The sequence below is a fragment of the Methanomicrobium sp. W14 genome (assembly GCF_017875315.1).
Lineage (GTDB): Archaea > Halobacteriota > Methanomicrobia > Methanomicrobiales > Methanomicrobiaceae > Methanomicrobium.
This window is the reverse complement of sequence record NZ_JAGGMM010000002.1, coordinates 403,700-461,370: the sequence shown is the minus strand read 5'-3', so window position 1 is coordinate 461,370 and position 57,671 is coordinate 403,700. Positions and strand designations below refer to the sequence as shown.

Genomic DNA, 57,671 nt, shown 5'->3' with positions numbered 1-57,671 from the left:
ACTTTCATATTCGACATTCTTCTGCCTGCACTATGGGGAGGGCTTCTGATAACCTTACAGCTGATAGCACTCTCTGCGCCGTTCGGGCTGGTGTTCGGAGTGTTACTTGCTGTAGGAAGGGTCTACGGCGGGTTCTGGACGAATCATTTGTGCAGGTTGTTTGTCGGGTTCGTAAAGGGGTGTCCTCTCATACTTCTCCTGTTCATGCTCTACTTTGGTCTTCCGTCGGTAGGGATATATCTCTCCACACTTTTCGGACTTTCGTCTGTCGGCATATTCGGCATATTCTATCTTTCGGCGTTTGCCGCATCAGTTATAGGGTTCATATGCTGCAACAGCGCCTACAACTCAGAATACATAAGAGGAGCGATACTTTCGATAAAGGAGGGACAACTCGTTGCTGCAAGCGCACTTGGCATGACAAAAGGCCAGGCAATCAGGTACATTATCCTCCCGCAGGCACTGAGACGTGCAATACCCGGACTTTCCAATGAATTCATATACCTGATAAAGTATTCCTCCCTTGCATACATGATTACGTTAATAGAGCTGACAGGTGCAGGAAAGCTAATCTTCTCAAAATACTTTGACCCGGATGTATTTCTGGTCGTAGGAATAGTTTATCTTGCACTTGTAACGATTACAACAATAGGTGCAAATGCCCTGGAAAAGAAGCTTGCAGTCCCCGGAACTCAGGTAAGATAAAAATAAAAAAAAGTCAAAGGTCAAATTCGTCCAGAATTTCTATAAAAAGCCTGTATTTTTCAAGGTATTTAATTCCCTTTTCGGATATGAATATAAATTTTCTTCCCTTATCATCGGTATCTTCACGGATGAACCCTTTTTTTAGCAGTTCGTCATAATACCTTGAAAAACTCACTGAAAAAAGGTCTGACTGCCTTAAAAGCGGCGTATACTTTACCCCGTTTACTGTTTGAACGGACTATTGCCAGTATGTCGTAAACTATCTGATGCTTGCCTCTGTTCCTTTCCATTACCGGCTGTCACCCTGAAATCCCAGGTAAATTTTTCTGATTCTCATATATCTAGAGAGGAACAATACGCTTGAAACAATAAAAATAACCAGTGAAAGCTCTCTTGAAATAACGCCCGATACATAAAAGCGGAGCGAAAATATCTATGAAAAACAGATTATTTCACAAAAGATTTTATGCACACATTGCAATCCTGGCACTTCTGTCTGCAGTGACACTTCTGGCAGGAATTGCATTTGCAATGCCTGCGCAGCCGCAAATACCTCAAAACGAATTATCCTTTCAGCATACTAATGAATTTCCGTAGAATAATGAATACTACGTTTACTTTTTTTTCCTTACGTTTTCTGAAAAGGAGATTTCAAAAATTGAAAAACATTTTATAACTCCCGGCTGAAGATACAGCATAATGAAAGAGACTGCCGGAAAAATCATGATCTTTGTGTGTTGTGTATTACTTGCGACTGCAATATTTACTGTTTCTGCCGCTGCAGGCCCACAGTGGAGCCTAATTGAGGTCTATAACAACAGCAGTTTTTCCGCAGACAGTCCTGAAATATCAGGTGGAAACATAATATTTCTGCTTGCAAACGATAACATCAGCTCAAAGGGAAATGATGTCGCAATATACAATATTTCATCAGAGACCACCGCAATAGCAGGTACTCCGGCCCAGAACATGACACTTACAGGTGACGACATTTCAGGAAACTATGCAGTATGGTTTGAAACCACAGGTATGGAATTCACAGCCCCGGAAGATGAAACAGACAGCCGGAACACGGTTTACCTGATGGACCTCTCAGACGGCACAAAAACAGCACCTTATTTAAACATAAATGCAGAGTGGCCTAAAATAAGCGAAAACAGCATACTCTATTCCGTTGAGAACGGACTGAATACAACGCTGTATACATACATTATCCCTGAAAACAGGTCTGAAAAGATAATGTCCCTAAATGAATTGTTTGACCCTGCAGGTGTCAGGTATGACAGCGGTAATATCCTTTACGCAGGAGAGAACCTCAGCCTGTACAACATCAGCAGCCGCAAAAACACCGTAGTCTGTGAGTTTGAGGCCGGCATAAACAACAGCAACTCCGCTGTATCTGATTACGACATGAAAGGTGACTATGCAGTGTACTTCAAAAACACCGTGGTATTTGATGATAAAGACAACAAAATCTCCGGCAGGTTCACCGAACCCTCCCTGTACAAAATTTCGGAAAACAAAAGCTACCTGTTGAATCCTAAAACGGGAAATTACACTGGCAGTTATTCAGAAGAAGATAAAAAGGCGTCAGAGTATATAAGCTCACCATTTACAGACGGAAAAAACATCGGGTGGGTATATTCAGAAAGCCTCTCCGAATCGGAAATAATACTCTTTAACCCAAAAACCGAAGAGACAGCAAACGTAACCATACCCAAAACAGCATCAGGTGCATGCATCGACGGTGATAACATGGCAGTCTTAAAGTCCGATTACCCTTCATTCAGGTCTGAACTGGTTTATGCCAAAAAAAATGCGGAAAAAAATAACCTTTCAGGCGGATTGACTTCAGGCAAAACTTCTCCTGGATTTTCGGCGGTAATGTGCATAGTATCCGTTCTTGTCTTATACGCTGTAGTGCAGGCGGACTGCAAAAGAAACAAAAGACAGTAAGATAATGGATAATAATTAACGTTTTTTGGGACAATAAAGGAAAATCAGGACAAACACTCCCGAATCCATGAAGACCTGCACACCGGACCGGTCTTATTTTTTCCTGCCTGTCTGCAGGTTGCGGAAAACCACAGAAAAAACAAAAATTTACGGGATTAACGGCAAAGAAAAGGAACTGTATTTAATTTTTAAAACTTTAAAAAAAATTTTAATGCAGAAATCTGCACTATCATGCATTCAGGTCATTCAAGGTTATACTTGTCGATTAATTCCTGCCAGTAAGGGTCGGCCATCAGCTTGTCAAGACCCTCGTTCATAGTGTACAGGAGCTCAGTGTCATCTTTTCTTATAGCAACGCCGTATTTTTCATCAGTGTCTATTGTTCCAAGCTTGACAGCGTTCTTGCCCTGAATAGACTCGATTACAACAGGCGTATCATACATTGCCGCATCAATACGACCGTTTTCAAGGTCAGTCACTGCAAGCGGGAAGTTTTCATACAGCTTAAGGTTTTCAGACGGCATTATCCCTGTATCAACAAGGTTTGTCGTAATCCATTCAGCGGCAGTACACCCTCTCTGCGTGCCGATAACAGCCTTTCCCTCCTTTATGTCATCCATTGTAACGGATGAGCCGTTCTTTACCGCAACAGCCTGGTTCACTGTCCAGTAGGGCTCTGAAAAGTTTACCTTTTCAAGGCGTTCGTCAGTTATTGACATGCCCGAGTAGACAATATCAATCTTTCCCGCCTGAAGTGCGGGAATTATCCCGTCCCATGCGAGGGGCTTTATCTTAACAGCAAAGCCCATTTTATCGGCGATCCACTTAACCGAATCAACATCAAAACCCTCTGCACTGCCATCGCTGTTGATATATGAATAAGGCGGGTAGTCGCCGTCTATACCAACAATATATACAGGTGTTTCACCAGCGGCAGGTGTCCCGCCGGTGGCATTTTCAGTGCCGGCAATAGTAGCGTTGCCTGAATTCGGCGTATTCTGCGTCCCCGTACACCCGGCAAAAGCAGCCGCCGCAAAAATCACACCAAGAATTAATACAGCCAGAAATTTTTTGTCCATGCTGAAAATTTTGGGTTTAATAAATATATAGAACTTCTGAAAATTTCCAGAATGAGTCTACTGTATAAAATAACCTGATAAAAGATTTTTTGGAACTGGTACAAACCGGTAACCGCTTTTATATCATGATATACCAAAATCTTCATGCCATGCCATAGCATACCATACTATGACATTCATGTTCTGGGACAAAGAGAAAGAGACCTTAAGCGGTGACAGTCTCGAAAAACTTCAGCTCAAACGCCTTAAATGGACTATAAAACAGACTGAAAACATACCATTCTATAAGAAACTGCTGAACGAATCCAAAATAAAACCCGATGACATCAGGAAAAAAGAGGACATACAGAAACTCCCCTTTACAAAAAAATCTGATCTCCAGGGAGGATACCCGTTCGGATTTTTTGCCGTTCCGAAAAGGGAGATAGTAAGAATCCACACAACATCCGGGACAACAGGCAAACCGACAGTTGTCGGCTACACCAGAAAAGACCTTGACAACTGGTCAGAGCTTATCGCACGCAACATGACGATGATAGGCTTAACTGCCGACGACACATTCCAGAATGCCGTAAACTACGGTCTTTTCACAGGAGGACTCGGGTTTCACTACGGCGCAGAAAAAATCGGGATGACCGTTATCCCGAGCGGGACCGGAAACACAAAACGCCAGATTGAGATGATAGACGACTTCGGCGTAACCGCAATGCACTGCACTCCAAGTTATGCAATGCACTTGTCAGAAGTCGCGGAAAGCATGGGGACCGACCTTCCGACGTTTAAAACCGGAATGTTCGGTGCAGAGCCCTGGTCCGAAAACATGCGCAGAACGCTTGAAGAAAAGCTCGGAGTAACCGCATACGACTCATACGGCATGAGCGAGATATACGGCCCGGGCGCCGCATTCGAATGTCCTGAAAGAAACGGTCTTCACTTCTGGCATGACTGCTACATAATCGAAATCATTGACCCGGAGACCTGCGAAGTGCTTGAACCGGGACAGAAGGGTGAACTCGTCGTAACCCCGCTTGTAAAGGAGGCGATGCCCCTTTTAAGATACAGGACAGGTGACATCACAATGATCCTTGATGACGAATGCCCGTGCGGGCGCGGCGCAAAGATTGCACGCCTTACCGGAAGAAGCGACGATATGCTTGTCATCAGGGGCATAAACGTCTTCCCATCCCAGATAGAGCATGTCCTTCGCTCAATCCCCGAGGTAGGCGACCAGTTCATGGTATACGTCGACAGGATAAACCACCTTGACGAGATGACAATCGACGTCGAAATCAAAAAAGAGTTTTTCAAAGGCGAACTCTGCGACCTTGAAAAAATACAAAGGAAAATAATTCATTCGTTAAAAGAGATATTAAATCTCAGAACAAAAGTTTCACTTGTCGAACCAGGATCACTTCCGAGATTTGAAGGCAAGGCGAAGAGAGTAATCGACAACAGAGGAGATAAATTTTGAGAGCATGGGACCCCAGAATTGAGGAAATGCCTGTAGACGAGCTGAAAAAGCTCCAGTACAAATATTTCAAGACACTTATCTGCAGACTGTACAGTTTTTCAGAGTTTTACCACAACAGAATGAAGGAGGGTAAAGTCCACCCTGACGACATCAGGTCTCTTGAAGACGTAAAAAAGCTTCCTTTCATGTACAAAACCGATCTGCGCGACAATTACCCAAACAAAATATTCACGGCGTCAACTGACGAGCTTGTAAGATATCACGTATCATCAGGGACTACCGGAAAACCTACAGTTGTCGGTTATACCCAGAAGGATCTTGACATCTGGACAAACTCTGTTGCACGCTCACTTACCGCATGCGGACTCGGAAGGGGGGATGTCATGCAGGTCTCATACGGCTACGGGCTTTTTACCGGGGGCCTCGGACTGCATTACGGCGCAGAAAGAATCGGTGCAACCGTCGTTCCTACAAGTGTGGGGAATACGGAAAGGCAAATTGAGCTGATGCAGGACCTGAAAGTAACTGCAATAGCATGCACACCGTCCTATCTCAATCACATAGACGAAGTCGCGGAAAAGATGGGCATTTCCATCAAAAACGATACTGAACTGAAAACTGCCGTTTTAGGTGCAGAACCATGGTCCGATGAGATGAGGAACCATATCCAAAAGAAGATGGGAGTATGTGCACACAACATCTTCGGCACATCCGAACTTTCAGGCCCTATGTTCTGCGACTGTTCAGAACACAACGGCATCCACATATGGGGAGATATCGCATACACCGAGGTTATCGACCCTGAAACCGGCGAAAACCTTCAGCCCGGGGAGAGGGGAGAACTTGTAATGACGATTCTCCAGAAAGAGGCTCTTCCCATTATCAGGTACCGCGTCGGAGATATTACATACCTTGACGAATCCGTCTGCCCGTGCGGAAGAACGCACCCGAGAATCGGGCGCCTCAGCGGAAGGGTCGATGACATGCTCATAATAAGGGGAATAAACGTCTTCCCGTCACAGGTAGAACACGCACTGATGAGCATCCCGGAAGTGTCAGGCCAGAACTTTATGATAATCGTCGAAAGAGAAGGAACACTTGACAACATGCTTGTACAGGTCGAGCTGAAACAGGAATTCTTCTCCGATAAGATTAATGATTTAATGGACATAAAAAGAAAAGTGTCACATACGCTCAAAAACTCCCTTAACGTCAGTGCCGGTGTCGAGATTATGGCGCCGAACTCACTTCCGAGATTTGAGGGCAAGGCAAAAAGAGTCATTGACAGGAGGAATATCTGAAAATGGTTGAAAGTGATTATATTATAAAGCAGATCTCCGTTTTTTCCGAGAATAAACCCGGAAGACTTGCTGCAATTGCAGGAGCTCTCGAAGATGAGAAAATAAACATATTTGCGTTTTCCATTGCAGAAGCAAAAGGATTCGGGGTAGTCCGCCTTCTGGTTGACAAACCCGGGTCTGCACTTAAAAAACTTGCCGACATGGGCTTTATGGTCTCGTTTACCGACGTAATTGCAGTAAACATGAAAGACGAACCCGGCGGCCTTTACGAGACCGCAAAAATTCTCGGTGAAGCCGATATAAACATCGAGTACGCCTATGCATACTCCGGAAAAGAGGCTGCCGTTCTGATACTCCGTGTCGACCAGGTAAAAGAGGCTATAAAAAGAATAAGAAACAACGGGGCCGAACTCTTAAAGGCCGGGATTTTCAAATAATTTCATTTTCTTTTCATTTCAAATAACAAACTTTTTTCCAGTTGTCAAATCAATATATAAAGGCAGGGTCCATAGGGTAGAGGACATCCTTTTGGGCTTCGAACCCAAAGACGCGGGTTCAATTCCCGCTGGACCCGTTTATTTTAAATTTATACGGAAGATATGAGTTTTTCAGATATCTGTTTTCGTCAAAAAATCATGCTCTGAAAAAGAATTATCCTTTGAAAATTTTTTCTTATTCTATTCTTATATATGAGGCGCTGCTGTTTCCTATCAGAACAGGATGGTCAAGTTCTGCAGTCGAATCGGCAGTATCAGCCGATTTTGCATGTACTCTTATGGTGTAATACCCGGGCACAAGGTCGCTTACCACAAGACTTGCATCTTCTGTTTTATTACTGACCAGAGGACCCTGTACAGAACCCATGGTTTCAAACGGGATCCATACATCGTCGCCTTCCCTTAAGTAATAAAGTTCCTGTTCAGCGGAATATTCCCCCGAATAATAAAGAGTCCATTCAAGATTCAATACTTTTGTAATCTCGCCTGTATTTGTAACATGAAGATTTGAGACTTTGAGGTCCTTAAAATTGATTCCAATTGAGGAAAGGTTGTATATGGCAGTCACATAAGTCCTGGGAAGGGAAAGTGAGTCGCTTCCGTTATTGAATGTGATAGTAGAATCCGGACCGAAAAGATTTATGTTTCCGCCCTTTAGCACTTTCAGCCTGAACGTTGTACTCCATGTCTCGTTCAGCCTGATAGTACCCACATCGAAATTAAGTGCTCTGTCGGAATTCCAGTCATCGGTGTCATCTTCGGTATATCTCGGAATAACTATAGCCGTTGAATTTACCTTACCGATTACTGTTGATTCATCATACGCGTACACGTACGAAAGCGCAGGGTTATCCGGGCTGTTTGAGACTGTAACATTGTTTATTTCGACATTGCTGAAATCAAGGTCCATTACGGTATTTACACCTGCATCTCTTTTCAGGTCACCGGCAATTTCACGGTATACATCGTTTATGTTCGCAGAGTTTGCGGCATAATAAGTGCCCCCTGTCCTTTCCGCAAGCTGCTCAAGTGTATATACCCCGTCTGACGACAGACCTGAGCCGAAAGCTATTGAGTAAATAGTAATATTATTGGCACTGGCATATTCCGTCATATCCTGCCGGGAACTCGGTATGTCAGTAAATCTGTAATAATTATGCGTTAAATCTCCAAATGAATCAGCTCTGCTTGTCGAACCGTAACCTCTTGCAAGCGGGTCCCCGTAATAGTTGTAGTCACCGTCTGAAAGGACAACAACCGCCCGGACTGCTTTTGAATTGCTGTTTGGATTATCAACAAGTTCTTTTATCGCGAGATAAATGCTTTTTCTCATAGGTGTTCCGCTTAAAGGCACTATATTGTCAATCTCATCTTCCACTTTGCTGTGGTCGGTAGTTAATGAGAGATCAAGTGTCGCGTAATCCGAATAATAGCGGTTATTGCCAGGGTAGTTTTCAGCAATATACGATAAATCGTCAGACCTGATGTTGTCTATGCCAGCCCAGTAGTAATAATAATAACCCAATATGTTAGCAATTCCCTTTGTCCCGAAAGTCGTAAGTCCTACCCTGTCGCGCCCCTCACTCATTGCAGAATTGAACTCCTTCATGGCGTCCATTACATCGACCATCCTGTCGGGATAATCCTCGAGCATACTTCCTGAACGGTCGGCCGAGAGCATTACGTCAATTGGATCAGGCTGAAGCGCCCAGCCGTCGCCTTTAAGGGTTACGGTCACATCAACCGTTTTATTGACCTCGACTGTCTCGTTGCTTACGCTGGTTTCAACAGAAAGATAAGGGTAGTTTTTCCATTCTACTTTGACGTCCCTTTCTGTAGTGTTCCATTTTGCACCCACAGTACAGTTTGCGGACCCGAGTGCATTGTATAAAGGACTGTTTGTGTCCTTTATAAACGAACCAGGTGTAAAATAGACAATTGCCTGACCGTCCTCGTCGGTCTCTGCCGAATCTGAAGACAAAGAAGGCCCTTCTGTCTGGTAATCAGGATATGAGCCGCTTTTAATGAAGAACGACACCACTTCACCTCTTACCGGGTTTCCTTTCTCGTCTATCACCTTCGCACGGATGGAAGAAGTCTTTTCGGTTGCGACCTCATGACTCGGCATAACCTCAGGGTTTGCTGTTAGAAGCATATCAACCGGGTCAGTACTGTCAAACATTAACCGGGTATCAACACTCACCGATTCATTGTCAACCGAATATGCACTGAGAGTTACAAGGCCTTTTACGGACGACGGTCCGTATGATATCATAACTTCTCCGTTGGAATTGGAAGTCCTGTCAAAAGGTTCATCATTGATATTAGAACTGGATATGTGAACTGTCCTGTTTCCGGCGGGATTTCCGAACTCATCCTCCAGGTAATACGTTATGTAGAATTTGCTCTCCCCGTCTGCCGGAAGATACGGTACTTCATCATTGTTGGGATTGACACCTGCAACTATTGAAAAAGGCTCTCCGTTTGAAACCCCCTCTATAGTCCTGCTCTGGTATTTTATATCATTCGGGGGGTAGAAAGTGAATATATTGTCACCGGGGGTCTTTGAGACTCTGTAGTTTATTGCAGCAGCACCTGTGCTGTTTACGTATGCCACTGCATAATTAAGTGTATAATCCGACCCGTCATAAAAGTATGAATCGGATGGGCTGCAGTACATATCAACCGATTCAGGGGTCAGACCCAGATCATCTTCATACCTGCTGTCTATAAGATTTCCGTACTCATCAGCCATTCTTATTATTACCAAAGTAACCTCATTCACCGTCACTTCGTTGGAATAGCTCACGTTAAGAATTCTGTCAGGTTCGGCATGATCTATTTCCTGGGCAATAGTCTTAGTTATCTCCCCTGCCGTGCCGTTTGCGTCAGTATAACTTATTTTTGCCTGAATATAGGCGGTACCGCTTTTTGTGGACGAAAAAGTAGTTGAAAAAGGAGAACTGGTGGCACTATTTAATGAAACATCCCCGTAAACATCCGAATTCGTGCATGAAAAATCGACATTTGATATCTGACAGGATGAATTCGTCAAAGATACTGTTATATCAGCAGAAGACCCCCCTGCTACAATCCAGATGCTGTCAGAAGACATTATAACCTCTGAATCTTCAAGAGCAGACACAGGGCCGGCAATAAAAAAAGATAAAGATATTACCATCAATACAAAAATAACAGCTTTTTTCATTATATCTCTCCAGAATTTGCAGGGATAAACACTCAAGACAAATGCAGTATATAAATGTCTGAAATCCGGGTATATATATAGATTAACAATTAATGGATGAGAAGAAATTTTATTTCATAATATCCTCATTATGTAAAAAATATCCTGGTTATAGAGTTATTCCTCTATGAAACAAGATGCTGCAACTATAGAAAACATTACCTGTAAAAATTAAAAAGACTTGTGGCTGTTGCCCTGAATTAAATTACAGCCCCTTTGTATAATATTTAACAACGGGAAGACTGCCTAAAGTCCTCCGTCATCATATTTTCTGGGAGGTCGCCTCTGATTCCCGCCGCGCCTTCTTCTACCGGAATTCACCTTCAGGTTGTACGCAACATATCCGAGAATAACCAGAGCAACAATAATTATTGCTATCATCAAATAGTTTGTCTTCTTCTCAAGTATGAACGTAATCGTCATTTCAGTCGTTCCCAGGGGGACCTGACGCGTATCTGTAAGTTCTTTATAGCCTGATGTTGTAATTTCAAAGTTATAATCAGCATTTGAGATAAGTTCGGTCGTAATCATTCCTTTTTCATCTGTTACACCAAGATTTTCACCATTCACTGATACCACTGCATTCGGCACCAGACTATTGTCTTTGTCCTGTACAATTATTTTAACATCAGCTTTTGAATATTCAAGCTGCGCTATAATAGTATCAACCGTCCCGTTGATATTTTCCTTTACCTGGTAGTCCTCATAACCGGATTTTTTTACAAGGAATGTATGCTCTCCTGAAGAAAGTTTTGTAACAGAGCTTGTACCGTAATCATCCGACTGATCAAAGAGGCTTCCGTCAATGTATATATTGGCATCCGAAACAGGTGATTTATCGGCATTGTAAACCGAAACTGTCACCGGATACAGCGACTGTGACAAAGTCACCGAATACAGAATCTCATCACTTTCAAAGTAATGCTTTTCAGTATAATCCTCATACCCGGTTTTTGCTACACGAATATCATAGGTCCTTTCGTGTTCAAGGTTGAGATTCACCTTGCCGTCTGAACCCGTTTCGCCAGACCTGACTCCGCCTACATAAACAACAGCACCTGCCAATGGCGAAGAATTCCCGGACTCACCGTCGAGAACCTGAACAATTACAAGATCACTGCTCTGAAGAAGATAATCCACGATCTTTGAAGTATCATCCATTTCGACGTCTTTTGTAAGAGTGTCATAGTTGTTCTTTTTTACTGTAACTACATACGACGAATCATAAGAGACTTCAAATTTCACAGAACCATCATCATCAGTGGAATCGCTTTTATCTATATTATCACCTGTAATCGTGACAATAGCGTCTTCAATTGGGTTCAGCGTGTCGGAGTCAAGAATATTTACAGTTAAAACTCCGGTCTCGTGTCCCAGTTCAACTCTTAAGGAGGTTCTGCTGCCGGACACAAGGGTGCTGTAATAATCGTATCCGGACTTTTTAACACCAACTCTGTAACTTGAGGAATAAGAATGTGTATATTCAAAGATACCGTCATCATTAGTAGTTCCCACATAACTCCCCGCTATGTATATGGAAGCACCGGATACAGGATCGTTATCTGTGTCATCAGTAACTGATATGGTTATTGTTGTGGTGCTTGCCTGAACAGTGGTGCAGCATAACATTCCAAGTAGCAGCATAAATGCCAGAAAGCAACGTGTATTCATGAATTTATTTTCATTTTCATAGTTTTTATATTATGCGGATGACAAAGGAAGGCAGAAGTCAAAATAAGAGTCAGAGACATATCCACAAAATGACTTTTTTAGGGAATAATAAAACGATTTACAAAAAAGAGACTCAAAACATCAAAAAAATAAAAAAAATTAAGGATTTTAGTCCTTTCTCATAACCAGAGCCGCAACTGCGCCAAGGCCAATGAGTGCAACAAATGCTCCAAATCCTGGTGATGCTGTCTTCTCAGGAGTTTCGGTTGTTGTTGCCTGTGTTGTTGGCTTGATTGTTGATGGTTTGGTTGGTGAGGTTGTAGCTACTGTTTTCTCACCGGGCTTAAGAACATTGAATGTCGCGGTTGTTGTTTGATCTGCTTCGATTGCTTCGACGTTTACAATGTATTCGTCTGCCTGGAAAGTAGATCCGTCAACATTCATTGTCCACTCATTGAATGAGTCACCCTCGGTAACTTTAACGTTCTGGGTATCTCCGGAGAACTGTGAAGCCTGTGATTTTGATGCCGCTGTGAATGATGATGATGTAACATCTACAATAAGCCTGTCATCAACTGCAAGGTTTGTTGTTCCTGAGATTGTGAATGACTCACCGACATACTTGTCACCGATTGTGTTAATCCTGATCCATGGCTCCTGTACAAGGAATGTCAGCTTTGTGTAGGTATCATCAATATCATTTGAATTGATTGAACTGATTAATGCCTCTGCTGCTGCAGATCCCTGAAGCTTGCCAGGACCGGCAATTACAAACTGTGAGTTGTAGTTAGTTGTGGTGCTCTTGTTTGGACTTGTAACAACAGATGTTGCTGAAAGACCGTCATTTCCGCCGGTTGCCCATACGTTGAACTCATCGTTGTACATCGGGTGCTGAACAACTACGAAGTACTGACCCGGATCAAGGTGCTTTGTGTCTGCTGTTCCGAGCTCATACTCGAATGTGCCGTCATCGTCTACAGTCTCAGTAACAAGTCTGTAACTGTTAGTCTTACCATTCCAGTAGTTCTTTCCGAGAATCCAGATACCTACTCCAGGTGTTGGGTCTCCCAGTGCTGTTCCGCGTATGTATAAGCTGTCACCTTTTGCTACTGTTGAAGCTGAGGTTGTTGCTGTTACATATGGTGTCTTTATATTGAGAGAGAGTGTGTCATACTTTGCATCTGAAAGATGACTCTGATCAACATTTTCGGATACTGCATATACTGTATATGATCCTGCATCAAGGGTTACTCCTGAAGTACTCCATTTGTATTCCCAGGTGTCGTCGGACTTTACTACAACATGTGTGTTGCCTTCAGGTCCTGTCGGGCTTGTAAGTGGTGCTCCGTCTGAAGCAAGGTTAGGACCTGTGACAAAGAGATATACATCGCTTGTATCTGTGTCCGTACCTGAAAGGGCAATTTCCTCACCAAGGTAGTATGTACCGGACCCTTCTGCTGTAATCGTAACAGTTCCCTTCTCGATTTTGACCTTCACAGTGTCATAAAGCTGATCGTCACCCTGTGTGTTGTTAAGGTATTTCTCTGCACGGATTGTGTAGGTAGAGTCCTTTGTGTACCCGTCAGTTGTAAGAGAGACAGTGATCTTTCCACTCTTGTCGGTCTTTGCCAGTACAGCCCAGTATCTGTCAAGTGTGCGGTTTTCCCGAGGAATATCATCACCTATTGTCGAGCCAGATCCAACTGCCTTATAATAGACAGATGATGCGTTAAGAGCAGAAGTATTGGCACTCTTTGGTATAGGTGTGACATCATTCTGGTTTGGAGTAAACCATGGTGCATTGTCGGATACGTTAGACTTATTTGGATAGGTTGAAATTCCGGTAATCCACAGGTAGTAATCTGTCTTAGCCTTTCCGTTGATTGTTACCGTAAAGGCATTGTTACGAATGACTGTCTCCTTGTCAGCTGTAAGAGTTACATCCTCTTTGTCGATTGTAACCTGAACTGTTGGTGAGATAGTCTTTCCTGAAACTGAACCTAGGTTATCCTTCATTTTGTTTATGTTTGACTCAACCCATATACTGTATGTACCTGAGTTGTATGCCGGATTTTTGGTATCCCAGATAGTCTTGTTGTCAACAGATGTATTCTGGACGAAATACTTGGAGTTACTAGGCATAAGGTTCTTCAGGCTTGTAACACCCTTAGTTGCGTTAATAAGACCATTGAGTGTTGCACCATCAGGTGTCTTAACTTTCAGAACAAAGCTAGAACCTGTACTGCTGAAATTTGCACCAGCTAAACTGCTAGCGTTAAGACGCTGGTTAATCAGTGTATTCAGGTTTGTCTGGAACGCAATCTGAAGATTGTCTCCTTCTACAACAGTTTTGCCTGTTATATCAGTGCCGCCCTCCATATCTGCATCAAATATCTGAACATTATTCAGATAAGGATAAGATACGACAAATGCCTGCTGGGTACATGCTGAGTCGTTATACCATGTACCGATCTTTGATCCAAAGTCTGCTTCTGATACCTGGAACTTCTGAGTGTCAGAAGCATAAATACTCTGTGGTGTCGCAGAGGAGTCCTCTCTCCAATAGATAGTTCCACTTGTAGCGCCACCAACTGCTGCTGCAATATTGATACCTTCTTCACCAATAAAAACTGTATCTCCAGGTGTTATATTTAGGATACCCAGCTCGCCAACTGCAGAAACAGGGCCCACTGCGAATATCGCAAGCACTATAAGAGATAACAGTGCGATTCCGAATTTTTTACTCGTCATTTAAACCTCCTTAACATACGATTTAAGGATCAGGCAATCAACCATATTCGGCATATGCCGAAAAAGGATTCACCTTGCCCCATACTCCGAACGACGGAATATAGAGCAGTATTTGTAGAACACTTAATATATCCTTTGTGGTTGAAAGAAAGCACAGTGCATTATAAAGACACAATTATTCAGAGTCGTAATGCCTGTCTTTTTGAAATATGCATGTACAATGCATCATCAGAATCCTGATCACTTCGCAAAACCACATCAGCATGGAAACATTACAGAACATATGAACAAATCGACAATCACTATAATGAACGCAAATCATGAATTAAAGGCCCAGGATGCTATCCATGTGATTGCGCTGATAAAAAATCAATTAAATGGAAAAATACACGTTTAACACGGTTAAAATGATCAGTTTTCAGCTGAAATTTTTATGTGCCCCCAGCCTGGTTTCAGATGCCCCTGAAAGAATCACCATAATTTCATGAAATTTCTATAAATTCTCACGTGTATTTTAGAAATCATTTCGTCAGTTTAATTAGGCTGTAAAAACAATCTGATATTGCATCCTGTATTGAGGCATCAGGAGATTGAATAGTCCGGTAGTGTAGCGGTCAATCATGTGAGACTCTGGATCTTGCGACAGCAGTTCGAATCTGCTCCGGACTATTAACAGCTGTTTTTGGATATTCATATTTTGCAGAAATATTCAGATATGTAAAAATCTGGAAAAGAACTGGTTTTCATTTTGGCTTAATCTGTCGCTATCAATGCTATTTTAAAAAAGAATTTTATTTTGTGGTTCAGGCAAGAAATGCCGCAATTATCCCGCTTAAAAAAATCCCGTCAAATGTTCCCGCACCTCCGATTGAGGCAACGGAAGCACTGACCGACCCCATTTTGTTAAGGTTCAGAATGTCTGCTCCCACAAGGGTCCCTATGGTCCCGCTGATATATGCTATAATAGGGGCCGCAGACGGCACTCCCCATGAAAGGACAATCCCACATATAAGTGCGCATAACGGCGGAATAAGCACAGGCGTTGCAACCCCTATTCCGGGAACAGGTTTCGCTGTTACATTGGTAATAAGTGCGACGATAAAAACGCCGATAAGTAAGGAGAACAAAACGTGTTGCCATCCGGGTATATACAGGGACTGCCATATAAGGTAAAGCGATACCAGAAGAGGAATTATGCATCCCCCAAGGTTTAACGCAATGACAGTTTCTGATGAAAACTCCGGACTACTGTAAAACCTGTTCATAAGACGCCCGTGCGGGACTCTTATAACCTGCGGTTCCGATTTTATCTTTGTCACAGGGATATTGATGAAACTACCTATAATCATTAAAAATACGAGAAGTATCACCTGCCAGATTCCAAAACCCAGTTTTGAAAGGGCACTACCTATTATCCCCAGAAAAATGAGGGGAAGGGTAAGAATCAGCACCACTATGAGCAGGACCAGAAACAATACAGAAAGCGGACTGAAAAAGTATCTTGCCATTGTGATAATTTCAGACTTAATATGACTTTAATTCTGTGGAGGTGCACACCCCTTGTCCCATGCCCCTCCGGTAAAATACATTTGGGCAATCAATTTTTGTGCCTTCTGAAAAAGGGCTGAAAGGTCATGAAATAAATCAAATAAACAGAAACACCTAAGTTCTAAAGCTTTCTCTTCAGGATAAATACAAGAGAAAAAAAGAAAAATCCAGGAAAACTACATCTTTCTGCATATTATGCATGCATGATCATGGTGATAGGGTTCAAGCCAGCATGCATCCGTAATTTTTAGTCCCGATTCTTCAAGCTGTTTTGAGGAGTCCAGGAAAACCGTCCTTGGATCAACGCGTACATCAACGCTTCTTGTTTTCAGCATCAAAATCAGTAACCCGTCTTTTTTTAGGAACGGGAGATTCAAAGCGGCAATTTTAGCCTGGCCGGGCTGGGCAACGTCCTGGTAAATCATGTCTACTGTTTCCATAAACGGAGCATATTCACGTGGATTTTCTGCATCAGCCATAATTGGTATAATGTTTTTTCTTCTCTTTGAGACTTCAATCAGGTCCTGCATAGGCCGCGGTGCAAATTCAACGGCATAAACACAGCTGACATAGTCTGCAAAATGCGAAACAGTCGTCCCGTTTGCGGCGCCCAGATAAAGGACTTTAAGATCTTCGTCAAGAGATACTTCTTTAATATCGTCTTTTTTTATCATAAAAAGCGCCGCATACTTGCTCCTGTAAGGGTCCCACACGCGAAAACCCTTCATCATCTTCTCGCCGTAGACTCCTCCCTTTCCTTTCGATAACAGAACACCGTCTATTATTATCATTCTGCATCATCCCCGGACTGTGAAAAAACAGAGTCTATTCTTTTCTGGGCAGATTCTATGAAAGCCTCGTCGGCTTCACCCCTGAAATAGTCAATCTTCGATGCAATTGAGAGTTTCCCACCGAGTGCACGGGACACTTTCCCCCTGACTTCTGACTTTGAGTTGTGGACCCTCCTGTGCTGAAAAATTATCCCGTGCTTTGGAGACGGGGTATTGCCTTTCAGGTGCGTAAAAAGAGCACTTTCGGCTCCAAGCACCTGAATTGCTGACGAAGGCATCTTTGAGAGCTGCATAAGACCTCCTGCACGAGATATCAGTCTTGCCGCGACAAGACCCCCCACAAGGGCACTGCAGTTGGGGGCGACGATATCAGCCCTTCCGGATATTTCCTTCATAAGGCGTGTCCTCTCGGACGAAAGCCTGTCAATTTCATAACCGATTTTTCCAAGAGAAGACTTGTCATGCCTGATTATTGCAACCATCTTTCTGGCGTTCATGGACTTGTATTTCCTCGAAAATTTCGGGTTCTGCACTATGTACCACTCGGTGGCACGCTCTATGAGAAGGTTTATGACATGGTCCATCTCATCAAGCATTCTGACCATCTGGACGAGTTCGGAATCCCCTTTTGCGTAGTATTCGCGTATTTTCTCTTCGGCAAGGTATATGCACAGTAAACGGAGTTTTTCAAGGTAGTCTTCCCGGCTCTCTGCAAAACCGCACCTGACTGCGTCATCGACACAGACGGGCGCAAAATCTTTCATATCAGCGTTTATATCCATATAACGGGAAGCATAATCACCGGTTTCACCGTTTACCGGGGAACAGCTGCCGTCAGGGTTTATATCCCCAAACCAGTACTGCATAACTAAGTCTTATTATCTGTCTGCAATCCTGCATTAAAGTTCATGCATGACAATAACATTTCTTCAGGAAGGTATCCCTGCACTGACTTAACCGTTTAACCGTGCCTGAACGGAGATAAACATAAAGGAAGAACGAAAATAAAAAAAGACACGAAAAAAAGGGTTTTGAAAGCTTTGGCAGACATGAATTTACCCGAAGTTGCGAATATCTAATATATGTTCTGAATGAAAGTTATAAAAAATAAAGCCGTTTTTAAGGCTTGAATACTTTAGCTACACAGGATAAACAGATGATTATTGCAGTTTTTATGTTTATAGCAGGCCTTTTGCTTCTTGTAAAAGGTGCAGATTATTTCGTTGACGGAGGCGGAGGGCTTGCGGCAAGATACGGGGTATCCGCGTCGACAATCGGTGTTACCGTAATTGCATTCGGGACTTCGCTTCCCGAATTTGGTGTGAGCATAAACGCCCTTCTCTCCGGGGACTCCGGAATTGCGACAGGAAATATCCTCGGAAGCAATATAGCCAATATTGCCCTTGTCCTTGCCCTCTGCGCCCTGATAAAGCCTTCAATAATCTATGAAAGTATGAAGGGGAAGAGATGGATAGGAAACGAAGCATACCTGATGATAGCGGCAACACTTGTTTTCGCGCTGTTTGCCCTTTCAGGCACGCTCGGGACTATAAGCGGAATTGTTTTTCTTTCAGTGTTTCTTGTAATCCTCACATATATCTGGAAAAGCGGCGCTTCTGACGGCGAGAATGTAGAATCCCACGGAAAAAAGGACTATATTTTTATTATTGGGGGTCTTCTGGGTGTTGTCATAGGCTCCCAGCTCCTTTTAAACGGCTCTCTTACTATTGCAGAATATTTAGGCATCCCTTCATTTATTATAGGGATGTCAATGGTCGCCGTGGGGACTTCACTCCCTGAGCTTGTAACCTCTCTTATGGCGATAATAAAGGGCCAGGGGGGAATTTCAATAGGAAACCTCTTCGGGAGCAACATATTCAACCTTCTCTTCGTCCTCGGGATAGGTGCTCTCCTGAAACCGGTCGCGATACCTGATTTTTCCGACGTTATAATTATGTGCATCTTTACGTTTGCAGGGATAATTCTCTTCGTTAAAAACAGGGCGTTTACAAGAATCTGGGCAGTTGTCCTCCTTGCCGGGTACTTTGCATATATGGGTTTACTGTTTGCGTAGACATAAATACCAAAATATCCAGTCAGATTATCGAAAACGACCAGAGGATTACCGGTATCATCACTGCTCCCATGCAAGGGACACGCCTTATGTTTACGAGTGCAGGGACAAGACCCGTTGCCGTTGCAAGGATAAGAATCACCAGCCCGAAAAATCCGGTGAAAACAAAAGTCAGTGAGGCCATGAATACGATTACGACTGTACTCATCTTTTTTACGTTCATGCCGGCAAAAAGGCCCCCTGACCGCGAGAACAGAATAGCCAGAATATATCCGGCAACTGCGGCGAAAACGGCGTAAGTGAGCACAAACGAAACCCGGGGAAGACTTTGCAGGTGAGAAAATGCCGTCATTACACCGTTTCTCATCCTTGATACCGCATAAAAAGCCGCAATTGATATGAAAGCGTTCGCTGTATTGGCCGCACTTGTAGCAATTATAAATCCGCCGCCTTCCCTGTCCATTCTGACTGCCGAAGCAAGTACTGCATTTGCGGAGGCATTCGAAAGGCCCGGGAGCCATCCAACGGCAGAACCTGCTACTGTCCCGGCAGCACTGTACTTTAAAATATCCTTTCTTTTTGCCGTTACGGTTCCATTCACCTGTTTTGGCATTTTACCTCCGGACGAATTCAGGAGGACGGATATCCCGAAAAGACCTGCAAGAAGAGGCATCAGAACAGATGAATCCCCGGCAAAACCTGCGCAGAGCCAGGAATATTCAAACGAAAAAACCCCGAGAACTCCAGATACTATAAAGACTGCAAACGACCATTCAGGCGATTCGGACCATACTATAAGAATTCCCGATACTGTTATGAGTATTATTCCGACCCACCAGTCTATGTACGGCTGCAAAAACGGAAGTATCACTAAAAATACCGCAAACACCGGCATACTCAGTGCTGTCCCGAAGGCGCTTCCGACAGCAGAAAGCCTCACGGCCTCGCTTCCCCTTCCCTCAAGACAGAACCTGTGGGCAGGAAGAACGGAGAGGGCCGTGTCTGCATCAGGAATTCCAAAAAACGTTCCCGGGACTATGTCAAGAAAAGTATGGACTATCAGCGCTACGACAAGGGACACTGCCATTGCCGTTTCCCCGAAGATTGCAAGAAAACCGGTTTCAGCGGAGAGAAGAATTCCGGCCATCGTATTTGAGTGTATTCCGGGAATAAGACCGCTTATTGTTCCGAGGACTATCCCTATGAAAAGGCCGAGTACAATCTCAATCATCTGGCTGTAATCCCTTTTTATTGCAGGTTAAATATAGGGATTTTTAAACGAATTTTATCACACGGAAGAATACGGGAGTTATAAAATACCAGAAAAATTTCCGGTGAAAAAAAGAGGTATGATTTATCTTTAATTCCAACATATTCATCAGCTTATGTTGATTGCAGTTACCCGCCTTAAGGAAAAGGCAGGAAAGGACAATGACCTGTGCAAAAAATACGGTCATTCCTGCCGGATTGTATCGCCCATGGAGGCAGAAGTATATACCGACAGGGTAGTTGAATTTGCGGATAAGGTAAATAAAAACGAATATGACTGCATTTTTTTCACAAGCGCCCTTCCGGCAAAATCAATCGGCCCTCTCCTCAGGAGGTGGCCCAGGGTAATTGCAATAGGACCACAGACCGCAAAAACCCTGAAGGGATTCGGAATAGACTGCGAGATGCTCCCTGCGTTTTATTCACGTGATTTCGCCCCGTATCTCGGAGACTGGATAAGCGGTAAAAAAATAGGCATCCCGCGTGCAGCCGTCCCTAACCCGAAACTGATGGAGGCCATAAAAGAAAGCGGTGGAATCCCCTGCGAGGTCCATATATACTCCCTTAAGCCGGTGAACAAAAAACTTGACCTTGAAGGGTGCGGTGCAGTACTTTTCACAAGCGCCAACTCGTTTTCATATTCTGTGTGGAATAAGGATTCCGGAATTATTCCCATTGCAATCGGAGAGATAACCGCCGAAAGAATGAAGGAAGGCGGTGTAAGTCCTTCAGTCACCGGTGACGGCTCGCTTGAAGGAACCCTTTCAGCGCTAAACGAATACCTGAAAAACAAAGAACTACCATGAGCGAAGAGTTCAGAGACCCGGCTATAGAAAAACTGCTTGAATGCGGAATAATTGCAGTCGACAAACCGCAGGGGCCGTCAAGCCACCAGGTTACCGCGTGGGTCAGGGAAATTTTTGGTGGTGACATAAGAATAGGTCACGGCGGAACGCTCGACCCGATGGTCTCGGGTGTCCTGATAATAATGCTTGGAAGGGCCGTGAGGCTTGCTCCCGTGATTCTTAAGCATAAAAAGGAGTACATCGTTGTCATGAGGCTTCACGGAGACGTCTTAAGGGAGGACATCTGCAAAACCGCGGAAGAGTTCAGCGGGCGGGTCTACCAGAGGCCGCCGAGAAAAAGTGCTGTCCGCCGCCAGCTTCGTATAAGAACGATATACAATATAGAAATACTCGACATAAAAGACAGTCTTGTCCTGATGCGTGTCGCATGCGAAGCCGGGACATACATCCGCTCTTTATGCATACATATGGCGCTTGCGATGGGAGTGGGAGGACAGATGGAGGAGCTCAGAAGGTCAGAATCGGGATCTCTTTTCCTTTCCGACTCCTGCACTCTCCAGGACCTGAAAGATGCCTTCGTCTTCTACAAAGAGGGAAACCCGGGACCTCTCAAAAAGATGCTTCTCCCGGCAGAAAGGCTTGTTGCAGGAATTCCTTCCGTCAGGATACGTGACTCCGCTGTTGAAGCCGTATGCAGCGGTGCCGTGCTTGCAGGCGTCGGTGTCCTTGAAAAGGAGAACTTCAGGCGTGATGCAATCGTTGCGGTTATGACTGAGAAAAATGAACTTGTCTGCCTCGGAAAAGCGCTTGTTTCATCGGAGGAGTTCAGTCCGGGTGACAACGGTCTTGTCGTATCACCTCTTGCAGTTATAATGAAGAGAGGGACATACCGGAAGGGCTGGACAAAAAAATCACATTCACAGAATAATTCCGGCAAAAAAAAGGAAGAGATAAAAAATGAGAGAGGAGGGAAATCTGAAATAATGGCGGATGAAATCAAAATTACGGAAAATTCAGGAAAAGTCAGACCTGAAGCGAAATTTAAAGGGAAGGATAAAAATCAAAAAGGTAACATGAAAAAGGGTTCGGGGAAAAAAGGGCCTGTCGTAATAAAACCCAACTTAAAGTCCGAACCAAAGAGAAACCTCAGGTCAGCCCCCCCTAAAAGCAGAGAGGACAAAAGAGACGGACAGCTAAAAAACAGGGGGAAAAGGAATAAGCCCGGACATTCAGGTCAGCAGCAACAGGGACAGTCCGATAAGTCCGCCTCCCACAGCGTTGCGAAGGGCTCAGTGAAGGCGTTTCAGCCGTACAGGAAAATAAGGAAGTAAAACGAATAGGGAAATCCGATAAAAAAATAAGGCTTTAAGCGAAAAAAAAGAGCACAAACCTTACCCGGATTTACTTTTCCGCATTCTTTTGTTTTTGGTGTTTATACTGCAATTGTGTCCGGTTGCATCCTGGCAGTCCTGAATTTTTTACCAATTTTTTGCCGCGTCAAAAGGATAGAGTTAATAGATTAACAGTTGTATTGAATAAGGCAAGGCAATTACACTATTTTGTGCTGAGGTAGTCTAGTCTGGAAGGGCGCAGGCCTGGAAAGCCTGTGGGGCGAAAGCCCCTCGGGAGTTCAAATCTCCCCCTCAGCGTCGTGACAACTTGTCCATAGACTTATCTTCTGTTTTGGTTTATCTTAAGCAATATGAGAAGGTCGGCAGCAGAATTTCATGGCAGGACTCATGAAGCAGCTCTTCTGTTTCTCAATACAAAATTATCAGCCAATGCCATCATGAAACCTGGAAAGAGAATAGGAGCTTTTAGAGAGCGACATCAAGCACCAGATACTTAAGAAAATTATTCTGATACCCTTCAGGATTGTGGAGAAATCTACGCCGATTTAGGTATACATAAGAGAATTAGCTATGAAATTATGAATCTTTGGAATCAAAATACTTTTATCAAATTGTAAACTTACTTAGATTTATGGGGTTTATTTTTTTATATGCCACGATTATTTTATATTTACTTTATAATTACCCACTCAGTTTAGAGACATTAGGCACTTTGAGCAATTACATTTTAGCTGGACTTACAGTACTCATAATTTTTCAAAATCGTCATACTATCAAATCTTCGCAAAAACAGACTGAGATTATGGCAACTAATTTAGAAATTTTAATGAGAGAAAAATACAAGCCAATAATCATAAATATTACACATCGTATTTTCAATATGCTTCAGGATGAAATAAATTTTGAAAATAAAGCATTAAGTCCTGATTTTAATAAGGAATTACATCAAAAAATTAAATTAGATATCATTGATTTGATTAATAAAAATTTTATTAAAAAGTATTATTATACAGTTAATAAGACAGGACATACATATAATGACTGTTTAGTGAATTATTTAAATTCAATTTCGCCTGACTTTAATACTCTTCTGGAAAAAAGAAAATCAATTTTATTGCAATTATCAAAGAATTTTATTGTAACTAAAAATATCATTTTTAATTCTAATAAAGATGAATCTGATAAGATATTAGTAAATATAATATCAAATCTATACAATGTTATATATCCCGGATTTAATGATTCGCCCAAAAATCAGCCTTTTTTAGAAATCCCACATATAGAAAAAAACAGATTTTTAGACGGAGAAACCAGAAAAGTCATTCAGGATAGAGAAGAGTTAAAATCCAATATTTATATTATGAAGAATTTAATTCCCATTGTAAAGGTTATAGTGAAATTTGACCTATTAAACAAACCTAATCTTTCTTTAAATCAACCTACAATGGGGCATAGAATTACCCAAGATGACATTGATAATACCCAAGAAATAAGAAAGTTATTTATCGAGAATTTAGAAAAATCTGATGAGAATTTCAGTTTGAGAAAAAAGAGAATAGACAAAAATGTCCTTGATTTAATTAAGATAAATAATGATATTCTTACAAACATTGGAGAAATAAAATCTAAATTTGTAATAGACTATTCGTTAGAAGGAGAAGATTTTTAGATTTTTTTACAATTAAAGGTTAATATTAAATCATCCCGTAAGCCTGCAGCCATACTGCTAAACTTTTATTGCACTTAGCATCCGGTTTGGATATAAGAACAACAGATGTTATTTAACCTGGGATCTACGTTTAAATGCAGTAACTAAATATCTTAAAGTGATATGTCATGTTTTCAGAAGCTATCCAAAAAGCAATGAAATTTACCTAGCCGATTGTGTGCTCATTCAGGACAATAGATGGCAAAGTGGAAAGTCCGATAGGTGCCTGTGTTCTGCTAAACGATAAGGGCTGGATTATTACAGCAGCCCACATATTTAACCCGAGACTGAAACACCTTCAGGATACCGGAAGTCTGGAGGCTTACAACTCAGAAATCAATAAAATAAATTCTGATATCAGTTTAAATGCAAACCAGAAAATAAGAAAAATATCGAGGATTAAAAAAGACGGCAACTGGATTACTGACTTTTCAGACGTTCCATTTATTGATAAAAACCAGTATGCAATAGAGAGAATAATCTCAAATTCAAAATTAGACCTGGCTGTAGCTAAATTAAAGGACTTCAGACCACAGAGGTCTCCGGAATATCCCGGCTTTAAAAAATCCGGAGAGATATTCCCAGGAAAATCTGTATGCAAACTGGGTTTTCCATTCAACAGCATAGATTCGGAATTTATTCAAAAAGACGATAAAAAGTTCTTTAAATTTTTAAATAACCCGTTCCCGATGGCTATTTTTCCAATGGACGGGATAATCACAAGAAACTTGGAATTCGGAAAAACAAAAGACGGTTTTGATAACCTTTTCATTGAAACATCATCTCCCGGATTAAGGAGACAAAGCGGGGGCCCCATATTTGACACAAACGGGATAGTCTGGGGGATTCAGAGCCGCACATCTCATTTATCACTGGACTTTTCACCGAAGATTAAAAGAAACGGAAAAGAAATCGAAGAAAACCAGTTTATAAACCTGGGAATAGGCGTCCATCCTGTGACAATAAACCAGTTTCTTGAAAGAAATAAAATAGAGGATAGGATAGCAGATTATTAAGATTAAACGAAATTTCTAGAAAAGACATTCTCCAAGAATGACCACCCATCGCAGAAAAAACTTATCATATCACATCCCTGCACTGTCATCATGAGATTGCTTCCCCTCAAGCATCGTAAAAACTTGAATTATAAACAGAAAATTGACTGTCAAATTACAATTTGATAGAAAGAAAAAATCCTTCTTTTTTAGTAACATAATAATGATTAGAATTTTTTTCCTTTTCTATATCTATAAGATTATTTGAACTAAGCCTTCCAATATGCCATGATATTGTAGGAGAAGATAATTTTGTATATTCCATAAGGTCTCTCTGAGTACAACCCGGATTCATAGATATATACCTCAGAATATCCTCAGTTTTTGGGCAATCAGATATAATTCTTTTATCACTGGAATAATGATTATAATCATTAAATCTTCCAAAGTAATGTCTCCTTTTGTACTGTTTTGTCGAAAAAATTTTTCCTTCACGAAACAAAATTTTGAGATGATATCTCAGGGAACTATGGTTAATTCTTGTTATATTCTCAATTTCTCCTAAAGTAATTCCTGGGTTGCTTTTAATTATTCTAACTATATCCTCTCTTCGTTCATTTTCAAGGACATTATTTTTTTTAATCTGCTTAATACCAAAAAAGAAACCTGTAATTATTGTGATAACACTTGCTATAGGTATTAAATATAAAGAGTATAACCCAATTATTGAAATAAAATGCTGAATAGGGGTGACTTCCCACCAGTTAAGAGCACGAACATTATCTTCCCTAAAAAAATCAGGCGAATCAGCACTCGGCGTTACAATAATATTAGAATCAACTGAAGCCTGATGGATATAGACAAGAATTAATATCAGTACTAATGCTATAACTGGCCCCCTAAGATTCATATTTTATTATACGAAAAAAGAAATTTATATCTTTCTATCACAAAAGTGAATAACTTAAAGATGAACCTGAAACCTGTCCACCATAAACGTTAAGCTTCCAGTCACCCATAGGAAGGAAGCCCGATGAGGACTGTACATCAATATCAATCATTCCGTCTCTTTCAGGACTATCATACAAATCAGTATAATGTCCTACAAAGCTATTATCTGGAGTATAAACATATAACTCAAGATCACCATAATTTTCATCCCAAGTCAATGTAACATCAATTTTCGAAGTAAAAGGACTTACATACCTAGTATGATAAACCATTTCTCCCTGAGATATTTGATGCTGATATTTTATTTCTGAAAAATTTGTTATATATTTGTCAACAGATGGCATAACAATGATTTCATCATTTATACTTTTTTCAGATATTCCACTACCCATTGCAGGAAAAATGAAAAGTGCAGCAGATACGACCACCATAGCAATGATTAAGGTTTTTTGAGTCATGAGCATAATTTAATAAATTTATAATATATTGCTGTTGTGACCAAATCATCAAAATATCTCTATAAGATTAGATGATTTGGTCATAAGAGGTATTTAAAAGTAAATTTAAAGATAAGCACGTGACATCCAGACGATGTTGCAGGGGAATTTACCTTAAATAGAGCATCAAAAGGTAAAATCCATTAAGTGACTACTGAGGTAATAACAGAGAAGAAAGTGATCTTATTAGAAGATTCAATAATCTATATCTTATCCTCAGGTAAGTGTCTAAATTTTGGGAGGAAAAAAATGAAAACAAAGAAATTGCGGCAGATGCTGAGCTTATTTGCTATAGCGATTTTAGTAAATGCATTTATTATGCAGACTGTATGCGCTGAAAAAAACAGTCCGAGAATAATAAACACATGGGAAAAAGAGCACACCATCCTTGTTGAACATACAACTGATTACTATATCTCCAATGGTATAGTCTATGTCACAGATACCTACTCTGGAAACGAGTTGAAATCAAGGTTTGGTACAGATCATTTAGATAAAACAACCTCATATAAAGTTGATTCAAATTACGCAAAAGAGTTAAATCTTGCAGAAGGTATAAGTTACAGTTCAAAAGAGTTATCATATGAGGTTTTTACGCTGGAATACGACCCTCCTCTTTCTGTAAAAAGTTATGATTACCCCCAGTGGATTTACGAAAAAATAGATAATACGTATCATCAGTTGGACGAACCTGTAAATATTGCATGGGAAAGTAACAGCATCAGCACAGTAAAAACAGAAATATTGAACGAAGGATGGTGGGACGATATAGCTGAGGATACTTACTACATATATGATAACGGATGGAAAGCAGATGATGGTCTTGCAAGTGACCCTCTCAGAATTCTCGGTGGGTGGCACGTCAGATTATGGCAGATGAATGATGGAGATGTCATAGGAGCGGCCCACCATGATACCGCTATTCCTCATTCGGCCGATGGTTTTGAAAATGCAGAAGAAGAAGTAGCAGGATTCTATGATCAACCAGGCGACAATTTGTGGCATGTTTATGAAGATGACTATTCCCTCAACAATTATGTAGCAAGTCCTTACAATAATGGCATGTGCACAAGAATTTTCTATAGCGGCTGAACATGAAAACTGATGAATTAATCAACCAAAAAAATCTAATCTTCCTTTTTTACATAGCCTGCTTTGCCGTTTTAGACTCTTTATATTATCTTTTAAGCCGGAATGAACTCTTTTACTCAGGAATAATAGGAACATTACTAATCATCCTTTACCCGGCCGGGGCTTTTTGTTACGGCTACAAGACAGGTGACAGGTTTCGTGCACCACTTGCCGGAATCATATCCTATGCATTTTTAATCATTTTTGCATTCTTCGGGAATAATTTTCAGAACTTAATCAGTTCGGGTCACATTCTGCTGTTCACCGGATATCACCTGACTCTTCTGATATTAACCGGATTAATAGGATTTCTGTCCTCGGGAAAAGAAAAAAAGCTACTTGCCATAGCGGCAGTCCTGTCTGTAATATGGGTTATTATCTTCATATCAGGCATATCCTGAAAAAAAGCCTTCTTTACACTTTTTTGTTTTCTTATTAATCAGGCAGGAATTTCTAAAAAAAATTTTGAAGTTTTCACTTAAACCTTGCATTCACTCCTACAGCGCTATCCGTTCAAGTCCCTGCTTTTTTCAGGATTTAATAACAGTAATAAGAAAATCAGCCAGGTAAAAGGTATTATTTTTCACAGACTCCTTTGTAAAAAAAATGTCAGAAAATCATTTTTAAATTATATAAAAAAACAGAATGTCACGCATAAACTGGGAAAACTGCCCTATTTTCGAGATTTATTGGATAAATTGCACAATATATCGTATACAATTATTGTTATATTAAATCATTAGTGATAATCACAAATGATAAAGGTTAAAAATTTGCATTTCATACAGACACTGTAGAGAATCCCAAATACTTATCCACGGGACGATACAGTGATCAGAATCTCCGGATTTGCAAATTCTGCAAAGCCAAAAATTGCAGTTTTTACAATATTTACAATAATCCTGCTTTTCTTCTCAGGGACAGCAGTTGCTGCAGCAATACAGGACAACTCAGTATATAGTGACAGATTCCTGACAGAGACAATAGAGCAGCAGTCCGAAAATGCAGGAGTCAGGTACCCTGCGACTGATATGTCATACTCAAAAGGAGTGGATATCATCTCAAAAAATTATACATTCAGTTATAATTTTGAAAATATCACCCTGAATCTGGAGACAGACAAAAAAATGCTTTTGGCAGCCCGGAAAACCAATAAAAACATCTGGGCAAAATCCTCATTGACTAAGAGGAAAGAGTGGGTGGCAGGATATTACCTCTCATTAATTGCAGACCCCGTAAACACCGAAACCTACGAAAGCGTAGTATCAGAGCTTGGAAAAGTGCGTGACGAAAAGGAGATGGACAGCGATGAATATGCTGAATTCATCGTGAAATTTGTACAGTCCCTGCCTTACAGCTCCACGGGTTCGGCCCCAAAGTACCCTGTTGAAACAATATCCGACGCGTCAGGTGACTGCGACGACAAAAGCATGCTCCTTGCAGCGATTCTTACAATCGAAGGCTACGACACTGAAATGATGTACTACGAGAACCAAAGCCACGTCGCAGCCGGAATAGGAACAGGCTCAGAGAATAAATTCGCATACATAGAGACCACTAAAACACTTCCCGTCGGAACTGTCCCGGGGATTGTAGGAAACAAAACATTTGACCCAAAAGATCCAATAACAATTCAGGTTTCAAAGGACGGTATGAAGTACACAAAGGCAAACCGGGCCCAACCCGGAAACTGACGTCTCATAACTGTCAGGTTAAAATATAACAGGGATTTACCTGCCTAAAAAATCTCAAAATTAAAATATCCACAACAATTTCGGTCAAAATTGCCGGAAGTCCTGGGGAATTTTGGTATTTTATACCTTTTATTTGACTTAACCAAAATTTCCCCCGGCCGCACCATTAGGTTTACTGTACGAAAGACAGGGGGTCTTTTCCCAATTCTCGGCCGGGAACAGAAAAGGAGTGGAGGGCAATCATATATAATATTTTGCACAGCAAATAGGACTGTCAAAAACATTCAGACATTGTACAAAGCGAAAAGTGAAAATCCAATGATTTTGCACAGGGAATTATATTAAATAGCTAAATACTACCTGACCAGGTTAAATAAACCTGATAATATTTCATTGAAATAAAAGGATATTATATAATGATAAAGTCAGATTTTTATCAACCGGAAGGTGGTTTACATACCGCGAACAGTCATTAATTTAAAACTTCTGCCCAGAAAAGAGGCAAAAAGGATAATTTTGTCGTCCTTTAAAAAACCGGACAATATGGTTTTACTCTCCGTCCCGGATGCGTGCGGATGCATTTCTGCAGAACCTGTCTATTCAAAGAGGACAAATCCTCCGCTGCTACTCGCAGGACCTGACGGAATTGCCGTAAAAAGTGCGGAGACAAAAAAAGCCGGAGAGGACAAACCTGTAGAGATTGAAGCACCCAGGGTAAACACCGGGATGCCTATGCCTGAAGGTTTTGATGCCGACATAGCAATAGAAGAGGTGACAAAGGTCGCAGAGAACATTTACAGGGTTCATACTCCGGTATCCGCTTACGAGAACACCATTCCAATGGGCTCGGATATAAAAGAAGGGGATATGATACTTGACAAAGGGCATATAATAACCCCGCTCGACATAGGTGCACTGCTTACATACGGAATTACAGAAATTTTCGTTAAAGAATGGAAAGTCGGCCTTATTGCAACGGGTGACGAGATAATATCCCCCTATGAAACCCCAATGCCGGGCCAGATAGTAAACAGCAACTCGTATATTTTTGCGGCTTACCTTAAGCAGTATAAAGTTACACCGGTATTGTACCCTATTATTCATGACAACCGCGATGCTATCGCAGAAGGACTTAAAAAGGCTCTGGGGGAATGCGATATGGTCCTTGTATTCGGGGGGTCCTCTGCCGGGTCAAAGGATTTCACCGTAGACGCACTTGAAGAATCCGGCGAAATTCTCTATCACGGGGTTGCAATGGGACCGGGAAAACCCGTAACACTTGCAAGAGTAAATGAAAAACCTGCCCTGGGAATGCCGGGTCCTTCAGTTTCGTCAAGAACTGCATTTCACGAGCTCGTATGCCCGCTGATGAAGCAGTGGGGAGTGCCTGTCACTCCTGACACTACCGTCCGCGGAGTGCTTACGCAGGATATACCCGCTTTTGGAAATTTCGACCTTTTCATGATGGTAAAAGTCGCGGAAAAGGACGGAAAAACTCTCATAACACCTCTTCCGAGAGCATTCGGCCAGATGAACGGCGTCAGGGCAGACGGTATCCTTCACAAAAAATCAGGAACAGGTGCACTTTCTGCAGGAGATGAAGCTGAAGTGCAGATGCTAAGACAAAACCCTTTCTCCGGGCCGGAGAGTTCCCCGGAATAATCACTATTTTTTTGACTGAAACCCCAAGGATAAAGGCTGACGAAAACAAAAGAAACTGTTTTTGCGACAACCTTAAACCTGCCCTTCAAAAAAAATCATGAACTAAAAAAACAAGGATTTTACGTTAAAATTCGTTTTTATCCATTATAATTTATTTTTAAGGGTAATGATTTTATAAAAAATACACAAAAGGCAGGCAGATGCATAAACCATATGCTGGTTTATATAGTAATAGTTACTCACCGGCGGGACAAAAATCATCTTCCCGAATCCTCATGCAGAAAATCCTTTCAAAAGAAACAAAAGAATAAGGGGTAAATCAGGTGGATTACTCATTTTCCGCTTTTTTACTCCCGCCAGTCCTAGAAAAAGCACCGGAATACACAAGAGCACCATCTACAGGACATACCTCCGTGCAGCGTCCGCACATATAACACTCCGATTTGCTGTCAAAAACCCCCGCCTCGTTGACAGGACAGACCTTTTCACACTTACCACACTCAATGCACTTATCCGTCCTCCTGAATTTGCAGACACTTCTCGACGCCGCAACGGCAAGAAATACCCCGTAAGGGCATAAAAACCTGCAAAACGGCCTGTATACAAAAACCGATATTAAAAGAATAAGTGCAAATACAAAAAATGAAGCCGATGCAATATCAAGATAAAAAAAGTCTCTTACGCCAAGAATTCCGAGAACACTTACAGAAAACAAAAGCCCGGAAACAAGAATTACTAAAAAGACAAAAGCTCGTATCGCAACCGAGTATTTTTTAAGGTACTTTCCTCTTTTTTTGACCGGCAAAAGAGAGACAATCTCCTGCAAAACGCCTACAGGACAGATATTTCCGCAGAAAATCCTTCCAAAAGCAAAACTAAGAGCAAATATCAGAACAAGACCTGATATTACAACAAAAACGGTCGCACTGTTTGAGGAAAGGTTTCTGATAAAAATAGTCTGGAACTGGTACGGTGCTACCGGCGCAAAGAGAATAAAACCTGACAGTGCCGATATGACCAGAAACAAATAACCTGTTTTCCTGCTCATCCTTTTTGTCTTCCACAAAACGGCAATAATCAAAAGTGCAAGAATACCATAGAGAAATCCTGCTGCCTGCGGCAATGATTTTATAACGATGATAACAATCCTCCCATGATGAATCTGACATCAGTCAGTCAGATAAAACTATCTGAACAAAAAAAGCCGTTTTTCTGAAAAAGACAGAAAAGTATACCAGTTCAGATCCATTGGTCATTTTTCATACTTCTTCATCAAAGCCCTGTCCGGATAAATCCGTGCGGTTCCTCCGGCTTTTTTCTTCCCCCTGACTGCTCTGAGCCTGTCAAGGGCAATGAAATCAGGTGAAACACCGTAGCAGACCGATATTTCGTTTTTTATACTCTCCTTTGACGGGACCGCACCCTCAAAAGAAAGAACAAAACTCACCTCTTTTCGCGGGAAATCCGGGTTTTCCCTGTATTCATCAAATATTATATCCGTTTTAAAACACCTCTCAGATTCCTGTAAATTTCTCTTATTTGCCCTTCCTTGTAAACTTTCCAAGACCCCTTTTCGGTATCATACCGTCAGGTGAAAAAAAAGTTCCTCCTGCACTTCTAACGTCCTCTATAGTATAAAATGCCTTAGGGTTGTACTTGTTAATGGACCTTAGGACCTGCGGGATATCTTTTCTTTTTACTACAATTAATATTATGTTTACACTGCCATACTGCCCTTTTGCACCGACAGTTGTTGTGCGAAAACCCTCATTTTTCAGGTAATTTACGAGCTTTGTTGCATCATGTTGTGTTATTGTCCTGATAACAGACACCCCGAGGGCCATCCTCTCTTCGATAAGAATTCCTATATAGTTCCCGCAGGCAAAACCAAGTGCATATCCTATAAATGCAGGAACAGGAGTCCCGTCCTTTAAGACCTGGCTTATTGCAATAAGCCAGATGCTTATCTCAAAAAAACCGACAAAAGGTGCCAGGTACTTAAGTCCCCGGGAGATAAAGATGATTCTCATCGTCCCGAACGAAACGTCGGCAATTCTTGCAAAGAATATCAAAACAGGCAGTATGAGATAATTGAATAAGTCCGGGTCTGTCATGGGCGGTTTTTCCAGCAGGTACTCCTGTTTTTCTATTTACAGTTCCCATTGCTGAAAATATTTTTGGTCAAACACAAACACGCAGGGCTTTTTTATGGGCCAGGGCCATTTTTGAGACAAAAACGGGAATACAAAATTTATGAAATAAAGCTTATAAACTGTGAAGTACAACTATCTGACTTCCTAAAAATATATTATATAACCAAAGTAACCGACATCCCGGCTGCAGATACGTGGGTTAACATGACAGATAAAACTGAAACGGAAAAATGCAGGGAAATCAGGAATATAGTAAAGAACAGCAGTTTTACAACACTTAGGGATTTTTCAAAAGAGCAGATAGAATATCTGATAAAACTTTCAAGAAAACTCAAATATGCCAAATACAGGCACCAGGAGATAAAATATCTTGAGGGAAAAGAGATAGCACTAATATTTGAAAAACCCTCAACAAGGACACGCTGTTCGTTTGAGATAGCCGCTTACGACCAGGGTGCCCATGTCACATACCTCGGACCGGAAGGTACACAGATAGGGCACAAGGAGTCCATAAAGGATACCGCAAGAGTTCTGGGAAGACTTTACGATGCAATAGAATACCGTGGGTTTTCTCAGGAAAACGTGGAAATTCTTGCAAAATATGCAGGTGTGCCCGTATACAACGGCCTTACCGATGAATTTCATCCGACACAGATACTTGCTGACATCCTTACGATAACCGAGCATTCGGACAAAAAACTCACTGATGTCTCAATATGCTACCTGGGCGACGGGCGGAACAATACTGCAAATTCACTCCTTCTCGGTGCATCCATTCTCGGAATGGACATAAGGATATGCAGCCCGGGAAGTCTTATGCCAAACGATGATATAACAGGGTTCTGCAAAAAGGCTGCGGAAAAATCAGGCGGAAGGCTCACATTTACAAAAGACCCGAAAACCGGCGTATCCGGTGCGGACTTTATTTACACTGATGTCTGGGTCTCTATGGGTGAACCTGACGAAGTATGGAACGAACGAATTAAACTTCTTATGCCCTACCAGGTGAACGCCGACCTGATAAAGGCGTCAAAAAACCCAAATGTAAAATTCATGCACTGTCTCCCTTCATTTCACAATACCGAAACTGAAGTCGGAAAGAAACTCTGTAATAAATACGGCTACTCAGCACTTGAAACAACAGAGGATGTATTTGAATCAGAATATTCCATAGTGTTTGACCAGGCCGAAAACAGGATGCACACTATAAAAGCAGTGATGGTCGCAACTCTTGCGGAAAGAGAACCTTAAAATAATCCTCCCAATGCAGCAGAATCTTCTTTAAAACGTTAAAAAATGCTGATATCCAAAAAAATATTTTTTCCCTTTACGTTATCCCGAGGAAAAAAACCGTTAGTCTCCCTTAAAACCTCTTATTGTATACGAGAGCAGGTTAACGGCGTAATCCACAGCAGGGTTCAGTGGATTCATATCCTTCATGGACTGCGACGCAGCAGACAATGGTTCTTTGTATTCGCCAGCCTCAACCGACAAAAATTCCTTCAGATTACCAAAAAGGTGTGAATTGTACTTTCTTTCATTATTAAGAATGCTGCTGTCGCAGATTAACGCCCTTTTTTCGGATATATATTCCCAGTCAACCTCGGTCTTTTCAAATACCGTTTTCAGGGTTTCAATCTTTACCCAGTCGCTTCCAAAAGATGCCTGAAGACTCTCCTTTCGGGAACTTATACAGAATAGAAGGTCCCTGAAATCCGAAACGAATTCACGGTAACTCATCTTAAACTCGTCAAAAACCTTGTCAGCCTTTTTTTCGGCATCTGGCGGGTCCGCGACCATTCCAAGGGCAAGGGTCCCTGCAAGAAAATAAATATTTTTCAGGAAACTGTCAAATGAAGATTCTGTTTTTAAAAGAAGAGTTGTCATGTGTTCGTTTTCTTCTTCAACCGTCTCAACACTATACAGCCTTTCATGGACCATCATAAAAAACGAAGGCAGCGCCGAGACAGCGGACAGAAAAATGATTATTCTCATAAGTATGATATTGTGATTCTTTTGCGGTTTTAAATTTATTCATACGTCAAAAACAACTGGATACAAAAAAAGTAATAATACACCTTTAATTCATGCAATACCATTTCCGGAAAGATAAAATGTCCCTTGATTCCTGCGGGTTACAAGTAAGAGGTGTCACAGGGGGCATTGCATATATAAACTTGTATATGGTTTATGGCAGTATGGAGTATAATTAAGGCACATGCCGGATTTGAGTGATAAAAAAGCATGGATAACAGTTTAAAAGGGATTTTAATCACAAACTGCCACAATTTGAAAACCGGCATAAGGAAAGAATTTCCCGGATTCCCGGACTATAATATGATTATTCAAAGAAAGTTTTCAGGACAGGTAATCATACCAGCTGAAACTGTATGTCTCTTCAGATGTGATATAATCACCCAAAACTACGCACGTCCACTTTCCTGCAGGAATCTGCGGAGATTTTTCTATAGAAATACAGACTGAAGAACCGTTACCGCCAAAATTTTCTTTAGTATATCTTTGTATCGAATAGTCGGGTCCCATAAGAGTCACGGAAAGAGAACTGGATGAATTTATCCATGAAAGCTCACATGCAATTTTCTTTACACCGTCCCTGACGTTTACAGAATACCAGTCCGATTCACCCTGAACAATTTTTTTCCCGGAAATGCCGTTAAAAACCGTTTCATTACCGGAATTATTTACCAATGTCCTGGGGCTGCTGTCCCCTCTATTACCGTTTAGCAGGACATAATAAATCCTGCTTACATTATCCGGCCCTTTTTCAGTCCAGACAAAACTATCCGGGCAGTCACTGCAAACGGATATTTTTCCGTTGCCGGAATACAAAACATTAGTCAGGTTTTTTTTCGGGTCATAAATCCTGACCTGCCACAGGTCTTTGCTTTTCTCAGCCCATATTATATTCTCTCCTGATAAAAAGGGACTTAAAACCTGACGTTTGAACGAAAAGGTATTTTCAGTAAAATTTGTTCCGGCAGGGCTTTTCTGCATAACAGGAATTTTCCCGGCATTATTAAACCAGACAAGATTATTCTCCCTGTAATAAACGGATGATATATCACCGTTTTTTTCAACGCACACCGGTAAACTGCAAAGACCGGCAGCACTACAGCGGTAAAGCGAATCGCCCTGGATACCCGGAATTACAAAAGCCAGCTCTTTTCCGTCCGATGCAATGGTCTTCGGGGGCTGTATATTCTCAACAACAGTTCTGACGCTCTTTGATGACGGGTCCAAAGACATAACCTTCGAGGAGTTCTTTATCCCCTCTTCGCTCCAGAAAAGCAGGTCACCGCCGAAAACAAGACCCTGTTTGCGTTCAGCAGAATGGAGCCTGAAAGCGGTTTTTGAACTGAAATTATATACACAGATGTCAGTTCCCGTTTTTTCGTCCTCAAGCCACGCCATATATTTTTCGTTCATGCAGAGAGACTTCTTAAACTGCGAGTCCGGCATCAGTATGACGCCGGATTTGTTTATCATGTCAAAGACCGCAACGAAAGTTTCTTTTCCCGAAACAGAGACGTTGCTTTTAAAATCCCCGCCACTTCCAATCCACGCTATCCTCTGAAGAGATGACGAGAGTGAAATTATCTCCGAACCGTTTCCGGGCGTCGCAAAAGAATTTATCTGATAGGCGGCCGATGAAGAGACTAAAAACATGAAAAGGATTAAGGCTGACAGCAGGTACAGTGAGTAAACCCTTCTTTTATTCCCGTCACCCATATCCTGCATCACTTCCGTTAATCTGCATTACAGCCGTCAAAAATAAGATTTGTGTCAGGCATTCTTAGAATACCGACTAATAAGTGAGTTCACATCCGCCGCATAAACAGAGCCAGGGCATAAACCTTGGACCGATATGTCTCCGGAGGACACGCTCCATACTATATATCCCGAATCCGCCGAGACGTCATAACAGTCCGAAGAGCCGTATGTCAGCCTCAGGGGGTTCAACCCGTTTATGCCGGAGCAGAACACCTCGTAATGCCCGTCAGTCATCTCTGTCCAGAACACCCTGTTTTCAGATATGACAGGCCCCTTTTTGCTGCTGTCCGACCCTGCAATATCCGATTCAGTCCCCTTTTCTATGTCATAAATATATATGCCGTACGGTGTTCCTGTAACATTCAACTCTTTTTGGTTTTTTACCAGGTTTTCCAGGGGATAAGTGCCGGAAATGAAACCGTTTTTCAGGTCATAAACTGAAGAGTTCTCATGGTAAAGGTCAATGGAAGAGGTCTTCTGCGTGACCGTATCGTACACAAAATATGAGTTCTCTTCGCCTTCTTCCGGGTACTCCCTGAAGGCGACATACCTGCCGTCTGTAACGATTTCACCCGGATATCTCTCCCCAAGATTAATTTCAGTTATTAACCTCTCCTCTCCCCGTCCGGCACCGCAAACCATGACATCTGCCTTTTGGGTTTCTGTATCATTATGTTTTATCCACGCATCAAGGACGCCTGACGAGTCATAATCAAAGAATCTGTGCCCTGAAGATGAGACAAGATTAGTTTTTCCTGAATTCAGGTCAGCTGAGACAATACGGTATTCTTTCGTACCGTTGTCATAAAGACTATAAAACGCACGGTTTCCGTTCAGGATAATCCTGCCGCAGTCGCACGGAGGACTGCAGGCTTCATATTCGCTTCTTTTGCCTGAAGTCAGATTGTATACGTAAAGTGAACTTCCGTTTTCGTCTACAATTGTCCAGTAAACGCGGTCTTTGTCAAGACCGGCCCATAAAGGTGATGCTCCAAGGCTCATGCCGTCAAATACGGTCATATCCTTGTATGAGCTTCCATCTGACTCTGAAGAGTTTACGGTTTTTACTTCAGGCGAAAAATATGCGGATACCGGATTTTTCACTGCCTCTATCTCAGGCACATTTATTTTTGCAGGACTGTCTTCATCCACTTCAATACATACAGCCTGGTTTAGTTCCGATTTATTCCCGCTCTCCATATATGACTGCAAAACGTACTCACCGGAGGAAAGATTTTCCTTTGAAATATTAACTTCAAAATAGTTTCTTTCAGACCCTTTCAGGACCTCAGTCTGTCCTTTCACTATGCCATTTAAATTTTTGTCCTCTGCACCGGAAAGGCTGTAATCCACGGTTTCACCCGGAGGCAGGTTCGTTGAGGCAAGGACATAGATTTCTTTTCCGTCCGTGGTTGTTGCGACAGTTTCATATTTTATCCATGGCTGCTCAATTATGAACATCGTTTTTGCATAGATGTCATCGCTTAAAGGGCTTTCAAGCTCGTCCAGAAATTCCTCAAGAGAACGGGGGAATGCCTCTTCCGAAACTGTACCCGGGCACATGGCCGTAATGTTTTTACCGGCGTCAAACCTGCCGTTGTAACCGCTCTCCTGAAGTACTGCAAAATACTGACCGCTCTTAAGCCCTTCAGTTTCATAAGAGTACAGAGTATACGAAAATATACCGTTTACAGGCAGGATACTGTCTTTTTTTATAAAACCAGGCCCGATTATCAAAAGCCTGTAGTCCTGGAAGGAGTCGGTATTCCCCGAGAAAATGATATTCTCACCGCACGAAGGTATTACTACAGGGTCTGCCGATATGCTTACATTTGTGTCCGCACAGGCTGCACCCGGCAGAAATACCGCAAGGGCCAGGACAGCCAAAATGCAGAACACTGCTCTGCACCCGGTATTTTCATCATTTGGTTTTACATTCATATCAATCATTTCCGTGATGTATCCGGATTTACCATTCAGTCACGTGAAAATATACCGTTTATGTGAAAATCCTCTAAATTACAACGGAAAAACCGCCCGGAAACTTCTGCCGTAAATTAATGCTTAGATGATTCTCACACAGGATTTATATATAAATATACTTTAATATTTCAACGGCCCGAAAGCCTGAAGAAAAATGATTATGTTCACCCGCAAAACCGGAAAAATTGCAGAAATATCACTATGTCTCGCACTGTTAGTGACAGCGTTTTGCATTCTTCCGGGAAACCCGTCAGAAGGTTATACGATATCATATAGCAGTTCGCTTCCGTCCGGCGGAGAACCCCAGGATATAGTTCCGGTCTGCTGGTGGGAAATTTCACTTAAATACTACCTGATGTTCTTTGCAGTAACCTTCTTTCCCGCAATGACGCCGGCACTGGAGATCATAAACTCACTGTGCATGTTTGCGGCACTCGGGTTTAAACGGATAACTGAAAAGGACGTTTTGAAAAACCCTTCAAGAAAAAGAATATATGATTACATCTGTGAAAATCCCGGATCAAATTTTACGGATATATCCAGAAATACAGGTATAAACAGGGGAACACTCAGTTACCATGTAAACATCCTTCTTGGGCAGAACAGGATTACAGAAAGGAAAAAATACGGATTTGTCTTTTATTTTCAGAACAACGAGAAATACACACCCTTTGAGCAGGATATATTCATGCTTTTCAAAAGCAGAACTTCAAAGAGGATATGCAGAACAATCGGGTCGTCCAACGGAGTTTCGGCATCCGAACTCTCCAAAAAACTTGGCATTGCCGTATCTACCGTATTATGGCATTTAAAAAGGCTTTCCGAATCAGGAGTTGTGATACCTGAAAAAAAAGACGGAAAAATTGTATACTCGGTTTCAGACGAGATAAATTCCACTCCAGACCATGCCGGATTTTTCAGTGACAACGAAAAATGCCGGAACTACTAAAAAAATCCGGAAAGACTAAGTAACATAAATAATTTTTTAAACTTTTCTGTTAAGGTATCATTTGCATACAAATTTAAGCATGAAACATTAATTATCAAAATACCGGCGATTCTAAACATAGTCTGGGGGCGGTGGAAAATGAAACAACTGATACTTGCAACTCCTTACGCAAAAAGAGGTCTTCTGAAACTCCCTGAAAACCTGAAAAATCAGATAATTCAGGACATCACAAATTTTTCGGCAAACAAAGAAAATTTCAAAAACAACGGCAGTTCAAACGATGAGAACAGACACGAAAGTTTCCGGAAAGAACCTGGCGGAAGCGAATCATTATTCCCGGTTTTCCCTGAAAAGAAAACCCGGGAAGAAACAGAGGTTTACTCCATTGAATCCTCAGGCTACATGGCTCTGGTGACTTTTCATGATGAAATCACCCTGATACATGCGGTCGAAAAGAAAAACCAGGATGAGAAAAGTTTTTTTACGTCGTCCCGTTAGAGACCTTTTTTTGCACTTTCATTACCGGGACAGTTAAAGGTGAACCCCGCTGCCTCTTAAATTAAAAACGCAGTCATGTGAAAAAATTAAATGTAAAATATTTTGATATTCAGAGTTCACCCATAATTACAGCTTCATTTTCACCGTTTTTCCGGGTACTGTCTGGACTAACTTCTTTTACGAACAATGCAAGAATGAGGACTAAAATCCCGAACAGCATTGCAAAGAAAAATGCAAAATCAAAACCGGCAGACAGGACTTCAATCTTTATCGTCACAGGAGTGCTTGATACGACACCTTCCCTTTTCGCGATGAAAAGTGCACCCTGTATGAACAGAAGGTTATAGAAAGCTATTCCAATTGTAGTCGGAGCGTATCTTTCAAGACCGGTAAGACTTGAGACCATGCCCTGGAATCTCCCTGAAACCGAGTTCAGAACCATACTGAACATAGGAGTTGTCATAAGGCCCAGACCGAAGCCTATCAGGAAAAGGCAGACACCGATAAACAAGAGACCGGTATCAGGGTGAAGCCTGCTCATCATGAAATATCCTCCGGCCATTATGAATGCCGCCACTACAGCAAGAATTCTTCCGCCTGTCCTGTTGTATAAAAGTCCTGCAAGAAGACCGGATATCATCATGGAGAACGAGAGAATAGTCAGTATAAGACCGGCTACCGAAGTCTCATACCCCTGGACATATTCAAGATAAAACGGCAGAAGATAGTTTATACCGCCGAAAGTCAAAAAGACCAGGGAAATAATAACGTTCATCAGTACAAAATTTTTGTTCCTGAAAAGTCTCAGTTCGAGAAGGGGATTTTTGTTTTTCAGCTCGTGCATAACAAACATCACAATAAATACCGCCGCTCCTGCAAGAGAGAGAAGGATACAGGGGCTCGTCCAGCCCAGCGTCTGACCTTCTGATACGAAGAATAAGAGCATTGCAAGACCTGCAAAGATGAAAAACGCCCCGTATTTGTCAAACCCGGAAAGACTTCCCTCCCCTTTAGTATTTGGGACAACTTTTGCACCGAGGATTACAGCCAGAATTCCAACAGGCACATTTATGAAAAATATCCAGTGCCACGAAAGGTACTGTGTCAGGGCACCTCCTATAGTAGGCCCCAAGGCCATCCCGAAAGATGCAGCAGTCATTATTATCCCCATTGCTTTTCCGGTCTTCTCCGGGGGGATGAATGCCGTGACCATTGCAGGTGCAACCGCTGTAATCATCGCACCGCCTATACCCTGAAAAGCCCTTGAACCTACAAGAGAATAAAAAGACCCTAAAAGGTCAGGGATAAAACCGCAGGCAAAGGAGCCTGTCGTAAAAAGAATAAAACCCGAAAGAAAAACCCTCTTAAAACCTATAGAATCCGAAATTTTTCCGAATATAAGAAGACATCCCGCGATTACCAGAAGGTATGACGTGGAAACCCAGCTTACCGTGCTTGACGAAACGTCAAAAGACTCTGATATGGTCGGAAGCGCAATGTTTACTATTGTCCCGTCAAGAGACGACATAAATATTGCAAGGGATATCGAGAGAATTAAAAGTGGAAAATTGTATTTCTCCGAAAAAACAGAGGACTCAGCCATACCATAACATTTAACCGTACTCTATAAAATGATTTATAAAATGACGTTTGAAAGAAATTTTTTGCTTTTTTAGTTCACTTTACTTACTGTAACGATTTTTTTCCTTCAACTGTATTTACTTTCAGGGGCTATTGTTAATCCTCAGAAAAATAATCCGTATCAATTTTTTTAATAATATATTTTTCATATGTGCTGACTCCAAGATTATACTCGATCATCAAATCGACCAGTTTTGATCCGTCAATCAACACAATCTTTGTATTCGGATGTTCTGACAATTCTACTGCCCTTTTTGAAAATCTGGATGTTGTAATAAATACTCCTTTCTTTGCCCCCCTTAATGTCAAAGACCCGATAAAATTTCTGACATCTGCACTACCTACAACATTTCCTTCATTCCAATGCTTAGCCTGAATATAAATTTCCTCCAGACCTAGTTTGTCTTCCTTAATTATTCCGTCAACACCATCATCGCCGCTCTTTCCTACTACTCGTCCTGCGTCAGACCTTGAACCTCCGTATCCCATTGCGACAAGAAGATCAACAACCAGTTTTTCAAAAAACTCCGGACTCATCTGCATAATCTGCTCAAGCAGGTCCGAAGCAAGGGAATTTCTAAATTCCTGATAACCCTGAGTGATTCTGTCTTCCGGGGTTTCCGGATTCAGAGTAGTTTCATTTTCAGAGACGATCTTCCTTGTTTCATCAGCTTTAGTAAACTCCCGAAATTCATGAAATTGTAACAAAAACTGCGAATCAATTTTTTCAGGATTTTTTTTCAAAACAATAAGGCCTCTTTTTGTTATTTGGACCTTCCCTCGAACTGAATTGTCAATCAATAATGCTTTTTTCAAATATGTTTTTGCCCAGCCAATTCTTGACCTGTATACCAGCACTCTGCCACTTGGTAGCAATTCTGCCTTATCACTGTCTGACAATCTAAAATACTCAGCCAGTTTTTCCCTTATATCTTTAACAGTATGGACATCCTTATCCTCAAGCAACCTGAGAAAAGGAAGCATAAATTCTTCATATGACGGAACAGGCATACAAAAAACGAATTGCCGTCTGAATAAAAAAAAGCATCGAATTCAGATCAAACCAAAACCCACGACGCTGAGGCTTTTCCCTTAGATATCGGAAGGCCGTCCTCCTTTAAACCATCGATATGAAATGCAATTGCCTCATGCATATTTTTCTCGGCCTCTTCACGGGTTTTTCCTGTTGCAACGCATCCCGGAAGGGAGAGAGAATATGCCGAATAATTGTCCTCCGCCTTTTCAACAATAATCAAAAATCTTAACATTCTTTTTTCTCCTTAATTCCTGCCTGTTTTAATATGCTGTTTAATTATTCACATAGTAAAGAGTTTTAGGATACCTCGAGATCATACAAAATTTTACCTGTCTGGAATGTCAAACACAGTTAAAAAAGTCAAAAACAGGTTATAAATTCACTTTTTCCATTAAAACGGTTATCAAAAGCTTTTTTTGCTGTTTAGTTGAGAGTTTCAAAATTAATTATACAAATACATTGTATTTTCAGAAGATTTTACTGTAAAGCCTGCCGTTCTTACGGTATTTAAGCATCTGGACAATTCTTTCGTATTCGCTTTCTGAAAGCCTTTCACCGGAAACTGATTCCTGCATAAAACTGTTCACCTCCCTTTGCATTCTGTAATGAGAAATATCCGTTTAGGGGAGGATATACCCTGCCCGACAAAAATTAACTGAAGTGCCGGTTTCCTAAAATTTGATTTACCTGAAAGTGCAGGGAAAACAGATATAAACGCATGAAAAAATCTTAAAAAAAGATAATTGTTGCAGCAGAAATCCTGCCTCACCAAAAATTAATTCTGGTATTATATTTCAGATGTGTGCATATTTTGCGGTGAAAACACCGTCAATCTTTAAAATTTCGTCCATTGCATCCTGAGGGACAGGAGAATCGATGTTAAGGACCATTACAGCCTCTTCGCCGGGCTTGTTTCTTCCGACCTGCATTCCGGCGATGTTTACATTGTGCTTTCCAAGAATTGTCGCAAACTTTCCTATGACTCCCGGAACATCATGGTGGCGTGATATGATGGCGTCTCCGCCTGGTGTCATGTCGGTCATGTAGTCCCCTATCTTTACAATTCTTAATTTTTCAGGCGATGACACGTTTCCGCTGACAGTCTCCGTCATCTTGTCCGTCTTAACGGTTATCGTGATCAGGTTAGTAAAGCCCAGTGACTCCTTTGCAAGCGTCTCCGAAACTTTTATTCCGCGTTCTGTTGCAGCAAACTCGGCGTTTACGATGTTTACCGGAGTCTGGAGAATAGGGTCCAAAAGCCCCTTTAACGCAAGGCGTGTCACATACTTAGAGCCGCGTCCGAAGTCAGACGCTTTCCCGCCGTATTCTATGTCAACAGACTGGATTCTCCCCTCGATAAGCTGTATCAGAAGTTTTCCCATCTTCTGGGCAAGAACAGCGTAAGGTTCTATTCTGTCCTGCTGGTCAGGTGCGACCATAGGTGCGTTTACGACAAACTTCGCCGAGCCGCCCTTTAAGACCTCAATGCACTGTTTTGCAACGGAGACCGCGACATTCTGCTGGGCCTCGACCGTCGATGCACCAAGGTGAGGTGTCGTTATGACCTGGTCAAGGGTTACAATCTTCGAGTTTACAGGAGGCTCCTCTTCATATACATCAAGAGCCGCACCTGCGACTTTGCCTGAAACAATTCCGTCATACAAAGCCTCTTCATCGATGATTCCTCCACGGGCGCAGTTTATGATGCGGACGTTGTCCCTCATAGCCGCAATGGACTTTTTGTTTATCATGTGCTTAGTCTCTTTGATAAGAGGCGTGTGGACAGTGATAAAGTCTGCAACCGGGATTAACTCTTCAAGAGTCATTACCTCGGCACCTATTTCCTCTGCCCTTTCGGTGTTTATATACGGGTCATATGCAACGACCTTCATTTCAAGCGCAAGTGCACGTTTTGCAAGTTCCTGGCCGATTCTTCCGAAACCGACAATCCCAAGGACTTTTTCGTTCAACTCAACGCCCATGAATTTGGAGCGTTTCCACTCGCCCCTTTTGACTGAGGCAGTGGCCTGCGGTATATTTCTCGCAAGAGAGGCCATCATTGCAAGAGTATGCTCGCATGCCGCAAGCGTGTTCCCTGCAGGTGCGTTTGCAACGATAATTCCGCGCTTTGTTGCCGCATCAAGATCTATATTGTCAACGCCTGCGCCGGCACGGCCGATAAATTTGAGCTTATCCGCCGCCGCAATCACCTTCTTTGTCACCTGCGTTCCGCTTCTCACCAAAAGACCGTCATATTCACCGATTATTTTGACGAGCTCATCTTCCGAAAGTCCGGTCTTTGTATCTACTTCGCAAAATCCGCGAAGAATATCCACTCCCTCATCTGCAAGAGGGTCACTGACAAGCACTTTGTAGCTCACTTAAAAGTCCCCGTATTTATTTGTGCATATTAGATATTGATTGTTTTTATGCCGGCCCGGAATAAAAGCCGCATGCAGGCAGAATATAAATAAATATAAACACAGTTAAGAAAGAATTTTTTGAAAACAAAGGTAACATTGCAACCGCACAAACAAAACATAAAACGATTTTTTCATACCGGGACGCAATAACTTTCGGCAAACATAATTTATCCTGCCGGCAATAGATAATACACAACCTATTACACAACAGGTGGTTTTTTAGCATGAGTAAAATGCCAGACATTATGTGGCTTGCAGAAATCAAAAAAGACGACATTCCATCAGTCGGAGGAAAAGGAGCCTCTCTTGGTGAAATGAACGCCGTCGGACTGCCGGTTCCGCCAGCATTTGTTGTTACGGCGCAGGCGTTCAGGCGTTTTCTCGTCGAAAGCGGTATCGAGACAGAACTTTTCGGTAAACTCGAAAATCTGGACGTCGAAGATGCGGATGTTCTCGAAGCATCCGCAGAGAAGGCTATGAAGACCGTAATGGATGCAAAGATGCCTGAAAGCATCAAAAAAAGCATCATTGAGTCTTACACCAAAATGGGCGATACCACAGTCGTTGCAGTACGCTCAAGCGCAACGGCAGAAGACCTTCCCGACGCAAGTTTTGCAGGACAGCAGGAGACATACCTGAACATAAAGGGCGAAAATGACCTTATTGAAGCTATTCAGAAGTGCTGGGCGTCTCTTTACGGTGCACGCGCAATATATTACAGGGCAAAGCAGGGATTCGAGGACAGAGGTGTGGACATCGCTGTAGTCGTCCAGAAGCTTGTCTACTCCGAGAAATCCGGGGTAATGTTCTCGTCACATCCTGTGAGCGGTGAACCCACAACAATAATAGAGGCGTCCTGGGGCCTGGGTGAAGCTGTAGTATCAGGAATAGTGTCTCCTGACAACTATGTCTTTGACCAGAGGACACACCGCGTAATCGACCGCTACATTGCAAACAAAATAGTCGAAATCCTCCCTGACGGAGACAAAGGGACAAAAGAAGTCGACATTCCAAAAGACAGGCAGGACTCACCCGTACTGTCCGTTGAGGAGATAGAAAAACTTGCAAAATTCGCTAAAATCGCTGAAGACCACTATGACACCCCACAGGACCTTGAATGGGGAATCGTCGGCGGGACAATATATATTCTCCAGTCACGCCCGATTACAACAATTACCAGCAAATCCTCCGGGAAAAAGGAAAAGTCAGAAGATACAGGCAAAATACTTCTCGAAGGCCAGGGAGCATCACCGGGAATCGCAACTGGGGCCGTTGTTATCGTAAACTCCATAAAGGACCTGTCAAAGGTAAAGGACGGTAACATCATGGTTGCAAAGATGACAAACCCCGACATGGTTCCTGCAATGAGGAAGGCCGCCGCAATAATTACAGATGAAGGCGGAATGACATGCCACGCGGCAATCGTCAGCAGGGAGCTCGGAACACCTGCCGCCGTCGGGACCAAGAAAGCCACGCACATGCTTAAAAACGGACAGGTCGTCACAATCGACGGTGAGAAGGGAATCGTCTTTGAGGGAGGAGAACTGAAAAACGCGGATAAAACCGCACAGCCTGTAATCACCGGATTTGCACAGGCTCCGATAATCACCGCAACGAGCATCAAGGTCAACGTCTCTCTTCCTGAAGCTGCGAAACGTGCCGCAGCAACAGGTGCCGACGGTGTCGGCCTTTTAAGAATAGAGCACCTGATTTTAGGTCTCGGGAAGACCCCGCAGTGGTACATCAGAAATAACAAAGAGGACGAGTTCATAAACGAGCTGTATACAGGCATCAAAACGGTTATGGACGAGTTCAACGGAAAGCCGGTATGGGTCAGGACCCTCGATGCTCCTACTGACGAGTTTCGGAATATGAAAGGCGGAGAGGAAGAACCCGAAGAGCACAACCCGATGCTGGGGTGGAGAGGCATCCGCAGGGACCTCCAGAGCCGCGACCAGTTCAGGCTTCAGGTTGAAGCTTTCAAAAAACTCTGGAACGAAGGGTATGACAACCTCGGCATAATGTTCCCGCTTGTAGGACACCCTGATGAATTCATAGCCGCAAAGGGGCTCATGAAAGAGTTCGGCGTTGATGTTGAGAACAGGGTTCTAGGAATTATGGTCGAAATCCCGAGCAGTGCCATCTTAATTGATGACTTTATCGCTGCAGGAATCCAGTTCGCATCCTTCGGGACGAACGACCTTATACAATACACGCTTGCAATCGACAGAAACAACCAGAACGTCGCCTATATGTACAGACCAAAGCATCCGGCAGTCTTAAAGCTCATAAAATATGCAATAGAGCGCTGCAGGGCCGGCGGAGTCGAATGCTCGATATGCGGCCAGGCCGGGTCAGACCCGGAAATGGTCAAATGGCTGGTTGAAACGGGCATTACAAGCGTTTCTGCCAACATAGATGCAATATCAAAAATAAGGGAAACGGCAGCGAAAACTGAAAAGAAGATAATTCTTGACGCTGCAAGAAAACAACACTAAATCAACAAAAAAACTGTAATCATGCAAAAAAAGGGTTGTTCTGAAGAAGAACTCTTCTCTTTTCTGTCTTCGGTTAAAAAAAACGACAGGGCATACAGAAAGGTTCTGAGTTCAATGTGCACTATACCGCACCCTGTTGCCGTACGTGCACATAACATGTTTATCGAAACAAATCTTGGCGATCCCGGGCTGTTTATGGGTACAGCCTCGCTTGAGGCCCTTCTTGTGGAAAGACTCGGTTCTCTTCTGCATTACAAGGACGCAGGCGGTTACTCTACGTCCGGAGGAACAGAGTCAAACATACAGGCTCTGAGGATTGCAAGGGAGACAGGAGGCAAAAAATTCCCCAACGTCGTCGTTCCTGAATCCGCGCACTTTTCATTTGAAAAGGCATGTGAGATTCTCTCGCTTGAACTGCGCACAGTCCCGTCGGACAGTGAATTCAGGATGGACGAGAATAAGATAGAGGACTATATCGACAAAAACACGGTATGCATCGTAGGGGTTGCCGGAACGACAGAATACGGCGTGGTCGACCCCATATCCTACTTATCCGACATTGCCGGGGACAGGGGCATATTCCTGCACGTCGACGCCGCTTTCGGTGGTCTTGTACTCCCGTTCATCAAAAATTCACCGGACTTTGATTTTAAACTCCCCGGAGTATCATGCATATCAGTCGACCCGCACAAGATGGGAATGTCGACTATTCCGGCAGGGTGCCTCCTTGTACGTGACCCGTCCGTCTTCAGGTCCACCGAGGTAGACACACCTTACCTGACCGTTCACAAGGAGTGCACTCTCTGCGGGACAAGACCGGGCGGCTCGGTTGCAGCTGCGTTTGCAGTCCTTGAATACCTGGGTGAGGAGGGAATGAAAGAAGTTGTCGACAGGTGCATGAAAAATACGCATAAACTGATCTTAGGAATGGGTGAACTCGGCTATCCTGTCGCAGTCCGACCCACGGTAAACGTTGCATCATTCTTATGCGACAAAACGCCTAAAGGATGGCAGGTTTCAAGGACACGTGCCGGGCATATGAGGACCGTATGTATGCCCCATATCACGGAAGACGTTATCGACGAATTTTTAAAAGACGCAAAAGAGATGTGAACAAATGTTTAATAAACTAGTAGAATCGCTTGAAACATGTCCCATTGTAAAACGGGGAGAATACAACTATTTTATCCATCCTATATCAGACGGTGTCCCCGTAGTCGACCCTGCTCTTTTAAGGGAAGTCGCAGTCCTGATGCTAAGAAACCTCAACCTTGAAGGGGTCAACAAAATTGTCGTTGCCGAGGCGATGGGGATACATATCGGAGTCACACTCTCGATAATGACCGACATCCCTCTTACCATCATAAGAAAAAGGGAATACAGGCTTCCCGGAGAAGTCGACCTTCACCAGACCACAGGATACTCCAAGGGAGAGCTTTACCTGAACGGAATAGAAAAAGGCGACAGGGTCGTAGTTATAGACGATGTGTTCTCTACAGGCGGGACAATGAAGGCAATACTGAAAGGTCTTTCCTATAAGGGTGCTGAAGTTGCGGATGTACTCGTAGTAATAAAGAGGGGAGAATGCGACATCGGAAGACCATACAAGTACCTTGTCGAAATAGAAGTCTCTGAATCCGGTGTACATGTTAAAGACACAAAATTCTGATATTTTTTTAAGGCTTGAAAATTCCGGGGCAAAGACCGTTGCACTGCAGTTCCCGGAGGGAATTAAGCGTGAAGCCATATCTTTTGCGGAAGAACTCCGGAAAAAAGGTTATATTGTAATCATTTCCGGCGAGCCGTGCTGGGGCGCCTGCGACCTTGACCTTGACATCCTGAAATCTGCTGACGTCCTGGTGCACTATGGGCATGCTCCTGTCGACGATACGAAAAACATCATATATGAATTTCTAAGGCATGACATAGACATAAATTCCCTTGAACCAGTTTTAGGCAGCATCAAAGGCAAAAAAATAGGCCTTGTAACGACCATCCAGCATGTCCACGAGCTTGAAAGGATTAAAGTCTTTTTTGCTGAAAAAGGGATTGAATGCATCGTTTCAAAAGGAGGAAAAAGAACGCCATATAAAGGGCAGGTCCTCGGCTGTTCCTTTGAGGCAGCAAAAAATACAGGTTGCAACGAGATTCTGTTTGTCGGAACAGGTGTTTTTCACCCCCTGGGAGTATCTCTTGCAACAGGCGCAAGAGTCATCGCATTCGACCCTTACATGAAGGAGGTCAGGATTGCAGACCCCGACAGACTTTTAAGGCAGAGATTTGCGAAGATAGAAAAGGCGAGATCTGCTGGGAGTTTCGGCATAATCCTGAGCAAAAAGTCCGGGCAGAAAAGAGAGGAGCTCGCAGAGAGGCTTGCATCGTTATCTGATAAGGCCTGCATAATATCAATAGGCGAGGTAACGCCCGACGCTCTTTTAAACCTCGGTTTCGACGCCTACGTAAATACCGCATGTCCGCGTCTTGCATACGACGACCAGGCAAGATTTCCCAGGCCCATGCTTTCCCCGGCAGAGTTTGAAATCGTCTGCAAAGTCCGGGACTGGGAAGACTACAAAATAGATGAAATAAACTAAGCTAAAATATTTTTACAAAGTTGCAATACTCTCCCCAGGACCGGAACAGCAGAAATATCCAGTCTGAAAGATAATTTTTCCCGTTTCCCGCAAAATAATTCTTCACGGCGCAACTGATATGATGTAACAAATCCGATTTATAACCGGATTTTTTCACTAAAACGCAAATGAATCCGGGACAAAGACTGCAGACAGCAAAAAAGGCGGGTGAACATATATAAAATTAAAAACTCTTGAAATAAAGCTTGAAAGCCTTGAGGATTTTTCGTCTCCTGCCCGCTCTCTTGAGCAGTACAGGACACCGGCTGTCGTTGCCGCGAGGCTTTTGTACGACGCCATGATGAGGGGAGACATTGAGGGAAAAAAAATACTTGACCCAGGGTGCGGCACTGGCGTCCTTTCATGCGGTGCAAAACTTCTCGGTGCGGAATATGTGCTTGGAATCGACGTCGACAAAAGGGCGGTTGAAGTTGCCGAAAAAAACGCTGAAAAACTGAAGGTTGACGCAGAATTTCTGGTATCAGATATAAAGTCCTTTGAATGCAGACATTTCGATACTGTTGTCATGAACCCGCCGTTCGGCGCCCAGAACGTCCACGCCGACAGGCCTTTTATCGACATGGCTCTTGAATGCTCCGATGTGGTATACTCCGTTTTCAACAAAGGGTCGCTCGGGTTTGTCAAATCATACGTTAAGAAAAGAGCGGAAGTGACAGCCGCATTCTCGTGCAGTTTCCCGATGAAAAAAACGTTTTCCCACCACACTAAAGAGTGCGTTTATATTGATGTTGAAATAGTGCGGATGACAAAGATATAACCGATAAAATATGGAAGATAATGTCCGCTCTATACTTGGTCTTTCCGTGTCGCATGCAGTAAACGACATTTATTCACCTGTTCTTCCAGCAATACTGCCGCTTCTGATACTGCAGAACGGTTATTCATACTTCCTGGCAGGTCTTCTGGTTACCGCCTTTAACCTGACGTCCTCTTTCACCCAGCCGGTTATAGGCTGGCTCTACGACAACAAAGGAATCAGCATACCGGTACCTGTCTCAATTCTGTTCTCGGCCTTTTTCATGTCCTTTCTGGTATTCGTCCAGCACAGCTATACCATGATGATGCTCTTCGGAATAGGCGCTGCATTCGGGCACGCCTTCTTCCACCCGAGCGCACTTGGCCTTGTAAGCAGGCTTGCAAAAGGTGCAAACAGGGGTAAACTTACTTCTCTTTTCGTCGTAGGGGGAAATCTGGGTTTTGCGATAGGCCCTCTCCTGGCGGGTTTTGTAGTTGCAGTCTATGGGCTTAACGGCATAGGGCTCTTGTTCATACCCGGCCTTCTGATGGCCCTTGCCCTTACAAAGGTCCTTCCTAAAAATTTCAACAAAAACCCTGAAGTTAACGAATCAAAGCATGTACCCGGCGAGCAGACTTTCCCGTATCTCCCGATAACGCTTCTTGTAGTAGCGTCTGCCTTCCGCTCATGGGTTATATTCGCATCAATCGCGTACCTTCCTACATACCTGACAAACGAGGGCTTCAGCCTTGTAGTGGCCAACGTCCTTACATCACTGATGCTTATCGCAGGAGTCATAGGGCAGATTATCGGTGCGACAATCTCAGACAAATACGGAAGAAAGGAGTACACCCTTTTCGGGCTTATAGCGGCAATTCCGCCGTTTATTCTGTTCCTCGGAACAAAAGGCATAATTTCCATAATTGCGCTTGTTGCATTCGGTTATTTCCTCTGGTCAACGTTCTCGGTGACCGTTGCAATGTCGCATGAACTTGCACCTAAGGGCACAGGAACGGTTTCAGGGCTTATGCTCGGTCTTGCAGTCGGTGCAGGAGGGCTGGGGGTTGCGGCAACGGGCTTCGTTGCAGACCTGACTTCCGTTCCTGAAGCGCTCAGATACCTCTTGGTGCCGATAATAATTGCACTGGCACTTTTCGTCCTTGTGCCTTACCCGTGGAAGACTCTAAAACAGAAAGCCGGAAAGTGTCACTCTGAGTGACCCTTCCCGTAAATATACTCTTTTGAAACACACCGGATGCCCTGGTCAGAATCATATGTCGCATATTTCAAAGCGCTTAGAGCTTTTTCCCCTCCTATGCAGCACAGAGATTCAACAATCCTCCTTCTTACAAAAGGGTCTGTCTCGGATTTGTACCTGTTCAGGAGATGCTCCACAGAACACGGGTCTTTTATCCTGCCGAGGGCGGAGGCACAGGCAAGGCGTACACCACGCGATTCATCGTTTATTGCGATGCAGAGATTCTCGGATACTGAAATATCTCCAAGTCTCCCGAGAGATTTTGCCGCCTCTTTTCTGACATAATGGTTTTCGTCAAAGAGAAGAGGCGATATATTTTTCAGGTAGTCTTTTGCACCCAGAATCCTAAGAGCTGCACAGCTCCCGGCACGGACTCTCCACCTCCTGTCGCTTAAAGCCACGGTCAAAGGAACTTTTGCAGGTTCACCTATCCTTGCAAGGGCCTGGAGAGAGGCGTTGTGCATCCTTTTTGACTCGTCGTCCATAGCCTCTATAAGAAGAGACACAGCCTTTTCTGATCCGATTTCCCCAAGTATTTTCGCAGAATTCTCCCTTATTGTAGGATCCGGGTTTTTAAGCGCATCTAAAAGGTAAGTTTCCGCCGGGGGGCCCAGAGCTTTTATCGACCTGCATGTGTTTGCCAGGACTTTGTCGTCCCTTATGCAGAACGACTCTATAAGAGGCTCAATCTGTTCAGGAAAAATTTCATGGCACCCTGAAGATCCGTTTACTTCTTCATTTTCATATGATTCGTAAGCACCGTTCTTATCACAGGGTTTACTTTTTTGCGGCAGTTCAATGAAATTTTTATCTTTTTCCTGGGACCCCGGCTTCCATTCGGGAACAAGAAGTATTGCAAAATATACCCACAGGTATATCAGAGAAATAAATATAGTAAATATGATGTCAAGGCTCCATCCCTGAATCAGGTATCCTACTGCAAGGACCACAACAATTAAAAGAAATATGAATATATGAGCGGCTTTTTTCTGCGGGTACCACAGTGCAGTAAGTACCAGAGGTATGTACATAAGGTGAGGGGTCAGTCTCGAAAGTATAAAGCCGACCTCACCGCTGTAAGATGAGAAAGCGTAGACTGCCAGAAGTCCGACAAGAATGAAGTATGCAAGCAGTATGTATACTTTTAAAAAATCTGCATCTTTCGTTTTCATAAAAATTCAGGCTTGATATATATTATTGGATCTTTACTCAAAAGTTTCTTTGCTTTGATTTAATATTTTTCCAAAAATAACTGATAAAAAAGATGCATAATATGGAATAAGTTTACTTTTGCATGTTCCGGTATCTTAATAATTTACAGAATATTCAAATAAATTTTTTATTTCTTTCAAAAATTATATAAGCAAAACCCCATTCGTTCAATTAGTTTGTTATATCAATTTGATTTATTACATTTAAGTTTGATAATCATCATCAGACAGTCGTAGACATCTGTTACGGGAAAAATTAAATAAAAGAGACTTTTTGCGTGGTAGTTATGACCGGTGATATCACAGAACTCATAAAAAAAGAAAAAAACAACCTGGGAATTCATGAATACGCCTTTACAAAACCGGAAAATATTACTTTTTCAGAGGACGTAAGAAAGGCATGCGAAAAAAACCTCTGCGGGATGTACGGAAAATCCTGGGCCTGTCCGCCTGCCGTGGGGGCAATTGAAGAATGTTCGGACAGGTGCAGTGAATATAAAAACGCCTTTGTATTCACCACATTAACGGCAATTGATAAAAAATGCAATGTCAGGCAGAAACTCTGCAAATGGGCTGAAGCTGCAAAGAAACACAAAGACATTACAGAAGAAGTAAAAAAGCTTTTTGAGCCTCATTTTGACAAAATACTGGCTCTTTCAACGGAAGGGTGCAGAATATGCAAATCATGCAATTATCCTGATGAACCGTGCAGATTTCCGGACAGGATGCAGCCTTCAGCAGAGGGTTACGGGATTTCAATAACAAAACTGGCCAAAACCTGCGGCATAAAATACTATAACGGACCTGATACCGTAACTTATTTCAGCATAATCTTTTTTTAACGCTTTTTTTAGTTTTTGCGGGTTTTTTACCAAACCTGCTTTGCCGGGTTATTCCGGCCGGAATAGTCTTTTCTTCAGTTTTTTCAGAGAGGAAAAGGCAGGAGAGTGTGATTTTTGACTTTGACTTCAAAGGTTTGATTTATTAGCATTGACTACATATTTATGTCCTGAAGGAAAGGTTCTTTTTTTCTTCTATTTATAAAGGGTATGATAATTTTGCCAGAAGAAAACATAACCAAAATTTCAGGCTCAAATCACTATTTATACGTAAAAAGAAGAAAAATTGTCTGCTCTTGAAGAACTACATCCAGTAAAATAAGGATTGAAACGGTTGGAACTTGTTTTGCTTCTTTGGATTCGATTCACTTGAAGAACTACATCCAGTAAAATAAGGATTGAAACTGTTTCGTCTTCGGCCTCTGTAACTTGGTTTTTGAATCTTGAAGAACTACATCCAGTAAAATAAGGATTGAAACTCACAGGTATAAAATGGAAACTTGAAATTTAGATTCGGCTTGAAGAACTACATCCAGTAAAATAAGGATTGAAACTTAAAATGGGAATAGCTGATATAGCCGGACTTGGACTTGAAGAACTACATCCAGTAAAATAAGGATTGAAACCCATACACAAAATTCGGATCAGAAAAATTGTAATCTCCTTGAAGAACTACATCCAGTAAAATAAGGATTGAAACTTCTGTTTTTCGTAAGTATTTTCCTTCAGACCTTATCTTGAAGAACTACATCCAGTAAAATAAGGATTGAAACTATGCCTGGTGAAAAGTCACCGGTTGGATAGAAAATGGCCTTGAAGAACTACATCCAGTAAAATAAGGATTGAAACAGAGAGAGGCCGGTATAGAAGAACCAAAGAAGAAACTTGAAGAACTACATCCAGTAAAATAAGGATTGAAACTCGTTTGCTTTTGTTTGATATCCAATCACCATTGCCTTGAAGAACTACATCCAGTAAAATAAGGATTGAAACTTAATTTATTATATCTTTTATAATTTTCATCAGACTTGAAGAACTACATCCAGTAAAATAAGGATTGAAACATGTTGTAAGTTCTGCGTCTGTTGATTGTAAGTTCTGCGCTTGAAGAACTACATCCAGTAAAATAAGGATTGAAACTGAAATCGGGCGAATACTTCGCCGAATTGTTAAAACAACTTGAAGAACTACATCCAGTAAAATAAGGATTGAAACTCGATCTTAATTGTGCTGCTCATGGCTCACCTTACGACTTGAAGAACTACATCCAGTAAAATAAGGATTGAAACAATATCATTTGAATATTGACACTACAAACCTTATTGACTTGAAGAACTACATCCAGTAAAATAAGGATTGAAACGGGGGGATTGAGCACTTTGCGGAGCGATTGGGGGACTTGAAGAACTACATCCAGTAAAATAAGGATTGAAACTAGACTTCGTGGTGAACCTGCTTCCGCTCTCAATCACGACTTGAAGAACTACATCCAGTAAAATAAGGATTGAAACTAACATCTCTGGTATTCATGGGTTACGGGTATTATCTTGAAGAACTACATCCAGTAAAATAAGGATTGAAACTGTCTTTGATTACCTGCAGGAAATGCGGTGCTAATGTCCTTGAAGAACTACATCCAGTAAAATAAGGATTGAAACCCTGTAGTGGTTCGGTACATTCAGAGACTTATTATATTCTTGAAGAACTACATCCAGTAAAATAAGGATTGAAACTTTGAATTATAAATTGCAACTGTAGTTTGATATTTTCCCTTGAAGAACTACATCCAGTAAAATAAGGATTGAAACTGGTTCATATGAAGATATAAGAATAAGTATTGAACTTGAAGAACTACATCCAGTAAAATAAGGATTGAAACGTGTATTCCCGGCCTGACGGGCTTTCTATGATATACTTGAAGAACTACATCCAGTAAAATAAGGATTGAAACGGGGGAACATCACAAAGAAGACAGGTAATAGCGACCTTGAAGAACTACATCCAGTAAAATAAGGATTGAAACATGAAAATAGTCCTTGTGTAATCCTATTCTGTCGAGTGTATAGAAGGCGTAACTATGGTCCAGGAATAACTATGCGGTGTACCTGTTTAAGACCCGGCAGGCAAATATCACTTGTCGCCAAAAACCAGTAATAAAGTATTAGCCGCAATAAAAAATGACCGATGAACCTTAAAAGGCAACACGGCAGATTTTTAATATCGACGTTTTGTTTCCGCATCGTTAAGCAGGAAGCTTCTATAAAGAAGAGAGCAGGGTACAATTTAACTATACAAAAGTGACAAAACCAATATCTAAAGATTAGGAGTAACCACAATGGAGTACGTTAAAAGCCAAAAATACAAAACCCCCGAAATACTGGCTAAAATCATGGGGCCTAACCCGTTCAAACTGCAGGAAGAAATGCTTTTAAATCATAAAATTCCTGCCGGAAGCCTCGTCTGTGACCTCGGGAGCGGGCAAGGGCTTACAAGCGTTATGCTGGTAAAAGATTATGGCTTTACCGTTTATGCCACGGATTTGTGGAGCGACCCGCAGGAGAACCGTAAATTCTTTGATGAAATGGGGCTTACCCGTGAACAGGTAATACCTGTTAAGGCCGACGCCGGCGCCCTGCCGTTTGAAAAAGACTTCTTCGATGCGGTAGTCAGCACCGATTCCTATAATTTCTGGGGGCGTGACCCCAAATATTTAGATGCAAAACTGCTTCCTTACGTCAAAAGCGGCGGGTACGTCTACTGTTGCGTACCCGGCATGAAAAAGGACTGCCATGATAATCTACCAAAAGAATTGCTTCTCTCGTGGACGCCGGAGCAGCTTGCCTA

49 protein-coding genes, 3 tRNA genes and 1 CRISPR repeat array (2 of these 53 running past the window's edge) are annotated in these 57,671 nt (G+C 42.3%); of the genes, 29 read left to right on the top strand and 23 right to left on the bottom strand.

Features of this window, described 5'->3' with window-relative positions:
• Positions 1-705: the 3' portion of an amino acid ABC transporter permease gene (locus J2128_RS08085; protein WP_209690621.1), read on the top strand. Its footprint begins 9 nt before the window's first position; 705 of the gene's 714 nt are visible here — the last part of the coding sequence; its start codon lies beyond the left edge, outside the window; the stop codon is at positions 703-705.
• A 13-nt stretch (positions 706-718) separates the two neighbouring features.
• On the opposite strand, the gene J2128_RS08080 is transcribed toward J2128_RS08085, so the two are convergent.
• The gene (locus J2128_RS08080; RefSeq protein WP_209690620.1) at positions 719-880 is read right to left on the bottom strand and encodes a hypothetical protein; all 162 of its coding nucleotides are present in this window, start codon (positions 878-880) and stop codon (positions 719-721) included.
• A gap of 260 nt (positions 881-1,140) precedes the next feature.
• On the opposite strand from J2128_RS08080, the gene J2128_RS08075 reads away from it, so the two are divergent.
• Positions 1,141-1,302: a hypothetical protein gene (locus J2128_RS08075; RefSeq protein WP_209690619.1), complete on the top strand. Its 162-nt coding sequence runs from the start codon at positions 1,141-1,143 to the stop codon at positions 1,300-1,302.
• 102 nt (positions 1,303-1,404) lie between these two features.
• Positions 1,405-2,661: a hypothetical protein gene (locus tag J2128_RS08070; RefSeq protein WP_209690618.1), complete on the top strand. Its 1,257-nt coding sequence runs from the start codon at positions 1,405-1,407 to the stop codon at positions 2,659-2,661.
• 242 nt (positions 2,662-2,903) lie between these two features.
• On the opposite strand, the gene J2128_RS08065 is transcribed toward J2128_RS08070, so the two are convergent.
• Positions 2,904-3,740 carry an ABC transporter substrate-binding protein gene (locus tag J2128_RS08065; protein ID WP_209690617.1) on the bottom strand — a complete coding sequence of 279 codons (837 nt, stop codon included), beginning with the start codon at positions 3,738-3,740 and terminating at the stop codon, positions 2,904-2,906.
• A gap of 178 nt (positions 3,741-3,918) precedes the next feature.
• Here J2128_RS08065 and J2128_RS08060 point away from each other — a divergent pair, with 178 nt between their 5' ends.
• From J2128_RS08060 to J2128_RS08045, 4 genes are all read left to right on the top strand, one after another.
• Positions 3,919-5,211: a phenylacetate--CoA ligase family protein gene (locus J2128_RS08060; protein ID WP_209690880.1), complete on the top strand. Its 1,293-nt coding sequence runs from the start codon at positions 3,919-3,921 to the stop codon at positions 5,209-5,211.
• Positions 5,208-6,512: a phenylacetate--CoA ligase family protein gene (locus tag J2128_RS08055; RefSeq protein WP_209690616.1), complete on the top strand. Its 1,305-nt coding sequence runs from the start codon at positions 5,208-5,210 to the stop codon at positions 6,510-6,512. Before J2128_RS08060 ends, J2128_RS08055 begins: the two co-directional genes overlap by 4 nt.
• Positions 6,513-6,514: 2 nt before the next feature.
• Positions 6,515-6,949, top strand: a complete 435-nt coding sequence (locus J2128_RS08050) for an ACT domain-containing protein (RefSeq protein WP_209690615.1) — start codon at positions 6,515-6,517, stop codon at positions 6,947-6,949.
• A 65-nt stretch (positions 6,950-7,014) separates the two neighbouring features.
• Positions 7,015-7,086: transfer RNA gene (locus J2128_RS08045), tRNA-Arg, on the top strand.
• Between the two features lie 98 nt (positions 7,087-7,184).
• Here the strand turns inward: J2128_RS08045 and J2128_RS08040 are convergent.
• From J2128_RS08040 to J2128_RS08030, 3 genes are all read right to left on the bottom strand, one after another.
• Positions 7,185-10,217 carry a hypothetical protein gene (locus tag J2128_RS08040; RefSeq protein ID WP_209690614.1) on the bottom strand — a complete coding sequence of 1,011 codons (3,033 nt, stop codon included), beginning with the start codon at positions 10,215-10,217 and terminating at the stop codon, positions 7,185-7,187.
• 285 nt (positions 10,218-10,502) lie between these two features.
• A complete protein-coding gene (locus J2128_RS08035) occupies positions 10,503-11,900 on the bottom strand; it encodes a carboxypeptidase regulatory-like domain-containing protein (RefSeq protein ID WP_209690613.1) in 1,398 nt (465 codons plus the stop codon).
• Positions 11,901-12,095: 195 nt separating this feature from the next.
• Positions 12,096-14,678 carry an MEMAR_RS02690 family S-layer glycoprotein gene (locus tag J2128_RS08030; protein ID WP_209690612.1) on the bottom strand — a complete coding sequence of 861 codons (2,583 nt, stop codon included), beginning with the start codon at positions 14,676-14,678 and terminating at the stop codon, positions 12,096-12,098.
• 596 nt (positions 14,679-15,274) lie between these two features.
• On the opposite strand from J2128_RS08030, the gene J2128_RS08025 reads away from it, so the two are divergent.
• Positions 15,275-15,347 (top strand) — tRNA-Gln (locus J2128_RS08025).
• Positions 15,348-15,481: 134 nt separating this feature from the next.
• Here J2128_RS08025 and J2128_RS08020 read toward each other — a convergent pair.
• The 3 genes from J2128_RS08020 to J2128_RS08010 form a co-directional block, all read right to left on the bottom strand.
• The gene (locus tag J2128_RS08020; RefSeq protein ID WP_209690611.1) at positions 15,482-16,186 is read right to left on the bottom strand and encodes a DUF1614 domain-containing protein; all 705 of its coding nucleotides are present in this window, start codon (positions 16,184-16,186) and stop codon (positions 15,482-15,484) included.
• Between the two features lie 216 nt (positions 16,187-16,402).
• Positions 16,403-17,017, bottom strand: coding sequence for a fibrillarin-like rRNA/tRNA 2'-O-methyltransferase (locus tag J2128_RS08015; RefSeq protein ID WP_209690610.1), 615 nt, complete (start codon positions 17,015-17,017; stop codon positions 16,403-16,405).
• Positions 17,014-17,883 (bottom strand): NOP5/NOP56 family protein, encoded by an 870-nt coding sequence (locus tag J2128_RS08010; RefSeq protein ID WP_209690609.1) that lies wholly within the window; start codon positions 17,881-17,883, stop codon positions 17,014-17,016. The genes J2128_RS08015 and J2128_RS08010 overlap by 4 nt, the downstream gene beginning before the upstream one ends.
• Before the next feature lie 290 nt (positions 17,884-18,173).
• On the opposite strand from J2128_RS08010, the gene J2128_RS08005 reads away from it, so the two are divergent.
• A complete protein-coding gene (locus tag J2128_RS08005; protein ID WP_209690608.1) occupies positions 18,174-19,091 on the top strand; it encodes a calcium/sodium antiporter in 918 nt (305 codons plus the stop codon).
• 22 nt (positions 19,092-19,113) lie between these two features.
• Here J2128_RS08005 and J2128_RS08000 read toward each other — a convergent pair whose 3' ends face one another.
• Positions 19,114-20,322: a tripartite tricarboxylate transporter permease gene (locus J2128_RS08000; protein WP_209690607.1), complete on the bottom strand. Its 1,209-nt coding sequence runs from the start codon at positions 20,320-20,322 to the stop codon at positions 19,114-19,116.
• A gap of 154 nt (positions 20,323-20,476) precedes the next feature.
• On the opposite strand from J2128_RS08000, the gene J2128_RS07995 reads away from it, so the two are divergent.
• The 5 genes from J2128_RS07995 (at position 20,477) to J2128_RS07975 (ending at position 25,242) form a co-directional block, all read left to right on the top strand.
• Entirely contained in the window at positions 20,477-21,166 is a 690-nt protein-coding gene (locus tag J2128_RS07995) for a uroporphyrinogen-III synthase (RefSeq protein WP_209690606.1), read from the top strand.
• Positions 21,163-22,497 carry an RNA-guided pseudouridylation complex pseudouridine synthase subunit Cbf5 gene (locus J2128_RS07990; protein ID WP_209690605.1) on the top strand — a complete coding sequence of 445 codons (1,335 nt, stop codon included), beginning with the start codon at positions 21,163-21,165 and terminating at the stop codon, positions 22,495-22,497. Before J2128_RS07995 ends, J2128_RS07990 begins: the two co-directional genes overlap by 4 nt.
• Before the next feature lie 232 nt (positions 22,498-22,729).
• Positions 22,730-22,815: transfer RNA gene (locus tag J2128_RS07985), tRNA-Ser, on the top strand.
• Positions 22,816-23,104: 289 nt separating this feature from the next.
• Positions 23,105-24,187 carry a hypothetical protein gene (locus J2128_RS07980; protein WP_209690604.1) on the top strand — a complete coding sequence of 361 codons (1,083 nt, stop codon included), beginning with the start codon at positions 23,105-23,107 and terminating at the stop codon, positions 24,185-24,187.
• Between the two features lie 215 nt (positions 24,188-24,402).
• Positions 24,403-25,242, top strand: coding sequence for a serine protease (locus tag J2128_RS07975; protein WP_209690603.1), 840 nt, complete (start codon positions 24,403-24,405; stop codon positions 25,240-25,242).
• A 154-nt stretch (positions 25,243-25,396) separates the two neighbouring features.
• Here J2128_RS07975 and J2128_RS07970 read toward each other — a convergent pair whose 3' ends face one another.
• On the bottom strand, positions 25,397-26,131 hold the full coding sequence (locus tag J2128_RS07970; RefSeq protein ID WP_209690602.1) for a winged helix-turn-helix transcriptional regulator: 735 nt from the start codon (positions 26,129-26,131) through the stop codon (positions 25,397-25,399).
• A gap of 37 nt (positions 26,132-26,168) precedes the next feature.
• Positions 26,169-26,603: a hypothetical protein gene (locus J2128_RS07965; protein WP_245323480.1), complete on the bottom strand. Its 435-nt coding sequence runs from the start codon at positions 26,601-26,603 to the stop codon at positions 26,169-26,171.
• A 213-nt stretch (positions 26,604-26,816) separates the two neighbouring features.
• On the opposite strand from J2128_RS07965, the gene J2128_RS07960 reads away from it, so the two are divergent.
• The 4 genes from J2128_RS07960 (at position 26,817) to J2128_RS07945 (ending at position 31,156) form a co-directional block, all read left to right on the top strand.
• The gene (locus tag J2128_RS07960; RefSeq protein WP_209690600.1) at positions 26,817-27,761 is read left to right on the top strand and encodes a hypothetical protein; all 945 of its coding nucleotides are present in this window, start codon (positions 26,817-26,819) and stop codon (positions 27,759-27,761) included.
• Between the two features lie 2 nt (positions 27,762-27,763).
• Complete coding sequence (locus tag J2128_RS07955; protein WP_209690599.1) at positions 27,764-28,201, top strand: hypothetical protein; 438 nt, start codon at positions 27,764-27,766, stop codon at positions 28,199-28,201.
• A 429-nt stretch (positions 28,202-28,630) separates the two neighbouring features.
• The gene (locus J2128_RS07950) at positions 28,631-29,494 is read left to right on the top strand and encodes a hypothetical protein (protein ID WP_209690598.1); all 864 of its coding nucleotides are present in this window, start codon (positions 28,631-28,633) and stop codon (positions 29,492-29,494) included.
• Between the two features lie 447 nt (positions 29,495-29,941).
• Positions 29,942-31,156, top strand: a complete 1,215-nt coding sequence (locus J2128_RS07945) for a molybdenum cofactor synthesis domain-containing protein (RefSeq protein WP_348632383.1) — start codon at positions 29,942-29,944, stop codon at positions 31,154-31,156.
• A 328-nt stretch (positions 31,157-31,484) separates the two neighbouring features.
• Here the strand turns inward: J2128_RS07945 and J2128_RS07940 are convergent, their stop codons facing one another.
• The 3 genes from J2128_RS07940 to J2128_RS07930 form a co-directional block, all read right to left on the bottom strand.
• The gene (locus tag J2128_RS07940) at positions 31,485-32,279 is read right to left on the bottom strand and encodes a 4Fe-4S binding protein (protein ID WP_245323478.1); all 795 of its coding nucleotides are present in this window, start codon (positions 32,277-32,279) and stop codon (positions 31,485-31,487) included.
• A gap of 129 nt (positions 32,280-32,408) precedes the next feature.
• Positions 32,409-32,603, bottom strand: coding sequence for a hypothetical protein (locus J2128_RS12965; RefSeq protein WP_348632382.1), 195 nt, complete (start codon positions 32,601-32,603; stop codon positions 32,409-32,411).
• An 88-nt stretch (positions 32,604-32,691) separates the two neighbouring features.
• A complete protein-coding gene (locus tag J2128_RS07930) occupies positions 32,692-33,270 on the bottom strand; it encodes a DUF2179 domain-containing protein (RefSeq protein ID WP_209690596.1) in 579 nt (192 codons plus the stop codon).
• A 243-nt stretch (positions 33,271-33,513) separates the two neighbouring features.
• Between J2128_RS07930 and argF the strand changes: the two genes are divergently transcribed.
• Positions 33,514-34,560: an ornithine carbamoyltransferase gene (gene argF, locus J2128_RS07925; RefSeq protein WP_209690595.1), complete on the top strand. Its 1,047-nt coding sequence runs from the start codon at positions 33,514-33,516 to the stop codon at positions 34,558-34,560.
• A gap of 102 nt (positions 34,561-34,662) precedes the next feature.
• Here argF and J2128_RS07920 read toward each other — a convergent pair whose 3' ends face one another.
• From J2128_RS07920 to J2128_RS07910, 3 genes are all read right to left on the bottom strand, one after another.
• The gene (locus J2128_RS07920; protein ID WP_209690594.1) at positions 34,663-35,304 is read right to left on the bottom strand and encodes a hypothetical protein; all 642 of its coding nucleotides are present in this window, start codon (positions 35,302-35,304) and stop codon (positions 34,663-34,665) included.
• Positions 35,305-35,667: 363 nt separating this feature from the next.
• Positions 35,668-37,059, bottom strand: a complete 1,392-nt coding sequence (locus tag J2128_RS07915; RefSeq protein WP_209690593.1) for a hypothetical protein — start codon at positions 37,057-37,059, stop codon at positions 35,668-35,670.
• Between the two features lie 54 nt (positions 37,060-37,113).
• On the bottom strand, positions 37,114-39,042 hold the full coding sequence (locus J2128_RS07910; protein ID WP_209690592.1) for a hypothetical protein: 1,929 nt from the start codon (positions 39,040-39,042) through the stop codon (positions 37,114-37,116).
• Between the two features lie 202 nt (positions 39,043-39,244).
• Between J2128_RS07910 and J2128_RS07905 the strand changes: the two genes are divergently transcribed.
• Both J2128_RS07905 and J2128_RS07900 read left to right on the top strand, forming a co-directional pair.
• Complete coding sequence (locus J2128_RS07905) at positions 39,245-40,033, top strand: winged helix-turn-helix transcriptional regulator (protein ID WP_209690591.1); 789 nt, start codon at positions 39,245-39,247, stop codon at positions 40,031-40,033.
• A gap of 138 nt (positions 40,034-40,171) precedes the next feature.
• Positions 40,172-40,531, top strand: coding sequence for a hypothetical protein (locus tag J2128_RS07900; RefSeq protein WP_209690590.1), 360 nt, complete (start codon positions 40,172-40,174; stop codon positions 40,529-40,531).
• Between the two features lie 109 nt (positions 40,532-40,640).
• Here J2128_RS07900 and J2128_RS07895 read toward each other — a convergent pair whose 3' ends face one another.
• The 4 genes from J2128_RS07895 to serA all read right to left on the bottom strand — a co-directional run bounded on the left by J2128_RS07895 (position 40,641) and on the right by serA (position 45,589).
• A complete protein-coding gene (locus tag J2128_RS07895) occupies positions 40,641-42,134 on the bottom strand; it encodes a DHA2 family efflux MFS transporter permease subunit (protein WP_209690589.1) in 1,494 nt (497 codons plus the stop codon).
• A gap of 134 nt (positions 42,135-42,268) precedes the next feature.
• Positions 42,269-43,183, bottom strand: coding sequence for a restriction endonuclease (locus J2128_RS07890; protein WP_209690588.1), 915 nt, complete (start codon positions 43,181-43,183; stop codon positions 42,269-42,271).
• 47 nt (positions 43,184-43,230) lie between these two features.
• Positions 43,231-43,440: a type II toxin-antitoxin system HicB family antitoxin gene (locus J2128_RS07885; RefSeq protein ID WP_209690587.1), complete on the bottom strand. Its 210-nt coding sequence runs from the start codon at positions 43,438-43,440 to the stop codon at positions 43,231-43,233.
• 562 nt (positions 43,441-44,002) lie between these two features.
• The gene (gene serA, locus J2128_RS07880; protein WP_209690586.1) at positions 44,003-45,589 is read right to left on the bottom strand and encodes a phosphoglycerate dehydrogenase; all 1,587 of its coding nucleotides are present in this window, start codon (positions 45,587-45,589) and stop codon (positions 44,003-44,005) included.
• 266 nt (positions 45,590-45,855) lie between these two features.
• On the opposite strand from serA, the gene ppsA reads away from it, so the two are divergent.
• From ppsA to dph2, 4 genes are read left to right on the top strand one after another with little or no spacing between them, the layout of a single operon-like run.
• Positions 45,856-48,129: a phosphoenolpyruvate synthase gene (gene ppsA, locus J2128_RS07875; protein WP_281069290.1), complete on the top strand. Its 2,274-nt coding sequence runs from the start codon at positions 45,856-45,858 to the stop codon at positions 48,127-48,129.
• A 21-nt stretch (positions 48,130-48,150) separates the two neighbouring features.
• A complete protein-coding gene (gene mfnA / locus J2128_RS07870) occupies positions 48,151-49,242 on the top strand; it encodes a tyrosine decarboxylase MfnA (protein ID WP_209690585.1) in 1,092 nt (363 codons plus the stop codon).
• A gap of 4 nt (positions 49,243-49,246) precedes the next feature.
• Positions 49,247-49,798, top strand: a complete 552-nt coding sequence (hpt, locus tag J2128_RS07865) for a hypoxanthine/guanine phosphoribosyltransferase (protein ID WP_209690584.1) — start codon at positions 49,247-49,249, stop codon at positions 49,796-49,798.
• Positions 49,776-50,723, top strand: coding sequence for a diphthamide biosynthesis enzyme Dph2 (gene dph2 / locus J2128_RS07860; protein WP_209690583.1), 948 nt, complete (start codon positions 49,776-49,778; stop codon positions 50,721-50,723). Before hpt ends, dph2 begins: the two co-directional genes overlap by 23 nt.
• 156 nt (positions 50,724-50,879) lie before the next feature.
• Here dph2 and J2128_RS12960 read toward each other — a convergent pair whose 3' ends face one another.
• The gene (locus J2128_RS12960) at positions 50,880-51,062 is read right to left on the bottom strand and encodes a hypothetical protein (protein ID WP_348632381.1); all 183 of its coding nucleotides are present in this window, start codon (positions 51,060-51,062) and stop codon (positions 50,880-50,882) included.
• Here J2128_RS12960 and J2128_RS07855 point away from each other — a divergent pair.
• Complete coding sequence (locus tag J2128_RS07855) at positions 51,061-51,540, top strand: METTL5 family protein (RefSeq protein ID WP_348632380.1); 480 nt, start codon at positions 51,061-51,063, stop codon at positions 51,538-51,540. The two genes, J2128_RS12960 and J2128_RS07855, sit on opposite strands and share 2 nt — an antisense overlap.
• A 10-nt stretch (positions 51,541-51,550) precedes the next feature.
• Positions 51,551-52,738 (top strand): MFS transporter, encoded by a 1,188-nt coding sequence (locus tag J2128_RS07850; protein WP_209690582.1) that lies wholly within the window; start codon positions 51,551-51,553, stop codon positions 52,736-52,738.
• On the opposite strand, the gene J2128_RS07845 is transcribed toward J2128_RS07850, so the two are convergent.
• Positions 52,726-53,949, bottom strand: a complete 1,224-nt coding sequence (locus J2128_RS07845; RefSeq protein WP_209690581.1) for a HEAT repeat domain-containing protein — start codon at positions 53,947-53,949, stop codon at positions 52,726-52,728. The genes J2128_RS07850 and J2128_RS07845 overlap by 13 nt on opposite strands.
• A gap of 326 nt (positions 53,950-54,275) precedes the next feature.
• Between J2128_RS07845 and J2128_RS07840 the strand changes: the two genes are divergently transcribed.
• Together J2128_RS07840 and J2128_RS07835 are read left to right on the top strand one after the other, a co-directional pair.
• Positions 54,276-54,830 (top strand): DUF2284 domain-containing protein, encoded by a 555-nt coding sequence (locus J2128_RS07840; RefSeq protein ID WP_209690580.1) that lies wholly within the window; start codon positions 54,276-54,278, stop codon positions 54,828-54,830.
• A 292-nt stretch (positions 54,831-55,122) separates the two neighbouring features.
• Positions 55,123-56,850: a CRISPR direct-repeat array (repeat unit 37 nt; unit sequence CTTGAAGAACTACATCCAGTAAAATAAGGATTGAAAC).
• 312 nt (positions 56,851-57,162) lie between these two features.
• Positions 57,163-57,671, top strand: the 5' portion of a protein-coding gene (locus tag J2128_RS07835) for a cyclopropane-fatty-acyl-phospholipid synthase family protein (protein ID WP_209690579.1). Its footprint extends 208 nt past the window's final position; the window shows 509 of its 717 coding nt (coding positions 1-509); the start codon lies at positions 57,163-57,165; the stop codon falls past the right edge of the window.

Bases quoted from the DNA above. Each gene is read 5' to 3' on its own strand.
- mfnA (WP_209690585.1), top strand. From the start codon at position 48,151: ATGCAAAAAAAGGGTTGTTCTGAAGAAGAACTCTTCTCTTTTCTGTCT.
- argF (WP_209690595.1), top strand. From the start codon at position 33,514: ATGACAGATAAAACTGAAACGGAAAAATGCAGGGAAATCAGGAATATA.
- J2128_RS08000 (WP_209690607.1), bottom strand. From the start codon at position 20,322: ATGATTGAGATTGTACTCGGCCTTTTCATAGGGATAGTCCTCGGAACA.
- J2128_RS08035 (WP_209690613.1), bottom strand. From the start codon at position 11,900: ATGCTGCTACTTGGAATGTTATGCTGCACCACTGTTCAGGCAAGCACC.
- J2128_RS07920 (WP_209690594.1), bottom strand. From the start codon at position 35,304: ATGAGAATAATCATTTTTCTGTCCGCTGTCTCGGCGCTGCCTTCGTTT.
- ppsA (WP_281069290.1), top strand. From the start codon at position 45,856: ATGAGTAAAATGCCAGACATTATGTGGCTTGCAGAAATCAAAAAAGAC.
- J2128_RS07970 (WP_209690602.1), bottom strand. From the start codon at position 26,131: ATGAATCTTAGGGGGCCAGTTATAGCATTAGTACTGATATTAATTCTT.
- J2128_RS08070 (WP_209690618.1), top strand. From the start codon at position 1,405: ATGAAAGAGACTGCCGGAAAAATCATGATCTTTGTGTGTTGTGTATTA.
- J2128_RS12960 (WP_348632381.1), bottom strand. From the start codon at position 51,062: ATGGCGTCGTACAAAAGCCTCGCGGCAACGACAGCCGGTGTCCTGTAC.
- J2128_RS07890 (WP_209690588.1), bottom strand. From the start codon at position 43,183: ATGCCTGTTCCGTCATATGAAGAATTTATGCTTCCTTTTCTCAGGTTG.
- J2128_RS08010 (WP_209690609.1), bottom strand. From the start codon at position 17,883: ATGCAGTACTGGTTTGGGGATATAAACCCTGACGGCAGCTGTTCCCCG.
- J2128_RS07965 (WP_245323480.1), bottom strand. From the start codon at position 26,603: ATGGTGGTCGTATCTGCTGCACTTTTCATTTTTCCTGCAATGGGTAGT.
- J2128_RS07885 (WP_209690587.1), bottom strand. From the start codon at position 43,440: ATGTTAAGATTTTTGATTATTGTTGAAAAGGCGGAGGACAATTATTCG.
- J2128_RS07895 (WP_209690589.1), bottom strand. From the start codon at position 42,134: ATGGCTGAGTCCTCTGTTTTTTCGGAGAAATACAATTTTCCACTTTTA.
- J2128_RS07915 (WP_209690593.1), bottom strand. From the start codon at position 37,059: ATGGGTGACGGGAATAAAAGAAGGGTTTACTCACTGTACCTGCTGTCA.
- J2128_RS07930 (WP_209690596.1), bottom strand. From the start codon at position 33,270: ATGACAGACCCGGACTTATTCAATTATCTCATACTGCCTGTTTTGATA.
- J2128_RS07840 (WP_209690580.1), top strand. From the start codon at position 54,276: ATGACCGGTGATATCACAGAACTCATAAAAAAAGAAAAAAACAACCTG.
- hpt (WP_209690584.1), top strand. From the start codon at position 49,247: ATGTTTAATAAACTAGTAGAATCGCTTGAAACATGTCCCATTGTAAAA.
- J2128_RS07910 (WP_209690592.1), bottom strand. From the start codon at position 39,042: ATGAATGTAAAACCAAATGATGAAAATACCGGGTGCAGAGCAGTGTTC.
- J2128_RS08050 (WP_209690615.1), top strand. From the start codon at position 6,515: ATGGTTGAAAGTGATTATATTATAAAGCAGATCTCCGTTTTTTCCGAG.
- J2128_RS08060 (WP_209690880.1), top strand. From the start codon at position 3,919: ATGTTCTGGGACAAAGAGAAAGAGACCTTAAGCGGTGACAGTCTCGAA.
- J2128_RS07845 (WP_209690581.1), bottom strand. From the start codon at position 53,949: ATGAAAACGAAAGATGCAGATTTTTTAAAAGTATACATACTGCTTGCA.
- J2128_RS07955 (WP_209690599.1), top strand. From the start codon at position 27,764: ATGAAAACTGATGAATTAATCAACCAAAAAAATCTAATCTTCCTTTTT.
- dph2 (WP_209690583.1), top strand. From the start codon at position 49,776: ATGTTAAAGACACAAAATTCTGATATTTTTTTAAGGCTTGAAAATTCC.
- J2128_RS08040 (WP_209690614.1), bottom strand. From the start codon at position 10,217: ATGAAAAAAGCTGTTATTTTTGTATTGATGGTAATATCTTTATCTTTT.
- J2128_RS07905 (WP_209690591.1), top strand. From the start codon at position 39,245: ATGTTCACCCGCAAAACCGGAAAAATTGCAGAAATATCACTATGTCTC.
- J2128_RS08005 (WP_209690608.1), top strand. From the start codon at position 18,174: ATGATTATTGCAGTTTTTATGTTTATAGCAGGCCTTTTGCTTCTTGTA.
- J2128_RS07900 (WP_209690590.1), top strand. From the start codon at position 40,172: ATGAAACAACTGATACTTGCAACTCCTTACGCAAAAAGAGGTCTTCTG.
- J2128_RS07850 (WP_209690582.1), top strand. From the start codon at position 51,551: ATGGAAGATAATGTCCGCTCTATACTTGGTCTTTCCGTGTCGCATGCA.
- J2128_RS07855 (WP_348632380.1), top strand. From the start codon at position 51,061: ATGATGAGGGGAGACATTGAGGGAAAAAAAATACTTGACCCAGGGTGC.
- J2128_RS08015 (WP_209690610.1), bottom strand. From the start codon at position 17,017: ATGATAATAATAGACGGTGTTCTGTTATCGAAAGGAAAGGGAGGAGTC.
- J2128_RS08075 (WP_209690619.1), top strand. From the start codon at position 1,141: ATGAAAAACAGATTATTTCACAAAAGATTTTATGCACACATTGCAATC.
- J2128_RS07990 (WP_209690605.1), top strand. From the start codon at position 21,163: ATGAGCGAAGAGTTCAGAGACCCGGCTATAGAAAAACTGCTTGAATGC.
- J2128_RS08030 (WP_209690612.1), bottom strand. From the start codon at position 14,678: ATGACGAGTAAAAAATTCGGAATCGCACTGTTATCTCTTATAGTGCTT.
- J2128_RS08065 (WP_209690617.1), bottom strand. From the start codon at position 3,740: ATGGACAAAAAATTTCTGGCTGTATTAATTCTTGGTGTGATTTTTGCG.
- J2128_RS07995 (WP_209690606.1), top strand. From the start codon at position 20,477: ATGTTGATTGCAGTTACCCGCCTTAAGGAAAAGGCAGGAAAGGACAAT.
- J2128_RS08020 (WP_209690611.1), bottom strand. From the start codon at position 16,186: ATGGCAAGATACTTTTTCAGTCCGCTTTCTGTATTGTTTCTGGTCCTG.